General features: G+C 60.3%; 58 protein-coding genes (2 of these 58 running past the window's edge). 53 read left to right on the top strand and 5 right to left on the bottom strand.

The features are described from left to right. The 10 genes from lpxB to ispD form a co-directional block, all read left to right on the top strand. A protein-coding gene (gene lpxB / locus T3A99_RS21800; RefSeq protein ID WP_173407340.1) for a lipid-A-disaccharide synthase crosses the window boundary here: on the top strand, window positions 1-1011 show its 3' portion. 120 nt of this gene lie to the left of the window's left edge; 1011 of the gene's 1131 nt are visible here — the last part of the coding sequence; the start codon falls outside the window, past its left edge; the stop codon is at window positions 1009-1011. Between the two features lie 11 nt (window positions 1012-1022). Beyond that, complete coding sequence (gene rnhB / locus T3A99_RS21805) at window positions 1023-1667, top strand: ribonuclease HII (RefSeq protein ID WP_160891751.1); 645 nt, start codon at window positions 1023-1025, stop codon at window positions 1665-1667. A 96-nt stretch (window positions 1668-1763) separates the two neighbouring features. After that, window positions 1764-5285 (top strand): DNA polymerase III subunit alpha, encoded by a 3522-nt coding sequence (gene dnaE, locus T3A99_RS21810; RefSeq protein ID WP_076386183.1) that lies wholly within the window; start codon window positions 1764-1766, stop codon window positions 5283-5285. 151 nt (window positions 5286-5436) lie between these two features. Continuing rightward, window positions 5437-6384: an acetyl-CoA carboxylase carboxyltransferase subunit alpha gene (locus tag T3A99_RS21815; RefSeq protein ID WP_047227574.1), complete on the top strand. Its 948-nt coding sequence runs from the start codon at window positions 5437-5439 to the stop codon at window positions 6382-6384. 131 nt (window positions 6385-6515) lie between these two features. Next, on the top strand, window positions 6516-7817 hold the full coding sequence (gene tilS / locus T3A99_RS21820; RefSeq protein ID WP_322834794.1) for a tRNA lysidine(34) synthetase TilS: 1302 nt from the start codon (window positions 6516-6518) through the stop codon (window positions 7815-7817). Between the two features lie 298 nt (window positions 7818-8115). Next, the gene (locus T3A99_RS21825; RefSeq protein ID WP_047227576.1) at window positions 8116-9747 is read left to right on the top strand and encodes a CTP synthase; all 1632 of its coding nucleotides are present in this window, start codon (window positions 8116-8118) and stop codon (window positions 9745-9747) included. Between the two features lie 4 nt (window positions 9748-9751). Next, entirely contained in the window at window positions 9752-10597 is an 846-nt protein-coding gene (gene kdsA, locus T3A99_RS21830; RefSeq protein ID WP_047227577.1) for a 3-deoxy-8-phosphooctulonate synthase, read from the top strand. Between the two features lie 159 nt (window positions 10598-10756). After that, a complete protein-coding gene (eno, locus tag T3A99_RS21835; protein ID WP_047227578.1) occupies window positions 10757-12046 on the top strand; it encodes a phosphopyruvate hydratase in 1290 nt (429 codons plus the stop codon). Window positions 12047-12216: 170 nt separating this feature from the next. After that, the gene (gene ftsB, locus T3A99_RS21840) at window positions 12217-12495 is read left to right on the top strand and encodes a cell division protein FtsB (protein ID WP_047227579.1); all 279 of its coding nucleotides are present in this window, start codon (window positions 12217-12219) and stop codon (window positions 12493-12495) included. After that, window positions 12492-13199, top strand: a complete 708-nt coding sequence (gene ispD, locus T3A99_RS21845; RefSeq protein ID WP_288912099.1) for a 2-C-methyl-D-erythritol 4-phosphate cytidylyltransferase — start codon at window positions 12492-12494, stop codon at window positions 13197-13199. Before ftsB ends, ispD begins: the two co-directional genes overlap by 4 nt. Before the next feature lie 135 nt (window positions 13200-13334). Here the strand turns inward: ispD and T3A99_RS21850 are convergent, their stop codons facing one another. Continuing rightward, window positions 13335-14231, bottom strand: coding sequence for a LysR substrate-binding domain-containing protein (locus T3A99_RS21850; protein WP_047227581.1), 897 nt, complete (start codon window positions 14229-14231; stop codon window positions 13335-13337). A gap of 107 nt (window positions 14232-14338) precedes the next feature. Between T3A99_RS21850 and T3A99_RS21855 the strand changes: the two genes are divergently transcribed. The 8 genes from T3A99_RS21855 to rpoS all read left to right on the top strand — a co-directional run bounded on the left by T3A99_RS21855 (window position 14339) and on the right by rpoS (window position 21530). After that, a complete protein-coding gene (locus T3A99_RS21855; protein ID WP_025212132.1) occupies window positions 14339-15451 on the top strand; it encodes an S-(hydroxymethyl)glutathione dehydrogenase/class III alcohol dehydrogenase in 1113 nt (370 codons plus the stop codon). A gap of 8 nt (window positions 15452-15459) precedes the next feature. Further along, window positions 15460-16308: an S-formylglutathione hydrolase gene (gene fghA, locus T3A99_RS21860; RefSeq protein WP_047227582.1), complete on the top strand. Its 849-nt coding sequence runs from the start codon at window positions 15460-15462 to the stop codon at window positions 16306-16308. 93 nt (window positions 16309-16401) lie between these two features. Continuing rightward, entirely contained in the window at window positions 16402-16875 is a 474-nt protein-coding gene (gene ispF / locus T3A99_RS21865; protein WP_076386175.1) for a 2-C-methyl-D-erythritol 2,4-cyclodiphosphate synthase, read from the top strand. Continuing rightward, the gene (truD, locus tag T3A99_RS21870) at window positions 16872-17930 is read left to right on the top strand and encodes a tRNA pseudouridine(13) synthase TruD (RefSeq protein WP_047227584.1); all 1059 of its coding nucleotides are present in this window, start codon (window positions 16872-16874) and stop codon (window positions 17928-17930) included. The genes ispF and truD overlap by 4 nt, the downstream gene beginning before the upstream one ends. Further along, entirely contained in the window at window positions 17918-18667 is a 750-nt protein-coding gene (gene surE, locus T3A99_RS21875) for a 5'/3'-nucleotidase SurE (protein WP_047227585.1), read from the top strand. Before truD ends, surE begins: the two co-directional genes overlap by 13 nt. Window positions 18668-18708: 41 nt before the next feature. Then, window positions 18709-19344 carry a protein-L-isoaspartate(D-aspartate) O-methyltransferase gene (locus tag T3A99_RS21880; protein ID WP_171061419.1) on the top strand — a complete coding sequence of 212 codons (636 nt, stop codon included), beginning with the start codon at window positions 18709-18711 and terminating at the stop codon, window positions 19342-19344. A 226-nt stretch (window positions 19345-19570) separates the two neighbouring features. Further along, a complete protein-coding gene (locus T3A99_RS21885) occupies window positions 19571-20416 on the top strand; it encodes a peptidoglycan DD-metalloendopeptidase family protein (protein ID WP_047227587.1) in 846 nt (281 codons plus the stop codon). A gap of 106 nt (window positions 20417-20522) precedes the next feature. Further along, window positions 20523-21530: an RNA polymerase sigma factor RpoS gene (gene rpoS / locus T3A99_RS21890; protein ID WP_047227588.1), complete on the top strand. Its 1008-nt coding sequence runs from the start codon at window positions 20523-20525 to the stop codon at window positions 21528-21530. 496 nt (window positions 21531-22026) lie between these two features. On the opposite strand, the gene fdxA is transcribed toward rpoS, so the two are convergent. The 3 genes from fdxA to T3A99_RS21905 all read right to left on the bottom strand — a co-directional run bounded on the left by fdxA (window position 22027) and on the right by T3A99_RS21905 (window position 26094). Then, window positions 22027-22350 carry a ferredoxin FdxA gene (gene fdxA / locus T3A99_RS21895; RefSeq protein ID WP_076386173.1) on the bottom strand — a complete coding sequence of 108 codons (324 nt, stop codon included), beginning with the start codon at window positions 22348-22350 and terminating at the stop codon, window positions 22027-22029. Between the two features lie 142 nt (window positions 22351-22492). Continuing rightward, on the bottom strand, window positions 22493-25072 hold the full coding sequence (mutS, locus tag T3A99_RS21900; protein ID WP_076386171.1) for a DNA mismatch repair protein MutS: 2580 nt from the start codon (window positions 25070-25072) through the stop codon (window positions 22493-22495). Between the two features lie 665 nt (window positions 25073-25737). After that, complete coding sequence (locus tag T3A99_RS21905; protein WP_322834795.1) at window positions 25738-26094, bottom strand: DUF6124 family protein; 357 nt, start codon at window positions 26092-26094, stop codon at window positions 25738-25740. A 609-nt stretch (window positions 26095-26703) separates the two neighbouring features. Between T3A99_RS21905 and T3A99_RS21910 the strand changes: the two genes are divergently transcribed. The 35 genes from T3A99_RS21910 to recX all read left to right on the top strand — a co-directional run bounded on the left by T3A99_RS21910 (window position 26704) and on the right by recX (window position 55194). Beyond that, window positions 26704-27438 (top strand): LexA family transcriptional regulator, encoded by a 735-nt coding sequence (locus T3A99_RS21910; protein ID WP_047230040.1) that lies wholly within the window; start codon window positions 26704-26706, stop codon window positions 27436-27438. 515 nt (window positions 27439-27953) lie between these two features. After that, window positions 27954-28304, top strand: a complete 351-nt coding sequence (locus T3A99_RS21915) for a phage holin family protein (protein ID WP_047229987.1) — start codon at window positions 27954-27956, stop codon at window positions 28302-28304. Between the two features lie 47 nt (window positions 28305-28351). Then, window positions 28352-28864, top strand: coding sequence for a hypothetical protein (locus T3A99_RS21920; protein ID WP_047229988.1), 513 nt, complete (start codon window positions 28352-28354; stop codon window positions 28862-28864). Between the two features lie 3 nt (window positions 28865-28867). Beyond that, window positions 28868-29479, top strand: coding sequence for a phage baseplate assembly protein V (locus tag T3A99_RS21925; RefSeq protein ID WP_107321581.1), 612 nt, complete (start codon window positions 28868-28870; stop codon window positions 29477-29479). Window positions 29480-29490: 11 nt separating this feature from the next. Further along, window positions 29491-29823, top strand: coding sequence for a phage baseplate protein (locus tag T3A99_RS21930; RefSeq protein WP_076386161.1), 333 nt, complete (start codon window positions 29491-29493; stop codon window positions 29821-29823). After that, on the top strand, window positions 29820-30815 hold the full coding sequence (locus tag T3A99_RS21935) for a baseplate J/gp47 family protein (protein WP_076386159.1): 996 nt from the start codon (window positions 29820-29822) through the stop codon (window positions 30813-30815). Before T3A99_RS21930 ends, T3A99_RS21935 begins: the two co-directional genes overlap by 4 nt. Further along, complete coding sequence (locus T3A99_RS21940) at window positions 30812-31447, top strand: phage tail protein I (RefSeq protein ID WP_322834796.1); 636 nt, start codon at window positions 30812-30814, stop codon at window positions 31445-31447. Before T3A99_RS21935 ends, T3A99_RS21940 begins: the two co-directional genes overlap by 4 nt. Further along, on the top strand, window positions 31448-33337 hold the full coding sequence (locus T3A99_RS21945) for a phage tail protein (RefSeq protein WP_322834797.1): 1890 nt from the start codon (window positions 31448-31450) through the stop codon (window positions 33335-33337). It begins immediately after the preceding gene. Between the two features lie 9 nt (window positions 33338-33346). Further along, the gene (locus T3A99_RS21950) at window positions 33347-33763 is read left to right on the top strand and encodes a phage tail protein (RefSeq protein ID WP_305467560.1); all 417 of its coding nucleotides are present in this window, start codon (window positions 33347-33349) and stop codon (window positions 33761-33763) included. Window positions 33764-33855: 92 nt separating this feature from the next. Beyond that, a complete protein-coding gene (locus T3A99_RS21955; protein ID WP_316912683.1) occupies window positions 33856-34065 on the top strand; it encodes a hypothetical protein in 210 nt (69 codons plus the stop codon). A 2-nt stretch (window positions 34066-34067) separates the two neighbouring features. Then, window positions 34068-35234: a phage tail protein gene (locus T3A99_RS21960; RefSeq protein ID WP_160891670.1), complete on the top strand. Its 1167-nt coding sequence runs from the start codon at window positions 34068-34070 to the stop codon at window positions 35232-35234. Further along, window positions 35234-35740, top strand: coding sequence for a phage major tail tube protein (locus T3A99_RS21965; RefSeq protein WP_047229996.1), 507 nt, complete (start codon window positions 35234-35236; stop codon window positions 35738-35740). The genes T3A99_RS21960 and T3A99_RS21965 overlap by 1 nt, the downstream gene beginning before the upstream one ends. A gap of 179 nt (window positions 35741-35919) precedes the next feature. Continuing rightward, the gene (locus tag T3A99_RS21970) at window positions 35920-36495 is read left to right on the top strand and encodes a phage tail assembly protein (protein WP_160891672.1); all 576 of its coding nucleotides are present in this window, start codon (window positions 35920-35922) and stop codon (window positions 36493-36495) included. A gap of 128 nt (window positions 36496-36623) precedes the next feature. Continuing rightward, entirely contained in the window at window positions 36624-38783 is a 2160-nt protein-coding gene (locus T3A99_RS21975) for a phage tail tape measure protein (RefSeq protein WP_322834798.1), read from the top strand. Continuing rightward, complete coding sequence (locus tag T3A99_RS21980) at window positions 38783-39166, top strand: phage tail protein (RefSeq protein WP_047230000.1); 384 nt, start codon at window positions 38783-38785, stop codon at window positions 39164-39166. Before T3A99_RS21975 ends, T3A99_RS21980 begins: the two co-directional genes overlap by 1 nt. Continuing rightward, a complete protein-coding gene (locus T3A99_RS21985) occupies window positions 39159-39371 on the top strand; it encodes a tail protein X (RefSeq protein ID WP_047230001.1) in 213 nt (70 codons plus the stop codon). Before T3A99_RS21980 ends, T3A99_RS21985 begins: the two co-directional genes overlap by 8 nt. A 9-nt stretch (window positions 39372-39380) precedes the next feature. Then, entirely contained in the window at window positions 39381-40397 is a 1017-nt protein-coding gene (locus T3A99_RS21990) for a contractile injection system protein, VgrG/Pvc8 family (RefSeq protein ID WP_160891676.1), read from the top strand. Between the two features lie 139 nt (window positions 40398-40536). Then, on the top strand, window positions 40537-41121 hold the full coding sequence (locus T3A99_RS21995; RefSeq protein WP_322834799.1) for a hypothetical protein: 585 nt from the start codon (window positions 40537-40539) through the stop codon (window positions 41119-41121). Continuing rightward, complete coding sequence (locus T3A99_RS22000; protein ID WP_047230004.1) at window positions 41118-41300, top strand: DUF2635 domain-containing protein; 183 nt, start codon at window positions 41118-41120, stop codon at window positions 41298-41300. The genes T3A99_RS21995 and T3A99_RS22000 overlap by 4 nt, the downstream gene beginning before the upstream one ends. Then, window positions 41300-42796 carry a phage tail sheath subtilisin-like domain-containing protein gene (locus T3A99_RS22005; protein WP_047230005.1) on the top strand — a complete coding sequence of 499 codons (1497 nt, stop codon included), beginning with the start codon at window positions 41300-41302 and terminating at the stop codon, window positions 42794-42796. The genes T3A99_RS22000 and T3A99_RS22005 overlap by 1 nt, the downstream gene beginning before the upstream one ends. Before the next feature lie 67 nt (window positions 42797-42863). Next, window positions 42864-43211, top strand: coding sequence for a phage tail tube protein (locus T3A99_RS22010; protein WP_003198314.1), 348 nt, complete (start codon window positions 42864-42866; stop codon window positions 43209-43211). Continuing rightward, window positions 43208-43504 carry a phage tail assembly protein gene (locus tag T3A99_RS22015; RefSeq protein WP_047230006.1) on the top strand — a complete coding sequence of 99 codons (297 nt, stop codon included), beginning with the start codon at window positions 43208-43210 and terminating at the stop codon, window positions 43502-43504. Before T3A99_RS22010 ends, T3A99_RS22015 begins: the two co-directional genes overlap by 4 nt. Before the next feature lie 130 nt (window positions 43505-43634). Beyond that, window positions 43635-45209 carry a phage tail protein gene (locus T3A99_RS22020; protein ID WP_322834800.1) on the top strand — a complete coding sequence of 525 codons (1575 nt, stop codon included), beginning with the start codon at window positions 43635-43637 and terminating at the stop codon, window positions 45207-45209. Further along, window positions 45196-46434, top strand: coding sequence for a DNA circularization protein (locus tag T3A99_RS22025; RefSeq protein WP_322834801.1), 1239 nt, complete (start codon window positions 45196-45198; stop codon window positions 46432-46434). The genes T3A99_RS22020 and T3A99_RS22025 overlap by 14 nt, the downstream gene beginning before the upstream one ends. Before the next feature lie 3 nt (window positions 46435-46437). Next, window positions 46438-47478: a phage baseplate assembly protein gene (locus T3A99_RS22030; RefSeq protein ID WP_322834802.1), complete on the top strand. Its 1041-nt coding sequence runs from the start codon at window positions 46438-46440 to the stop codon at window positions 47476-47478. A 251-nt stretch (window positions 47479-47729) separates the two neighbouring features. Next, window positions 47730-48239: a phage baseplate assembly protein V gene (locus T3A99_RS22035; protein WP_047230010.1), complete on the top strand. Its 510-nt coding sequence runs from the start codon at window positions 47730-47732 to the stop codon at window positions 48237-48239. Beyond that, window positions 48239-48637 (top strand): phage GP46 family protein, encoded by a 399-nt coding sequence (locus tag T3A99_RS22040; RefSeq protein WP_047230011.1) that lies wholly within the window; start codon window positions 48239-48241, stop codon window positions 48635-48637. Before T3A99_RS22035 ends, T3A99_RS22040 begins: the two co-directional genes overlap by 1 nt. Then, window positions 48627-49667 (top strand): baseplate J/gp47 family protein, encoded by a 1041-nt coding sequence (locus T3A99_RS22045; RefSeq protein WP_047230012.1) that lies wholly within the window; start codon window positions 48627-48629, stop codon window positions 49665-49667. The genes T3A99_RS22040 and T3A99_RS22045 overlap by 11 nt, the downstream gene beginning before the upstream one ends. Continuing rightward, entirely contained in the window at window positions 49655-50254 is a 600-nt protein-coding gene (locus T3A99_RS22050) for a YmfQ family protein (RefSeq protein ID WP_322834803.1), read from the top strand. Before T3A99_RS22045 ends, T3A99_RS22050 begins: the two co-directional genes overlap by 13 nt. A gap of 10 nt (window positions 50255-50264) precedes the next feature. Next, on the top strand, window positions 50265-51530 hold the full coding sequence (locus tag T3A99_RS22055; RefSeq protein ID WP_322834804.1) for a phage tail protein: 1266 nt from the start codon (window positions 50265-50267) through the stop codon (window positions 51528-51530). A 424-nt stretch (window positions 51531-51954) separates the two neighbouring features. After that, a complete protein-coding gene (locus T3A99_RS22060; RefSeq protein ID WP_322834805.1) occupies window positions 51955-52500 on the top strand; it encodes a glycoside hydrolase family 19 protein in 546 nt (181 codons plus the stop codon). Beyond that, window positions 52497-53012 (top strand): lysis system i-spanin subunit Rz, encoded by a 516-nt coding sequence (locus T3A99_RS22065; protein ID WP_322834806.1) that lies wholly within the window; start codon window positions 52497-52499, stop codon window positions 53010-53012. The genes T3A99_RS22060 and T3A99_RS22065 overlap by 4 nt, the downstream gene beginning before the upstream one ends. 69 nt (window positions 53013-53081) lie before the next feature. Then, window positions 53082-53582, top strand: coding sequence for a CinA family protein (locus tag T3A99_RS22070; RefSeq protein WP_047230022.1), 501 nt, complete (start codon window positions 53082-53084; stop codon window positions 53580-53582). Between the two features lie 83 nt (window positions 53583-53665). After that, on the top strand, window positions 53666-54718 hold the full coding sequence (gene recA / locus T3A99_RS22075; protein WP_047230023.1) for a recombinase RecA: 1053 nt from the start codon (window positions 53666-53668) through the stop codon (window positions 54716-54718). Window positions 54719-54726: 8 nt separating this feature from the next. Continuing rightward, window positions 54727-55194 (top strand): recombination regulator RecX, encoded by a 468-nt coding sequence (gene recX / locus T3A99_RS22080; RefSeq protein ID WP_047230024.1) that lies wholly within the window; start codon window positions 54727-54729, stop codon window positions 55192-55194. Window positions 55195-55240: 46 nt separating this feature from the next. Here recX and T3A99_RS22085 read toward each other — a convergent pair whose 3' ends face one another. Beyond that, window positions 55241-55809, bottom strand: partial view of a TIGR00730 family Rossman fold protein gene (locus T3A99_RS22085; RefSeq protein ID WP_274090923.1) — the 3' portion only. Its footprint extends 550 nt past the window's final position; the window shows 569 of its 1119 coding nt (coding positions 551-1119); its start codon lies beyond the right edge, outside the window; it ends in the stop codon at window positions 55241-55243.

The raw sequence follows: 55809 nt of genomic DNA on the forward strand, positions 1-55809 counted from the left end.
CCCTTGATGCAGGCCGAAGGGCTGGCGTCATATTTCCCCATGGAACGCCTGTCGGTGATGGGGCTGGTTGAGGTGCTCGGACGTCTGCGCGAACTGCTGGCTCGCCGCAAGAAGCTGATCGCGACCCTGATCGACGAAAAACCGGATGTGTTCATCGGTATCGATGCGCCGGATTTCACTCTCAATATCGAACTCAAGTTGCGTCAGGCCGGTATCAAAACGGTGCACTACGTCAGCCCCTCGGTCTGGGCCTGGCGGCAGAAGCGCGTGTTGAAAATCCGCGAAGGCTGCGACCTGATGCTCACGCTGCTGCCGTTCGAAGCCCGATTCTACGAAGAGAAGGGCGTGCCGGTACGGTTTGTCGGCCATACCCTGGCCGATACCATTCCCCTGCAAGCGGATCGTGACGCGGCGCGTCAGACGTTGGGCTTGCCCGACGGCCCGCTGGTGGCCTTGATGCCCGGTAGCCGTGGCGGCGAGGTCAGTCGCCTGGGAGGCTTGTTCTTCGACGCCGCCGAGCGTCTGCGAGCGATGCGTCCCGGCGTGCGTTTTGTTCTGCCCTGTGCCAGCCCGCAGCGACGGGCTCAGCTTGAAGCGCTGCTGGCCGGGCGCGATCTGCCTGTCACATTGCTCGATGGCCGCTCTCATCTCGCACTGGCTGCGTGTGACGCCGTGTTGATTGCGTCTGGCACTGCTACCCTTGAGGCGTTGCTGTACAAACGCCCGATGGTGGTCGCCTATCGTCTGGCGCCGTTGACGTTCTGGATCCTCAAACGCATGGTCAAGAGCCCCTACATCTCCTTGCCCAATCTGTTGGCCCAGCGCTTGCTGGTGCCTGAATTGCTGCAGGACGAGGCAACCGCCGATGCGCTGGCCCGTACGCTGTCGCCCTTGATCGACGGTGGCCAGGAGCAGACCCGGGGCTTTGATGACATTCACCGTACCTTGCGCCGCGATGCCTCCAACCAGGCCGCCGACGCAGTATTGACCCTGATCGGCGCCAAACCATGAGTAACGTGAAATTGCAGATGGGCCTGGACTTCAATCTGGTGGCTGAAGTTGAAGAGCTGGTGGCCGGTGTTGATGAGGTTGGTCGTGGACCGTTGTGCGGCGCCGTGGTGACGGCAGCGGTGATTCTCGATCCAAACCGGCCCATTCTGGGCCTCAACGACTCCAAGAAGCTCACCGAAGCCCGTCGCGAAAAGCTCTACGACGAAATCTGCGAGAAAGCCCTGAGCTGGTGCATTGCCCGGGCTGAAGTGGAGGAGATCGACGAGCTGAATATCCTGCACGCCACCATGCTTGCGATGCAGCGTGCCGTGGAAGGCCTGCACATCACCCCGAAACTGGCGATGATCGATGGCAATCGGTGCCCGAAGCTGTCTATGCGCGCCGAAGCAGTCGTTCAGGGGGACGGCAAGGTGCCGGCCATTGCGGCGGCATCGATTCTGGCCAAGGTCAGCCGTGATCGGGAAATGAGCGCCTTTGAATTGATTTACCCGGGCTACGGCATCGGCGGCCACAAGGGCTACCCGACACCCGTTCATCTGGAAGCGCTGGCGCGCCTTGGGCCAACGCCGATCCATCGGCGCTCGTTCGCGCCGGTGCGGCTGGCTTATGAAGCCCGTGAGGGTTTGATCGTAAGTCATCAGACTGCGGTCTCTTGATGCAGGCTTTTGTGGCAAGGCAATCATGCTGATGTTTTACCCAAGGCTCGGTACAATCCGGGCCTTGTTGTTTTCATGACTTAACGCAGGATCACTATGCCGGCTTCATTCGTTCATCTACGCCTGCACACTGAATACTCCCTGGTCGATGGCCTGGTGCGGATCAAGCCACTGGTCAAGACCCTGGTGGGCATGAACATGCCTGCTGTGGCGGTCACCGACCAGAACAACATGTGTTCGCTGGTCAAGTTCTACAAAAATGCCATGGGCGCCGGGATCAAGCCGATCTGCGGGGCCGACCTGTGGCTGTCGAACAAAGACCCGGACGCGCCGCTGAGCCGCATCAGCCTGCTGGTGATGAACGCCGTGGGTTACCGCAACCTCACCGAGTTGATCTCCCGCGGTTTTATCGATGGCCAGCGCAACGGCTCGATCATCATCGAGCGCGAATGGGTAGCTGAGGCCAATGAAGGTTTGATCATGCTGTCGGCGGCCAAGGAAGGTGAAATCGGCCTGGCCCTGCTCAGTGGCAATCCAGAAGAAGCCGAAGTGCTGGCCCGCGATTGGATGGCGGTGTTCCCGGACCGCTTCTACATTGAAGTGCAACGCACCAATCGCCCCAACGACGAAGAACACCTGCATGCCGCCGTGGCCCTGGCCGACCGGATCGGTGCGCCGCTGGTGGCGACCAACGACGTGCGCTTCATCAAGCAGGAAGATTTCGAGGCTCACGAAACCCGCGTCTGCATCGGTGAAGGCCGGGCGCTCGATGATCCGCGTCGTCCGAAAAACTACAGCGATCAGCAATACCTCAAAAGCGCCGAGGAAATGGCCGAGTTGTTCAGCGACCTGCCCGAGGCGCTGGAAAACACGGTCGAGATTGCCAAGCGCTGCAACATCGAAGTGAAGCTGGGCAAGCACTTCCTGCCCAACTTCCCGATCCCCGATGGCATGACCATCGACGAGTATTTCCGCAAGGTGTCCTTCGATGGCCTGGATGAGCGCCTCAGCGTTCTCTTGCCCAAGGACACCACCGAAGATTACGAGGCCAAGCGCCAGGTCTATGTCGACCGGTTGAATTTCGAGCTGGATATCATCATCCAGATGGGCTTCCCCGGTTACTTCCTGATCGTGATGGACTTTATCCAGTGGGCCAAGAGCAACGGCGTGCCGGTGGGGCCAGGCCGGGGGTCGGGTGCAGGCTCTCTGGTGGCTTACGTGCAGAAGATCACCGACCTCGACCCGCTGGAATATGACCTGCTGTTCGAACGTTTCCTCAACCCGGAACGGGTGTCCATGCCCGACTTCGACGTCGACTTCTGCATGGACGGTCGCGACCGGGTGATTGATTACGTGGCCGAGAAATACGGCCGCAACGCGGTGAGCCAGATCATCACCTTCGGTTCCATGGCCGCCAAGGCTGTGGTGCGTGACGTGGCGCGGGTGCAGGGCAAGTCCTACGGTTTGGCGGATCGTCTGTCGAAGATGATCCCGTTCGAAGTCGGCATGACCCTGGAAAAAGCCTACGAGCAGGAAGAAATCCTGCGGGACTTCATCAAGGTCGATGAAGAAGCCGCGGAAATCTGGGAGATGGCCCGCAAGCTTGAAGGCGTGGTGCGTAACGTCGGCAAGCACGCCGGGGGCGTGGTGATCGCGCCGACCAAGCTGACTGACTTCTCGCCGATCTATTGCGATGAAGAGGGCGACGGCCTGGTGACCCAGTTCGACAAGGATGACGTCGAGGCGGCGGGCCTGGTGAAGTTCGACTTCCTTGGCCTGCGGACCCTGACGATCATCGACTGGGCGCTGAAAACCATCAACCGTGACCGGGCCAAGGTCGGCGAAGAGCCGCTGGACATCGCCTTCATCCCGCTGGATGACAAGCCGACCTACAGCCTGCTGCAAAAAGCCGAAACCACGGCAGTGTTCCAGCTTGAATCCCGGGGTATGAAGGAGCTGATCAAAAAGCTCAAGCCCGACTGCCTCGAAGACCTGATCGCACTGGTGGCCCTGTTCCGTCCGGGCCCGCTGCAATCGGGCATGGTGGATGACTTTATCAACCGTAAGCACGGGCGCGCCGAGCTGGCGTACCCGCACCCGGATTATCAGTACGACGGCCTCAAGCCGGTCCTGGCACCGACCTACGGCATCATCCTGTACCAGGAACAGGTGATGCAGATTGCCCAGGTAATGGCCGGTTACACCCTCGGCGGCGCGGACATGCTGCGTCGGGCGATGGGTAAGAAAAAGCCCGAGGAAATGGCCAAGCAGCGCGGCGGTTTCATTGAGGGTTGTGCGAACAACGGCATTGATGCGGACCTGGCCGGTAACATCTTCGACCTGGTGGAAAAATTCGCCGGTTACGGCTTCAACAAATCCCACTCGGCCGCCTATGGTCTGGTGTCGTACCAGACCGCGTGGCTGAAGGCCCACTACCCGGCGCCATTCATGGCCGCGGTACTGTCGGCGGATATGCACAACACCGACAAGGTCGTGACCTTGATCGAAGAAGTGCGGACCATGAAGTTGCGCCTCGACGCGCCGGACGTGAACGCTTCGGAGTTCAAGTTCACGGTGAACGACGAAGGCCGCATCATTTATGGACTGGGGGCGATCAAGGGCGTGGGTGAAGGACCGGTGGAAGCCATCACCGAAGCCCGTCAGGACGGACCGTTCAAGGACCTGTTCGATTTTTGCGCCCGGGTCGATCTCAAACGCATCAACAAACGTACCCTCGACGGTTTGATCCGCAGCGGTGCATTGGACCGTCTGGGCCCGTACTTCCAGGATGAACCCAAGGCCTACCAGGCCAATATCGACCGCAACCGCGCGGTGCTGCTGGCGGCCATGGAAGAAGCGATCAAGGCCGCCGAGCAAACCGCCCGGACCCATGACAGTGGTCACGCCGACCTGTTTGGCGGGTTGTTTGTCGAGGAAGATGCCGATGTCTACGGCAATCACCGCAAGGCCAAGGAGCTGACGCTCAAGGAGCGTCTCAAGGGTGAGAAAGACACCTTGGGCCTGTACCTCACGGGTCACCCGATCGACGAGTACGAAGGCGAGATCCGCCGGTTCGCCCGCCAGCGCATCATTGATCTGAAGCCGGCGCGTGACACGCAGACCGTCGCCGGTATGATCATCGCCCTGCGGGTAATGAAAAACAAAAAGGGCGACAAGATGGGCTTCATCACCCTCGACGACCGCTCCGGGCGCATCGAGGCGTCGTTGTTTGCCGATGCGTTCCATTCGGCCCAGTCGCTGTTGCAGACTGACGCGATGGTCGTGGTGGAAGGCGAAGTCAGCAACGATGACTTTTCCGGTGGCCTGCGGCTGCGGGTCAAACGGGTGATGAGCATGGAAGATGCCCGGACCAACCTGGCCGAGAGCCTGCGCCTGAAATTGCAGACCCAGGATCTCAAGGGCGATCAGCTACGCTGGCTGGGGGAGTTGTTCAAGCGCCATCGCGGTGCTTGCCCGATTACCATGGAGTACGTGCGCCCCGACGCCAAGGCTGTGCTGCAGTTCGGCGAAGGCTGGCGGATCGATCCGGCGGATGCGTTGATTCAAGCCTTGCGTGACCAGTTCGGCAAAGACAACGTCTTCCTCCAATACCGTTGACGGCCAGGTGCCACTCCTGAACCTTGGAGCGGCCCTGATCTCGACCCGAATTTTTAATCTCGACCTGAACGCGCCTCTCCCTTAAGGTAGGGCGCGAATAGACAACCGGCCGGCCCAAGCTCTCTTGGACGTCGACCCAAGACGGACGCCTATGAACCCGAATTTTCTAGATTTCGAACAGCCGATCGCCGACCTGCAAGCCAAGATCGAAGAGTTGCGCTTGGTCGGTAATGACAATTCGCTGAATATCGGCGATGAAATCTCTCGTCTGCAGGACAAAAGCCGCACGCTGACCGAAGACATCTTTGGCAAGCTGACCAGCTGGCAGATCGCCCGCCTGGCGCGTCATCCGCGTCGTCCCTACACCCTGGACTATATCGAGCACATCTTCACTGAGTTCGATGAGCTGCACGGCGATCGGCATTTCTCCGACGACGCCGCGATCGTGGGTGGCGTCGCCCGTCTGGACGACCAGCCAGTGATGGTCATCGGCCATCAGAAAGGCCGCGAAGTCCGCGAAAAGGTGCGCCGCAACTTCGGCATGCCGCGTCCGGAAGGCTATCGCAAGGCGTGCCGCCTGATGGAAATGGCCGAGCGCTTCAAGATGCCGATCCTGACCTTCATCGACACGCCGGGCGCTTATCCGGGCATCGACGCCGAAGAGCGCAACCAGAGCGAAGCGATCGCCTGGAACCTGCGCGTAATGGCGCGACTGAAAACCCCGATCATCGCCACCGTGATCGGCGAAGGTGGTTCCGGCGGTGCGCTGGCCATTGGTGTCTGCGATCAGCTGAACATGCTGCAATACTCCACCTACGCGGTGATCTCGCCGGAAGGCTGCGCCTCGATCCTGTGGAAAACCGCCGAGAAGGCGCCGGATGCCGCCGAAGCCATGGGCATCACCGCTGAGCGTCTCAAAGGCCTGGGTATCGTGGATAAAGTGATCAGCGAGCCTGTAGGCGGCGCTCATCGTGATCCGGCCGCGGCTGCGGCGCTGATTCGTGCCGAGCTGAGCTCGCAACTGTCGATGCTCAAGAAGTTCGACAACGAGGCGCTGCTGGCCCGTCGCTATGAGCGGCTGATGAGCTACGGTCTCTGATCCGACCGCAATGCCCATGTGGGAGCGAGCCTGCTCGCGATACGGTTTAACATTCAACAAATGAGTTGACTGATATACCGCCATCGCGAGCAGGCTCGCTCCCACAGTTGTTTGTGCCAAGGCTGACTCCTATGAACCCAAGCGCGGATCTGCCAACCCGGCTCCTCACACAGCTATCCCCCTGGCGCAACGCCGTCACCTGGCGCATCGCCTTCTCCGGTGGCCTCGATTCCACCGTCCTGCTGCACCTGCTCGCGTCTCTCTCCAAAAATGAAGCCCTGCCACCGTTACGTGCTGTCCACGTCCATCATGGCCTTCAGGCTGTGGCCGATGCATGGCCGGACCATTGTCGCTCGGTCTGCAAGGCCCTTGGGGTGCCGCTGGAAGTAGTGAACGTGCAAGTCCCGGCCGGTGCCAGCGTCGAGCGTGCCGCCCGGGAGGCGCGCTATGCTGCCTTCGTGGCGCTGCTCCACAGCAATGAAGTGCTACTCACCGGTCAACATCGCGACGATCAGGCTGAAACCCTGTTGTTTCGTTTGTTGCGTGGGGCAGGGGTGAGGGGCTTGTCGGCGATGCCTCGGCAGCGTCCTCTGGGCCAGGGGTACTTGCTGCGACCCTTGCTCGATGTGTCCCGGGCGGAGCTGGAAGCCTACGCGACGCAACAGGGCTTGAACTGGATCGAAGACCCTTCCAACGACGATCACCGGTACGCGCGCAATTTCCTGCGCCAGCGAATTTTCCCGGTATTGACCGAGCAGTGGCCCCAAGCCTCGACGACCTTCGCCCGCAGCGCTGCGCACCTGAGTGAGGCCCAAGGCTTGCTGGATGACCTGGCGCGAATCGATCTGGATCGAGCCATCACGCCCTGCGCGTTCGACTGGCTTGGGTTGCGGTCGCTTGAGTTGGCCCCGTTGCGAGCCTTGTCGCCGGCCCGTCAGCGTAATGCGTTGAGTCATTGGCTGGCGTCGATGACAACGCTGCCCGACAGTGACCATTGGTCTGGCTGGGACTCGTTGCGCGATGCAGCGGACGATGCCCGGCCGATCTGGCGGCTGGCCGGTGGCGAACTGCACCGCGCCGGCGGGCGCGTCTGGTGGTTATCCGACCGCTGGCTGCGACCGGCCGCAGGCCCCGTAGAATGGACGCTGACTGCTCAAGCATTGACCCTGCCAGACAACGGCACGGTGACCCTCGACGGTAAAATGCCCGACGGACCGCTCTGCGTCCGCTATCGTCAGGGAGGTGAAGCCATGATGTTGCCTGGTCGTGGTCACCGGGACCTCAAGCGTTTGCTCAACGAAAGAGGCGTGCCGGCGTTTGCGCGCGGTCGATTGCCGCTGCTGTATCGGGACGAGCAATTGCTGGCAGTGGCTGGCTTACCAGGACTCGACAGCGGCATTGATGGCAACTGGCAACTGATCTGGCAGCCATGAAACCAAGATCTGGGTTTGAGCTGAAAGGGGCTTTCCGGTAGACTACGCTCCCTTCTTGATACAACTTCTGTGGATTCGCCTGAATTGCAGGAGTTGCCGATTACCAAGCAGTCTTTGCTGGGCGATTCCAAAAAATGTGTAGCGAGCAACGTACCGGTGATTTCACTTCCGGTCTGTCCCAACGCGGCGGTTTTTTTGAAAGGTGCACTGTGATTAATGCAGGTGATCGGGGGCTTCGGCCTTCCTTCGCTTTCCCCGGCGGCTCGGACCGCTTTAACGCAGACTTCTAGGGTTTTTCATGACGCGCTACATATTCGTCACGGGCGGTGTTGTTTCTTCATTGGGGAAAGGCATTGCCTCGGCTTCATTGGCGGCCATCCTGGAGGCGCGGGGACTTAAGGTCACCATGCTCAAGCTGGACCCGTACATCAACGTCGACCCGGGCACCATGAGCCCGTTCCAGCACGGTGAAGTGTTCGTCACCCACGACGGCGCCGAGACCGACCTGGACCTGGGCCACTACGAGCGGTTCATCCGCACGACCATGACCCAGAACAACAACTTCACCACCGGCCGTGTCTACGAGCACGTGCTGCGCAAAGAGCGCCGTGGTGATTACCTGGGGGCGACCATCCAGGTCATCCCGCACATCACCGACGAAATCAAGCGCCGCATCATCAAGGGTGCCGGCGACGCCGACGTGGCGATGGTCGAAATCGGCGGCACGGTGGGTGACATCGAGTCCCAGCCATTCCTCGAAGCCATCCGCCAGTTGCGTTTCGAAATCGGTGCCAAGCGCGCGATGCTGATGCACCTGACCCTGGTTCCGTACATCGCCACCGCTGGCGAAACCAAGACCAAGCCCACCCAGCACTCGGTCAAGGAACTGCGTTCCATCGGCCTGCAGCCGGATGTGCTGATCTGCCGCTCCGATCATCCGATCGATATCTCTTCGCGGCGCAAGATCGCCCAGTTCACCAACGTTGAAGAGCGTGCGGTGATCGGCCTGGAAGACGCTGACACCATCTACAAGATCCCGGGCATCCTGCACTCCCAGGGCCTGGACGATTTCGTCGTCGAGCGTTTCGGCTTGCAGTGCGCCAGCGCCGACCTGTCCGAATGGGAAGCGGTGGTCGATGCCAAGCTCAACCCGGAACACGAAGTCACCATCGCCATGGTCGGCAAGTACATGGAGCTGCTGGATGCCTACAAGTCGCTGATCGAGGCGATGAGTCACGCCGGTATCAGCAACCGTACCAAGGTCAACCTGCGCTATATCGACTCTGAAGACATCGAGAACCAGGGCACCGGTCTGCTCGAAGGCGCCGATGCGATCCTCGTGCCGGGCGGTTTTGGCCTGCGGGGCGTGGAAGGCAAGATCACCGCTGTTCAATACGCTCGCGAAAACAAGGTGCCTTACCTGGGCATCTGCCTGGGCATGCAAGTGGCGGTCATTGAGTTCGCCCGTAACGTGATGGGCTGGAAGGACGCCAACTCCACCGAATTCGATCGCGCCAGCGGTCACCCGGTCGTGGGCCTGATCACCGAGTGGGAAGATGCCACCGGCGCCGTGGAAGTACGCACCGAAGCCTCCGACCTGGGCGGCACCATGCGTCTCGGTGCCCAGGAATGCCTGCTTGAAGCCGGCTCCAAGGTGCACGATTGCTACGCCAAGGATGTGATCGTCGAGCGTCACCGCCATCGCTACGAAGTGAACAACAACCTGCTGCCGCAACTGATCGAGGCCGGCCTGAAAATCTCCGGTCGTTCCGGTGACGGCGCGCTGGTGGAGGTGGTCGAAGCCCCGGATCATCCATGGTTCGTTGCTTGCCAGTTTCACCCCGAGTTCACCTCGACGCCACGGGACGGCCACCCGCTGTTCAGTGGTTTCGTGAAAGCCGCATTGGCTCAACACCAGAAGAAGGCATAAAACGATGGCCCAGAAGATCATTCGCGTCGGCGACATCGAGATTGCCAACGACAAGCCCATGGTGCTGTTCGGCGGCATGAACGTACTGGAAAGCCGCGACATGGCGATGCAGGTCTGCGAGGAGTACGTGAAGGTCACCCAGAAGCTGGGCATCCCTTATGTCTTCAAGGCCAGTTTCGACAAGGCCAATCGCTCGTCCGTGACCTCTTACCGTGGCCCGGGCCTGGAAGAGGGCATGCGCATCTTCCAGGACATCAAGCAAGCCTTCGGCGTGCCGATCATCACCGACGTCCACGAGCCTGCCCAGGCCGCAGTGGTCGCTGAGGTCTGCGACATCATCCAGCTGCCGGCCTTCCTGTCGCGCCAGACCGACCTGGTGGTCGCGATGGCCAAGACCGGTGCGGTGATCAACATCAAGAAAGCCCAGTTCCTCGCGCCCCAGGAAATGAAGCACATCCTGAGCAAGTGCGAAGAGGCCGGCAATGACCAGTTGATCCTCTGCGAGCGGGGTTCGAGCTTCGGCTACAACAACCTGGTGGTGGACATGCTTGGTTTCGGCATCATGAAGCAGTTCGAATACCCGGTGTTCTTCGACGTGACCCACGCGCTGCAAATGCCCGGTGGTCGTTCCGATTCCGCAGGGGGGCGTCGCGCCCAGGTCACCGACCTGGCCAAGGCCGGCATGAGCCAGTCCCTGGCAGGTCTGTTCCTCGAGGCCCACCCGGACCCGGACAATGCCAAGTGTGATGGCCCTTGTGCCTTGCGCTTGAACAAGCTGGAACCCTTCTTGTCTCAGCTCAAGGCGTTGGACGAACTGGTCAAGAGTTTTCCGACGATAGAAACCGCGTAACGCGGTTTTCTCCGGTAAAGTACCGCTCGATTATCGCTCTGGCCCGCTGGCCGCACTGCTTTTGTGGGAGCATGGCTTGCCAGCGATGACGTCCTTCGGGACCGTCGTCGGCAAGCCTTACTGTTACAGCGTTTCGTCAACTTTGGAGTGTTTACAACAATGGCAAAAATCGTCGACATCAAAGGTCGTGAAGTTCTCGACTCCCGTGGCAACCCCACTGTTGAAGCGGACGTGCTTCTCGACAACGGTATCATCGGCAGCGCCTGCGCGCCGTCCGGTGCTTCCACTGGCTCGCGCGAAGCGCTGGAGCTGCGTGATGGCGACAAGAGCCGTTACCTGGGCAAGGGCGTGCTCAAAGCCGTCGCCAACATCAACGGTCCGATCCGTGACCTGTTGCTGGGCAAGGATCCTGCCGACCAGAAAGCCCTCGATCACGCGATGATCAAGCTCGACGGTACCGAAAACAAAGCCACCCTGGGCGCCAACGCGATCCTCGCCGTGTCCCTGGCCGCTGCCAAGGCTGCCGCCCAGGACCAGGACCTGCCGCTGTACGCACACATCGCCAACCTCAACGGTACCCCGGGTGTCTACTCGATGCCGGTGCCGATGATGAACATCATCAACGGTGGCGAGCACGCCGATAACAACGTCGACATCCAGGAATTCATGGTCCAGCCAGTGGGCGCCAAGTCCTTCTCCGAAGGCCTGCGCATGGGCACCGAGATTTTCCATCACCTCAAGGCTGTGCTGAAGGCCCGTGGCCTGAGCACTGCCGTTGGCGACGAAGGCGGTTTCGCACCGAACCTGGCGTCCAACGAAGACGCACTGAAAGTGATCTCCGAAGCCGTGGCCAACGCCGGTTACAAATTGGGCACCGACGTGACCCTGGCCCTGGACTGCGCGGCCAGTGAGTTCTTCGAAGACGGCAAGTACAACCTGTCCGGTGAAGGCCAGGTGTTCACCGCCGAAGGTTTTGCCGATTACCTCAAGGGCCTGACCGAGCGCTACCCGATCATCTCCATCGAAGATGGCCTGGACGAGTCCGACTGGGCCGGCTGGAAAATCCTCACCGACAAGATCGGCGAAAAAACCCAGCTGGTAGGCGACGACCTGTTCGTCACCAACACCAAGATCCTGAAAGAAGGCATCGACAAAAAGATCGCCAACTCGATCCTGATCAAGTTCAACCAGATCGGCACCCTGACCGAAACCCTGGAAGCCATCCAGATGGCCAAGGCCGCCGGCTACACTGCCGTGATCTCCCACCGCTCCGGCGAAACCGAAGATTCGACCATTGCCGACCTGGCCGTGGGCACTGCGGCAGGCCAGATCAAGACCGGTTCGCTGTGCCGTTCCGATCGCGTCTCCAAGTACAACCAACTGCTGCGTATTGAAGAGCAGTTGAACGGCAAGGCCAAGTACAACGGTCGTGCCGAGTTTCGCGGTTAAGCGGTAGATGGTAAAAAGACACCGGATGATGTCAAAAAAGTCGCAATAGCGGCGGTTTTGCCTCTAATCTGATGCCTTATCAAGCACAAGCCTGGTTTTTCCAGGCTTCGTGCTATCAGACGCTTCAAAGTGTGGCATGGCTGTCTTTTTCACTGGAAACCTGAGATTCGATGCGCAGTCCCAATTGGTTGTTTCTTGTCTTGCTCCTGTTGCTGGCTGGCCTGCAGTACCGCCTTTGGGTGGGTAATGGCAGCCTGGCGCAAGTGGCGGACCTGACTCAGCAGATTGCCGAACAGCATGCCGAAAACGAGGCGTTGCTGGAGCGTAACCGGGTGATGGACGCCGAAGTCAGTGAACTGAAAAAAGGCATGGAGACCGTTGAAGAGCGGGCTCGCCATGAACTGGGCATGGTTAAAGAGGGCGAAACCCTCTACCAGTTGGCCCAATGAGTATCCGTTTGCCGGCCTTCTGGGCCGTGATTCCTGCCGCGGGCGTTGGAGCCCGTATGGCTGCGGACCGTCCCAAGCAATACCTGCAACTGGGCGGACGCACAATTCTCGAACACAGCCTTGGCTGTTTCCTCGATCATCCGACCGTAAAAGGCGTGGTGGTCAGTGTTGCCCACGATGACCCTTATTGGCCGACCCTGGCCTGCGCCAGCGATACACGCATCCAGCGCGTGGACGGTGGCGAACAACGTTCGGATTCGGTGCTCAATGCCTTGCTGCATCTTCACGGACAGGGTGCCGATGATCACGACTGGGTCTTGGTGCACGACGCCGCCCGGCCCAACCTGGCCCGGGACGATCTGGACACATTGCTCAGGGAACTGGCGAATGATCCGGTCGGCGGCCTCCTGGCTGTGCCGGCGCGTGACACCCTCAAGCGAGTCGACAAGCACGGCCGTGTAGTGGAAACCGTTGACCGCAGCGTCATCTGGCAAGCCTATACACCGCAAATGTTTCGTCTCGGTGCCCTGCACCGCGCCCTGGCTGACAGCCTGGTGGCCGATGCCATGATTACCGACGAAGCGTCCGCCATGGAATGGGCGGGGCAAGCGCCACGCCTGATCGAAGGGCGGGCCGATAACCTCAAGGTCACACGCCCTGAGGATCTGGAGTGGTTGCGCCAGCGTTGGGCGAATCGCCATTAAGTGGAATCGCCATCGCGATCAGGCTCGCCCCCACAAGGGACTTTGGCTGTACACAAAATTTGTAGCCGCTGAAGATCCAGTGTGGGAGCGAGCCTGCTCGCGATAGCAATCGCTCAGATAACATAAAGACCAGTGTTACCCCCGATACTCCGGCCGCTGCGCCAACCCCTCCTTCAAGTAATCCACCAACTTGCGCACCTTCGGCGACAAATGCCGTTGCTGCGGATACAACGCCCACACCGCTGTATTCGGCGGCTGGTGAGCCTCTAACAGCGATATCAACGCCCCGCTGTGCAAATGCTCCAACACGTAATAATCCGGCAACTGACACAATCCCACCCCTTGCAAAGCCGCATCCAGCACCGCCTGCCCGCTGTTACAACGCCAGTTTCCCTGCACTCGTTGGGAAAATTCCCGCCCGTTCTGCTCCAGTTGCCAGAGGTCGGAGCTGCCGATCAGGCAATTGTGGCGGCTCAATTCCGACAAGCTATGGGGGCGACCGTAGCGCTCCAGGTAGGACGCCGATGCGCACAGGTACATGCGCCGTGGCGCCAGGCGCGTGGCAACCAGGCGCGAGTCCTGCAAACGGCCCAGGCGAATCGCCAGGTCCAGGCCTTCGTGAACCAGATCGAGGGGGCGGTTGCTCAGTTCGATGTCCACCCGCAATTGCGGATAAAGCGTCATGAACCGTGTCACCAGCGGCACAATGAACCGCTCGCCGTAGGCCACGGCACAGGTCATGCGCAACATGCCCTTGGGTTCGCTGGTGAGGTCGCCCACCGCCCGCAGTGCTTCTTCGCGTCCGTCCTGCAGGCGCTGGCAATGCTGCAAGAACGTCTGGCCGGCCTCGGTCAGAGTGACCCGGCGGGTACTGCGATACAGCAGTCGTGTCTGCAGACGCTCTTCAAGCCGTACTATTTGTCGACTGATGTGGGAAGACGAAACCCCCAGGCGTTCGGCGGCGGCGGTGAATTGGCTGCATTCGGCCACGGCGACGAATTCGTCAATGCCCTCCCAGCGGTTATCGGACATGAATGATTATCCCTGTGCAGCAATAATGTTTTGCTTTTGGTTGGATTATTCATCGTCCGGTGAGGGATTACACTCCCTGTCTTGTTTTTATTTGCTGGAGACTCCCCATGATCAAGTCACGCGCGGCCGTTGCCTTCGAGGCCAAGAAACCCCTGGAAATCGTTGAAGTCGACGTCGCCATGCCCAAGGCGGGCGAAGTGTTGCTGCGCGTGGTGGCCTCGGGTGTCTGCCACACCGATGCCTACACCTTGTCGGGCGCCGACCCGGAAGGGATCTTCCCGTCGATCCTCGGCCATGAAGGCGGCGCTATTGTCGAGGCCATCGGCGAAGGCGTGACGTCGGTGGCGGTGGGCGATCACGTCATTCCGCTGTACACGCCGGAATGCGGGCAGTGCAAGTTCTGTAAGTCGGGCAAGACCAACCTGTGTCAGGCGATTCGCGCCACCCAAGGCAAAGGCTTGATGCCAGATGGCACCTCGCGCTTTTCCTACAAGGGGGAGACGATTTTCCACTACATGGGGACCTCGACGTTCTCCGAATACACCGTATTGCCAGAAATTTCCGTGGCGAAAATCCCCAAAGAAGCGCCGCTGGAAAAAGTCTGCCTGCTGGGTTGCGGCGTCACCACCGGTATCGGCGCGGTCCTCAACACCGCCAAGGTCAAGCCAGGTGACACCGTGGCGATCTTCGGCCTGGGCGGCATTGGCCTGTCGGCGGTGATTGGTGCGGTGAAAGCCAAGGCATCGCGCATCATTGCCATCGACATCAACCCGGCCAAGTTCGAAATCGCCAAGCAACTGGGCGCCACCGATTGCGTCAACCCAAAAGATTTCGACCGTCCGATCCAGGAAGTCATCGTCGACATGACGGACGGCGGCGTGGATTTTTCCTTTGAGTGCATCGGCAATGTGCAACTGATGCGCGCCGCATTGGAATGCTGCCACAAGGGCTGGGGCGAGTCGGTGATCATCGGTGTGGCCGGGGCCGGCCAGGAAATCGCCACCCGTCCATTCCAGTTGGTGACCGGGCGCGTCTGGCGCGGTTCGGCGTTTGGCGGTGTGCGCGGGCGCAGCGAATTGCCAAGCTACGTGGAAATGGCCGAGAAGGGCGAGATTCCGCTGGATACCTTCATCACCCATACCATGGGCCTGGAAGATATCAACAAGGCGTTCGACCTGATGCATGAAGGCAAGAGCATCCGTACCGTTATTCATTTCTGAGGTCGGTCATGAGTCTTGAAAACATTTCCTGCCAGAAAAGCTTCGGCGGCTGGCACAAGCGTTACCGGCATCGTTCCGAAGTGCTTGGTTGTGACATGGTGTTTGCCGTGTACCTGCCGCCCCAGGCCGAGCAGGGCGGCAAGTTGCCTGTGGTGTATTGGTTGTCCGGGTTGACCTGCACCGACGAGAACTTCATGCAAAAGGCCGGCGCCCAGCGCATGGCTGCCGAACTGGGCCTGATTATTGTCGCGCCGGACACCAGCCCGCGCGGCGCCGACGTGCCGGGCGATCCGGACGGTGCCTGGGACTTTGGCCTGGGTGCGGGGTTTTATCTGAACGCCACGCAGGAACCGTGGGCGCGGCACTATCGGATGCATGACTACGTGGTGCAGGAATTGCCGGCCTTGGTCGAAGCGCATTTCCCGGCCTCGGATAAGCGCGGCATCAGTGGTCACTCCATGGGTGGCCACGGCGCGCTGGTCTGCGCTTTGCGTAACCCAGGGCGTTACCGCTCGGTGTCGGCATTTTCGCCGATCAACAATCCGATGGATTGCCCGTGGGGCCAGAAGGCGTTTTCTCGTTATCTGGGGGAAGACCGCTCGAAGTGGCGTGAGTGGGATGCCTGTGCATTGATCGCCGAAGCTGGCGAAAAGCTGCCGTTGCTGGTGGATCAGGGCGATCGCGATGATTTCCTGGCCAACCAGCTCAAGCCCGAAGCTTTGCAGCAAGCGGCCAAGGCTGCCGGTCATCCGTTGGAGTTGCGCCTGCAACCGGGCTACGACCACAGCTACTTCTTCATCGCCAGCTTCATTGAGGATCACTTGCAACATCATGCCCACGCTTTAGGGGGCTCTTAGTCTGTTTCCCCTTGGCGAGGGAGCTAATTGAGGGCGCTCCCCACGCTGAATGCAGGTAGAATCACGCCCTGACAAAAATCGGGGCGTTTTTTTATGCGTATTGGCCACGGCTACGATGTTCACCGTTTCGCTGAAGGCGACTTCATTACTCTGGGCGGCGTGCGTATTGCACACAGCTTCGGGCTGCTCGCGCATTCTGACGGTGACGTCCTGCTGCACGCCTTGAGCGACGCCTTGCTTGGCGCGGCCGCGCTGGGGGATATTGGTAAACATTTCCCCGACACCGACCCGCAGTTCAAGGGCGCCGACAGCCGGGTGCTGCTGCGCCATGTGGTCTCGCTGATCCACGCCAAGGGCTGGAAAGTCGGCAATGTCGATAACACCATCGTCGCCCAGGCGCCAAAAATGGCGCCACACATCGAAACGATGCGTCGGTTGATTGCCGAGGACCTGCAAGTTGAGCTGGACCAGGTCAACGTGAAAGCCACCACCACCGAGAAACTTGGTTTCGTCGGTCGCGAAGAAGGCATTGCCGTTCATAGCGTTGCCTTGTTGCTGCGCCCATGACCGAACTGGAACTATTAGGCCCCCGTGCCTACGGCGAGTCGCTGGGCAGCGCAGTACTCAAGGCCACTGCTGAAGATTTTCAGGTCGACGAAGTGCTCGACATCCCGCTCACGGGCGAAGGCGAGCACCTTTGGATCTGGGTTGAAAAACGCGGTTTGAACACTGAAGAGGCGGCTCGGCGAATTGCCAAGGCCGCCGGCGTATCGTTGCGCACCGTCAGTTATGCCGGTCTCAAGGACCGCCAGGCGCTGACCCGCCAGTGGTTCAGCGTCCAGTTGCCGGGCAAGGCCGACCCGGACCTGTCGGCGGCCGAAAACGAAACGCTGAAGATCCTCAAGACCGGTCGCCATAAGCGCAAGCTGCAACGCGGCGCGCATTCGGCCAATGGCTTTACTTTGCGCCTGACCCAGTTCAAGGGCGACCCAGCGGCGATCGATGCGCGTCTGCAACAGATCGCCCGTCTGGGCATTCCCAATTATTTCGGCGCCCAGCGCTTCGGGCATGACGGCGGTAACCTCGTCGATGCCCGCGCCTGGGCGGCGCGCAAGGCTTTGCCGGAACAGCGCAATGTGCGTTCGCGGCTGTTGTCCACCGCCCGCAGTTTTCTCTTCAACCGGGTGTTGGCGGCTCGGGTGGCCGATGGCACCTGGCAGCACGCGCAGGTGGGCGACTTGCTGGCCTTCACCGACAGCCGCAGTTTTTTCCCCGCCGGCGAGGCCGAGTGCAGTGACCCACGCCTGGCGATTCTCGACCTGCACCCCACCGGGCCGCAGTGGGGCGAGGGACCTTCGCCTGCCGCCGGCGCGGTCCATGATCTGGAGCAGGCCATCGCCGAGGCGGAGGCCGATCTGCGCGACTGGTTGATAAACGCGGGAATGAGTCACGAACGTCGCATCCTGCGACTGCCCATTGGCGGCCTGTCGTGGCATTATCCCTCGCCTGACATTCTGCAACTGGAATTCGTCCTGCCGGCCGGATGTTTCGCCACTGTCTTGGTGCGCGAACTCGTCGATCTGGTGCCGGTGGGGCAGACGGACAGCCCATGCGTATTCTGATTTCTAACGACGACGGGGTGACAGCACCCGGCCTTGCCGCGCTTTATGCTGCGCTGGCGGATTTTGCCGAATGCGTGGTCATCGCCCCGGACCAGGACAAAAGCGGCGCCAGCAGTTCGCTGACGCTCGACCGACCATTACACCCGTGCTACCTGGATAATGGTTTCATCAGCCTCAACGGCACCCCGACCGACTGCGTGCACCTGGGCCTGAACGGCTTGCTGGAGCGCGAGCCGGACATGGTGGTTTCGGGCATCAACCTGGGGGCCAACCTGGGGGATGACGTGCTTTATTCCGGCACTGTGGCCGCCGCCCTTGAGGGCCGTTTCCTCGGGCATCCGTCGTTTGCCTTTTCGTTTGTTTCGCGGCAAGTCGATAATCTGCCTACTGCCGCCTACTTCGCTCGCAAGTTGGTCGAGGCCCATGGCGAGCTGGACCTGCCACCGCGCACGGTGCTGAACGTGAATATTCCGAACCTGCCACTGGATCACATCCGAGGCATCCAGCTCACTCGCCTGGGTCATCGTGCCCGCGCGGCCAAGCCCATGCAGGTGGTCGATCCCCGGGGCAAGGCCGGTTACTGGATCGCCGCCGCCGGTGATGCCGAGGATGGCGGGCCGGGCACCGATTTTCATGCAGTGATGCAAGGCTATGTCTCGATAACGCCGTTGCAGCTGGATCGGACCTTCAACGATGCTTTTCGAACGCTCGATGGCTGGCTGGAGGGGCTGCGCTGATGGCTCGCGAGCAAGACGATATACTGCGCCGCGGAATCGGCATGACCTCCCAGCGTACCCGGGAGCGCCTGATTCAACGGCTCTATGAAGAAGGCCTTTCCAACGCCCAGGTGCTGGAAGTGATTCGCCGCACCCCACGGCATTTGTTCGTCGATGAAGCCTTGGCCCATCGCGCCTACGAAGACACCGCATTGCCGATCGGCCACAACCAGACCATTTCCCAGCCTTATATGGTGGCCCGCATGAGCGAGTTGCTGCTGGAGGCGGGGCCGCTGGACAAGGTGCTGGAGATTGGCACCGGTTCGGGTTACCAGACGGCGGTGTTGTCGCAGCTGGTGGAGCGGGTATTTTCCGTGGAGCGGATCAAGGTGCTGCAGGATCGCGCCAAGGAACGCCTGGTGGAACTGAACCTGCGCAATGTGGTGTTTCGCTGGGGCGATGGCTGGGAAGGCTGGCCGGCCCTGGCACCTTATAACGGCATCATCGTGACCGCCGTTGCCACTGATGTGCCCCAGGCCTTGCTGGATCAACTGGCGCCCGGCGGCCGGCTGGTCATTCCGGTGGGGGCTGGTGAAGTTCAGCAGTTGATGCTGATCGTGCGCGAAGAACAGGGTTTTTCTCGCCACGTGCTGGGGGCGGTTCGGTTCGTTCCGTTGCTTAACGGGCCATTGGCCTGAGCATTTATAAACAGACGCTGAATTCCGTGGCGTGGGTTGTGTCTTACACCGGCGCTGATCAATTAACCGTTGATTGGTTAAACGGATTGCAACGGCGTCGAGCAAACGTGTGCGGCAGCGCCTCGCGCTTCATTAATAGAGGTGGGGTTGCGGCCAGCTGTATTTGTAATACCGTTGCCTGCACAGGCAGTTTCCAATTTTTCAACCACCACAAAGGGAGCGGCGGGTGAGTCTCACAGTCATTGCGCAGCGTATGGGTATCACGAGCTTTCAGCGCCTGGTGACTGGCCTTGTCTTGAGTACCTTGCTGGTCGGTTGCTCCAGTACCCCGTCGGGTAACGTCCGGGTTGTCGATCGCACCAACGCAACGCCTCAACGTCCTACAGTAACGACCGGTCAGTATGTAGTCCGTCGCGGTGATACGCTGTTTTCCATCGCTTTTCGCTATGGCTGGGACTACAAAGCCCTCGCAGCGCGAAACAACATTCCTGCGCCTTATACGATTCATCCGGGTCAGAGAATTCGCTTTGATGGGCGCAGTGGTTCAACGCCTACCGCGGTGGTGACTCAGTCCGGTTCGACGGCTTCGTCGTCGAGTAGAACCACGGTGATTCAACGTCCGGTCGGTGCCGCAACGGCAACAGTACCGTCCGTCGCGAGCAAACCGACACCTGCTCCTACCCCCGCGCCAGGCCCCAGCCCGAGCGGCTGGGGATGGCCTTCTAATGGCGTTCTTATTGGAAAATTCTCTTCAAACGGTAGTTTGAATAAAGGAATTGATATCGCCGGGGATTTGGGACAGCCTGTTTTAGCCGCGTCTGATGGCACGGTTGTGTACGCCGGGAGTGGTTTAAGGGGCTACGGCGAACTCGTGATCATCAAACACAGCGATACCTACGTCAGTGCCTACGGTCACAACCGCAGGCTGTTGGTTCGGGAGGGGCAGCAGGTCAAGGTCGGGCAAAAAATTGCCGAAATGGGATCAACGGGAACGGACCGGGTGAAACTGCATTTTGAGATTCGCCGACAAGGTAAGCCAGTCGATCCGCTGCAATTCCTGCCACGTCGTTGATTTGATTGTCAGCCTGTTCCGTCACGTAGAGGGAACAGGCTCCAGCGTTGCCAAGGATAAAGGCGTCGCTTGAGCTTGAGGTCGAACTCACCAAAGGACTATAACAATGGCTCTCAGTAAAGAAGTGCCGGAGTTTGACATCGACGATGAGGTTCTCCTTATGGAGACCGGCATCGCTATGGATTCGATGTCGAATGATGAAGGGGCGACTCCACCTTCCGTTCGTGCCAAATCCAGACACTCCGCTTCGCTTAAACAACATAAGTACATCGACTACACACGGGCGCTGGACGCCACTCAGCTGTACCTCAACGAAATCGGCTTCTCGCCGCTGCTCTCCCCCGAGGAAGAAGTTCATTTTGCGCGTCTGTCGCAAAGTGGCGACCCGGCCGGGCGAAAACGCATGATTGAAAGCAACCTGCGCCTGGTGGTGAAAATCGCCCGACGCTACGTCAATCGTGGCCTATCGCTGCTGGACCTGATCGAAGAGGGTAACCTGGGGCTGATTCGCGCTGTCGAGAAATTCGACCCCGAGCGAGGCTTCCGTTTCTCGACCTACGCGACCTGGTGGATTCGCCAGACCATCGAGCGGGCGATCATGAATCAGACCCGGACCATCCGGTTGCCGATCCATGTGGTCAAGGAGCTGAACGTCTACCTGCGGGCTGCCCGTGAACTCACCCAAAAGCTCGACCACGAACCCTCACCCGAAGAGATCGCCAACCTGCTGGAAAAACCGGTGGGCGAGGTCAAGCGCATGCTTGGGCTCAACGAGCGGGTTTCTTCGGTTGATGTCTCGCTGGGTCCGGACTCGGATAAGACCCTGCTGGACACGCTCACCGATGACCGACCTACCGACCCGTGCGAGCTGCTCCAGGACGATGACTTGTCCCAGAGCATCGACCAGTGGCTCTCGGAGCTCACGGACAAGCAGCGGGAAGTGGTGATTCGCCGCTTCGGCTTGCGCGGTCATGAAAGCAGCACCCTTGAAGATGTGGGCCTGGAAATTGGGCTGACCCGTGAGCGGGTCAGGCAGATTCAGGTCGAAGGACTCAAACGTCTTCGGGAGATCCTGGAGAAGAATGGCCTGTCGAGCGAGTCGTTGTTCCAATAACGGGAACGCACGCGTAATAAGAAAAGCCCCGACTGGTTCGGGGCTTTTTCGTTTCTTTGGCGGCTGTTGCAGCGCTTACTCTGTTTGCCGGCTTGGCGTGTAAGCTTTTGCCTAGTGTTGCGTAAGCGTTTGGTTTCCCGTCGAAGGGATAGACGACTATAAAGGCCGTCGTATTTTTCGTATGTTGTTGATATATAGCTATATTTTTATGTATTTCAGTCCTGTGACGAGGCACGGCGACGGCGTTTGGCCAATTGCACTCGCTGGGGAAAATACTAATATCAGTCCTGTGTCGACGGACAGACACACCTGTCACGGACGATGGGGAAGGAAGGACATCGCAGGATGCGATTCATCAGGACGATGAAAAGGATCAAAGGGATTAGGGAAAAAATGTGGGCGGGTCAAACCGCCCCTTTTTTTTGCCTGCGATTTATTGAATCCGAGAAAACAAAAAGGCCCGCAAGGGGCCTTTTTCAACGAGCGCAGGGTGATATCAGCGTTCGAGGTCTTTGAGCTTGTCTGGTTTGCCATCCCACTCTTTGGCGTCTGGCAACTCGTCTTTCTTTTCGGTGATGTTTGGCCAGATGTCCGCCAGTTCAGCGTTCAGCTCGATGAAGTTCTCCATGCCGGCCGGCACTTCGTCTTCCGAGAAGATGGCATTCGCCGGGCATTCCGGTTCACACAGGGCGCAATCGATGCACTCGTCCGGGTGAATGACCAGGAAGTTCGGCCCTTCGTAAAAGCAGTCCACCGGACAGACTTCTACGCAGTCGGTGTACTTGCACTTGATGCAGTTGTCGGTGACGACGAAGGTCATTTCTAATTCTCTCCTCAGGCGGCGGCAGCGGAACCCCTTCACGGTGGGCTCGCCAGGTTCGGGAGCGATAGTCTGCGGACCAGGCTAATAGTCCGCAGCATCCCAAACCGCGCGAGATTCTACCAGCTTGAACGCCAGTGCGTTAGATCCGTGTCTTCAATGAATAAAGCAATTCAAGTGCCCGACGTGGCGTCAGGTCGTCCAGATCCACTTTGGCCAGTTCATCAAGCACCGGATGCGGCAGGCTGGCGAACAGGTCGCTCTGCTGCGGAGCCGCCGGTTTGCCTTTGCTCGGGCGCGGTGTTTCGTGGGGCAGGCTGGTGGTTTCCAGACGGCTCAGATGCTCGCGCGCACGGCTGATCACTTCGCTGGGGACGCCGGCCAGTTGCGCCACCGCCAGGCCGTAGCTCTGGCTGGCCGGGCCGGGCAGCACATGGTGCAGGAACACGATGCGCTCGTTGTGCTCGGTGGCATTGAGATGCACGTTAGCCACCAGCGGCTGGCTTTCCGGCAGTACGGTGAGTTCGAAATAGTGGGTGGCAAACAGGGTGTACGCCCGCAGGTGCGCCAGCCGTTCGGCCGCTGCCCAAGCCAGGGACAGGCCGTCGAAGGTGCTGGTGCCGCGTCCGACCTCGTCCATCAGCACCAGGCTGCGTTCGGTAGCGTTGTGCAGGATGTTCGCGGTTTCGCTCATTTCCACCATGAAGGTCGAACGCCCGCCGGCCAGGTCATCGCTGGAACCGATGCGGGTAAAGATCCGGTCCACCAGGGACAATTCGCAACTGGCTGCCGGCACGAAACTGCCAATGTGGGCCAGCAGCACGATCAAGGCGGTCTGACGCATGTAGGTGGATTTACCGCCCATGTTCGGACCGGTGATCACCAGCATGCGGGTGTTGTCATCCAGGCTCAGGTCGTTGGCCACGAACGGCGTGGTCAATACCTGTTCGACCACCGGGTGACGACCCTGGGTGATGCGCATGCACGGCTCGCTGACAAACCGCGGGCAGTTGAGGTCCAGGTTCAGCGCGCGTTCGGCCAGGTTGCTCAGCACGTCAAGCTCCGCCAGGGCGCCGGCGGTGTCCTGCAGCGGTGGCAGTTGGCTGATCAAGTCTTCGAGCAGCGCCTCATAGAGCATCTTTTCCCGGGCCAGGGCACGGCTCTTGGCCGACAACGCCTTGTCTTCGAACGCCTTGAGTTCCGGGGTGATGAAACGCTCGGCGCCTTTGAGCGTCTGGCGACGAATGTAGTCAGCCGGCGCCTGTTCGGCCTGTTTGCTCGGCAATTCGATGAAGTAACCGTGGATACGGTTGTAACCGACCTTGAGGTTGGCCAGACCGGTACGGGCTTTTTCCCGGGCTTCGAGGTCGATCAGGAACTGCCCGGCGTTCTCGCTCAGCGATTGCAGTTCGTCGAGTTCGGCGTCGTAGCCGGTTTTCAGCACACCGCCGTCACGGATCACCGCTGGCGGGTTGTCGATAATGGCCTTTTCCAGCAGCGCAGCCAGCTCCGGGTAAGTGCTGGTGGTGCGCGCCAGTTGTTGCAGGTGCGGCGCTTCCAGGTCGGTCATCGCCACCTGAAGCTCGGGCAGGGCGCCGAGGGCATCGCGCAGGCGCGCCAGGTCACGGGGGCGGGCGTTGCGCAGGCCGATACGCGCCAGGATCCGCTCGATGTCCCCGATTTCCTTGAGCTGCGGTTGCAACTGCTCGAAGCGATAACGATCCAGCAGGCAGGTAATGGAGCTCTGACGCGCCAGCAGCACCGTCAGGTCTCGCAGCGGACGGTTCAGCCAACGGGTCAGCAGACGGCTGCCCATGGCGGTCTGGCAGCGATCGACCACCGATTGCAGGGTGTTGTCGCGCCCGCCGGCCAGGTTGGTGTCCAGCTCCAGGTTGCGTCGGCTCGCGCCGTCCAGCACCACGGTGTCATCCAGGCGCTCATGACGCAGGCTGCGCAAGTGGGGCAGGGCGGTGCGCTGGGTTTCCTTGGCGTAAGCCAGCAGGCAGCCGGCAGCGCCAATGGCCAGGGTCAGGTTTTCGCAACCGAAGCCTTTAAGGTCCTGAGTGGAGAACTGCTGACAGAGACTTTTCAGCGCCGAGTCGCGCTCAAAATCCCACGGCGCCCGGCGCCGAACGCCACGGCGTTTTTCCGCCGGCAGGTCTTTGGGCCAGTCATCCGGGATCAGCAACTCCACCGGATTGACCCGCTCCAGCTCCGCCAGGAGGTTTTCCCAGCCCTTGATCTCTAGCACCGAGAAATTGCCGCTGGTGATGTCCAGCACCGCCAGGCCGAACAGGCGCTCATCGCCCAGCACGGCGGCGATCAGGTTGTCCCGGCGTTCATCCAGCAAGGCTTCATCACTGACCGTACCCGGCGTGATGATCCGTACGACTTGGCGTTCCACCGGTCCTTTACTGGTAGCCGGGTCGCCGACCTGCTCGCAGATCACCACCGACTCGCCGAGCTTGACCAGCTTCGCCAGGTAACCTTCCGCCGCGTGGTAAGGAATCCCACACATCGGAATCGCCATGCCCGCCGATTGCCCACGCGCCGTCAGGGTGATGTCCAATAGCTTGGCGGCTTTCTTCGCGTCCTCGTAGAAGATCTCGTAGAAGTCGCCCATGCGGTAGAACATCAGCTGATCGGGGTGCTGATTCTTCAGGCGCCAGTATTGCTGCATCATTGGCGTGTGGCTGGAGAGGTCGTTTACGGCTGTATTCATGGGTGTCAGGGAGGCTCGTTGAAAGGTGTGGGGCAAAAGGAGGGGCATTGGCCCGGCTTTTCCGCGATGGGCGCAAGGTTAACATGGGCAGTCGGGGGGGACCCAGGGATGAGTGTTGTTGGGATCGTATGTATATCCGTTGCTGCGGTAACGGCCTCTTATGGTTCCGCCCTGACGGCGGGTCACTTTCGAAAAGCGCGAAAGTAACCAAAGCGCTTCTGCCCCACCACTCGGCACCTCGCCTAGGCTCGGTGTGCCTGAACGAAGGCATTACTCCGTGGGCCCGCCGCGAAGGGCCATCCATGGCCCAGCGCGGCTAACCCGGCATCCATGCCGGGTTGCCCACTGCGCAATACCTTCGTTCAGCCAGCGTGGTTAACGGGGCGCCCGAGATCAACGTCCTCCGCGAGGCGGCCTGACAGCCGGCCTGGTTCTTCCGGTCGTACACCCATCATATCTGTGGGAGCAAAGCTTGCTCGCGAGGCGGCCTGACAGCCGGCATGGTTCTCCCGGTCGTACTCCGATCCAATTGTGGGAGCGAGCCTGCTCGCGATGACGGCTGCCAATACAACTTAGTTGTAACTGGACTACCGCTATCGCGAGCAAGCTCGCTCCCACAGTGATTACTCGGGCTTCTCTTAGGTCTCGGCTTGCATCATGAATGCCTACCTCGGCTCAACCACATCCAGCGTCCGATTCGCCAGCAATTGCCCCAGTTCGATCATCTGCTGGACCCCCAGCGCGATATGCCGTCGCGAGCCCTCCAGGTCGAATGCCAGATCACTGACCATGGCGTTGGCCGAGGCCAGGGTTTCGCTGAGGTTGGCGAGCAGGCACTCGGCGTCGATGTTCGGAGCGATGACGTAAAGGGTATCGAGTGTGTCGGATGTTTCTTTGTCGGCTGGCGGCTTGAGGTAGTAGTCCAGAGCGCGGGTGGCGGCTTCGTCGAGTTTCTTGGCGTTGGCCGATTGGCTGCGGGATGTATGGTCTTTTTCAGGGGGATTCGGAGTTGGTTTGGTCATAGTCTTGGATCCTTAAGTTGGAGCCACTACCAATCCGCTACTAAACGAGATAGGCGGCAGCTGTACGCAGGTTAGTAGACCGGGGATCCAAGAAACCGGCGCGCCCGAGGGCGCCCTACGCACAGCTACCATTGAGCGTAGGTAAGAAATACCTGGCTGAATAGAGCAATGTTCGTCTTGGAATGCCGGGCTACTAAACCCGATCACTGATGGGCAGTGACAGGATCAAAAGTACCGATGGGCCCCAAGGCGCACAAGCCGGCGGATTCTGGCGTAGGTGTAGGCAGAGACGCAAGGCAACGTAGCCTTGCGTCACACATTTTGAAGGACGGGTTTGGAGCCTTTTCCTAGGGACGTGTAGGGCGAATTCCCTATGTGATCAGCAGGGGCATTAGATATGGAGCCAAGTTCCTGTGGCGAGGGGATTTATCCCCGTTGGGCTGCGTAGCAGCCCCCTAAGTGGCTGGTGCACCTGTAGGGCCGCTTCGCGCCCCAGCGGGGATAAATCCCCTCGCCACAGTGAGTCAAATGAGGCTTGAGAGAGGCGCATTGCCTATTTATGCAAAACAGCATTTGTCTTCTGCAAAAAGAACCCGCATCATGCGCGTTATGCAAAAACGCAACGTTTCTACCGTATTAAGGGCACTGCTCGATCAGCACGGGATCTCCCCCACGGAGCTTCACCGTCGTACCGGCGTGCCTCAGTCAACCCTGTCGCGGATTCTCAGCGGCAAGATTGTCGACCCTTCGGATAAACACATCTCGAAGATCGCCGAATACTTTGCCGTGAGTACCGATCAGTTGCGCGGGCGCGCGGACATTGCGTCTGCCGGCCATCCGCGCCGCGACGAGCCGCATTCCGAACTCAAGGACATAAGCCTGTGGGATGACGACACCCCCGTCGAAGAAGACGAGGTGTCGGTCCCTTTTCTGCGTGAGGTTGAATTGGCTGCTGGATCAGGAAGATTCGTCATCGAGGAAAGCGAGCGCTCAAGCCTGCGCTTTGGCAAGCGCAGCCTGCGTCATAACGGCGTGCAGTTCGACCAGGCCAAATGCGTGACGGTACGCGGCAACAGCATGTTGCCAGTGCTGCGCGATGGCGCCACGGTCGGGGTGAACGCAGGCAAGTGCGGGATCGGCGACATCGTCGACGGCGATCTCTATGCCATCAACCACAACGGTCAACTGCGGGTAAAGCAGCTTTATCGTTTGCCCACCGGCATCCGTCTGCGCAGCTTCAACCGCGACGAGCATCCGGATGAGGACTACACCTTCCAGGACATGCAGGATGAGCAAATCGTCATCCTCGGCCACGTCTTCTGGTGGGGCATGTACGCCCGTTAACCCCTCCGCTGTCAGATAAAACCCGCCATCGTGCGGGTTTTTTTACGCCTGTGAAAATCCCCTGACCCCTGTGTTTGCTGGGCTTTATGCGCCTATGCATTCGATGCGCATAAATAAATGCATTTACGCATTGACTGTATATGCATCCATGCATATTCTGTGTCCAAGCCGCTCGACAAAGCGGCTGGCAACGAAGCTCTTTAGTTCCACCAACAGGCAGCGATGAACCGGCCTTAACGGTTCAGAGGGTTGGCAACTGACCCGGGTGTGCAGCGTAAAGCACCAGAAGCAGTTATCCGGCGGGCAGGGACCGCGGTCGGAAAAACAATTTGAATGGATCCGTACCGCGCCAGTCGCGCCGAAAGATCAACTTCCTTCTGGCCATCGGCCAGGGAAGGCGAAGGACCGCATTACTGAAAAGCCCGGTTCACCCCGGGCTTTTTGGAATGCCTACCTCAAGAGACATCGTTTGAACCCAACACACATTTCTCATCCATCACCCCAGGAGGCGTGACATGACAAACGAGCAACAAGCGTTGCTGGACATGCCGATCTGGCTGGTCATCGTGCTCGCCCTGGTGGGCGGCGTGACCGGCGAGATGTGGCGTGCCGACAAAGAGGGCGCCCGCGGCTGGTCGCTACTGCGTCGCCTGGCCCTGCGTTCCGGCGCCTGCATGGTCTGCGGCGTCTCGGCGATCATGCTGTTGTACGCCATGGGCCTGTCGATCTGGGCCGCAGGAGCCTTCGGTTGCCTGACGGCGATGGCCGGGGCGGACGTGGCCATCGGGCTTTACGAACGCTGGGCCGCCAAGCGGATGGGCGTCAGTGAGCTGCCGCCGCGTGATTCCCGTTCCGACCAACATTGATCCCTCGCTGCTGATCTTCGTGCCGCCATAAAAAACAGGAGACCTTGATGCCTGCCGCCCTCGAAAAACCGTCGCAGCTGTTCTTCGCCATTGCCCAGACGCTACGCGCCACTTATCCCACTTTGAAAATCGGCAGCCCCCAGGAGTTCGATGGCACCGACGACCAACCCTGGGTGCTGATTGCCCTCGAGCGTGATGCGTCAGGCAACCGCGCCAACGACGGACGTATCGCCCATGTCCTGACGGTTTCCCTGCAAGTGGTCATGGCCGTTGCGGGATGGGAGGCGTGCGATCTGGCCGGTGAGCTGAAACATCTGGTGGTGGATAACCGCTGGGGGCTGTCGGGCGATCAATGTGATCTGCCCACGGAGATCGATGGCCTTGCATCCACGTTCACCCACGAAGCCCGGGCATACACCGCCTGGACCCTTTCCTTCACTCAAACCCTGTACCTCGGCCCGACGCTGCTGGAGGACCCGTTGGGCATCCCGAAATTTGCCCGGACCTGGGAAGTCTCGAACATCGATGACCCGGCTCAATACACCGCACTTGAGGGCTGACCCATGTTTGATGCGCTATTACGGATGCATCTGGGGCCGCTCATCGAGCGTCTGGCCGAGATGGAAACCGAACTGGAAGACCTGCATCGGCGCGCCGACAGTTTCTGTCGCATCGGTGTTTGTCAGGAAGTCGATGCGACCAGCAACACCTGCAAGGTCAGCCATGGCGAATTGCTGACCCCGGCGATCCGTTTTTTCAATCCCAGTGCTGGCGAACAGAGCGAGTCGCGGATTCCCTCCGTGGGCGAGCAGTGCCTGCTGCTGAACCATGGCGGCGGTGAGAGCGGTGGGCAGTCGGTGGCGCTGTTCGGCCTCAACGGCGGTCAATTCCCGCCCGTCTCCACACAGGCATCACTGACGCGCCGCCGCTATCAGGACGGCACGGAAAACGGCTACGACCACGCCAGCCATGTCCTGCACTGGCAAAACGGCCCGACGGCATTCACCGGTTCCCGTGAGTCCATCGACTTAAGCATTGGCCCGGCGAGGCTGGCGATGACGCCGCAGGCCATCGAATTGCAACTGGGCGCCGTCGGCATACGGCTCGACGCGTCCGGTGTGCACCTGAGCGGCCCGGTGGTGGATCACCAGGGGCGCGTCATCAGTACCGCATAAGAGATTTCCTCATGATTGGAATCGATCGAAATACCGGCGCCACGGTCGACGACTGGCTGCAGTTCGTGCAGCGCGCCACTCGTGCATTGACCACGCCGTTGGGCACTCGCCAGAAGCGCCCTCTGTATGGCTGCGCCCTCACGCAATTGCTCGGGCAGAACCTCGGCGATGACCTGCTGATCCTTGCCCAGAGCCACGCGGCCCAAGCGTTCTACAACCCGGACAACGGCATTGGAGACTTCGAGCCGCAGGTCATTGTCGCCAGCCGACAGGGTGCCGGTTTGTTGTTGCGCTTCGCCGGCACCTGGAAAAACCGCAAACAGACTTTCGAGGTGGTGACATGAGCATGTTGATACCCGGCCAGAACCAATTGGCCGAACCGGCAATCGTCACTGTCGAAGCGTTCGAAGACTTGCTCGCAGAGTTCAAGACCTTCGTGGTCGAGTACGTCGCCGCACGCTCTCCCGCCAGCGCGGCGAAGCTGGTGGACAGCCTCGAAAACGAAAGCGAATTGCTGACCCTGGCCCTGGAGGCGTTCTGCGTCCGCCTGCAAACCCACGAACGCAAATACAACGCCCGCATCAAGCAGATGCTGGCGTGGTGGGCCACGGGGACCAACCTCGATGCGCGCCTCGCGGACATGGGCCTCGAACGCCAGTTGCTCGATCCTGGCGACCCGGCAGCATTCCCGCCCATCCCTCCGGTTTACGAGAGCGATGATGACGCCCGCTTGCGCTATTACCTTGCGCCCCATGCCCCGGCGGCCGGCTCGCGCATGCAGTATCGGCGAGAGATTTTTACCTTGGGTGAACGGCCCGTCGTGAAGGTGGAAAACGCCTCGGCCGGTGTCGTGACGGTTACCTACACCTTCAACCCGGATGGCTATGCGGCGCAGGTCAAGGACGGCAACGGACGCCGCACCGCGCCGGGCGAAGTCACGGTCACGGTGCTGTCCCGGGAAGGCGATGGCACACCGTCCGAGACACTCCTTGAGGGTGTTCGTCAGCACTTCGCTCGTCCTGATGTACGACCGGAGACGGATCACATCATCGTTCAGGCTGCGCAAATCAAACCCTACAAAATCCGCGTCGTGGCGAAGATCAATGCCGGCCCGGATTCGGGTTTGACCCAGGTTGCGGCACAACAGCAGCTGCAGGCGTACGCCGAGGCCTGTCATCACCTGGAGGGCCGGGTGGACCCGAGCTGGATCGACTACACGCTGCACAGCGCGGGGGCGGTTCAGTTGCAGATTCTCGAACCGCTCGAGCCGATTGTGACAACGGCTTTTCAAGCCCCGTACTGCACGGGTGTCGAGGTCGAGGTGGATACGTTATGAGTGACGACACACCTCGCCCCAGCCTGCTGCCGGCCAACAGTTCGCCGCTGGAAAAGGCGCTCGATCTGGGTTTCGCCCGGCTGCTGGAGCGTATCGATCCGCCGTTTCCCGAACTGATGAACCCGGTGGCAACGCCCTTGGCGTTTCTACCGTACCTCGCGGCGGATCGCGGGGTCAGTGAGTGGAGCTCTGCGGCGCCCGAAGCTGAAAAGCGCCTGACGGTTGAACTGGCCTGGCCCACCGCACGGCAAGCCGGGACGCGAAGGGCGCTGGAAAACGCCGCCAAGGGTTTGCAACTGAGGCCTGAGGTGCGCGCTTGGCATGAGCAAACGCCCCCCGGCCCGCCCTACAGCTTTTCCGTCAGGGCGTTTACCGAACAGCCCTACAGCGAAGCTATCGACGCCCGTCTCGACCGCCGTCTGGCCGACGCCAAAAGCGAGCGCGACACCTTGACGGTCTCTGTCGGCTTGAGTGCGTTCGGCCGTCACGTCATCGGCGCCGCCACGGTGTGCGGCGAACTCACCACGGTTTATCCGATTGTCATCGAAGGGCTAGAAGCCTCGGGCCGGGCCTTCATGGCCGCCGCGCTCTACACCGTCGAAACCTCCACTATTTATCCACAGGGGTCCTAAATGGCCGACTATTACACCCTGCTCACCGATGCGGGGATCGCCTACGAAACCGCCTGCAAGGCGGCGGGCACACCGATCAAGCTGTCGCAGATTTCTGTCGGTGACGGCGGCGGCGAAGTTTACAACCCGGCCGCAACTGCCACGGCGCTCAAACGCGAAGTGTGGCGCGGGCCACTCAATGCGCTGTTCCAGGATGAGAAAAACCCGAGCTGGTTGCTCGCTGAAGTCACCATCCCGCCCGACGTGGGCGGCTGGTATGTACGTGAGGCCGGGATCTGGACCGATACCGGAATTCTGTATGCCATCGTCAAATATCCGGAGTCGTTCAAGCCGGTGTTGGCGACGTCAGGCTCAGGGAAAGAGTTTTATATCCGGTCGATTTTCGAGACCAGTAATGCTGAGTTGGTGACGTTGCTGATTGATGACACGGTCGTCAAAGCAACGCGGGCCTGGGTTGCCAGCTACGTCGCTGATGAGCTGGCCAAGCTCGACAGGAAGCAGTCTGTACGGGTGGCGACGACGGCTAACATTGTTTTGAGTGGTGCCCAGGCGATTGACGGTGTTGCCGTGGTTGCCGGGAATCGGGTGCTTGTTAAATCCCAGACCTTGGCGAAAGACAACGGCATCTACGTTGCCGCGAACAGCGCTTGGGTTCGGGCAAGGGATGCCGATGCGAACGCCGAGGTTACTTCGGGATTGATTGTCTCGGTGGAGGAGGGCACGACGCTTGCCAATACGATCTGGCAGTTGATAACGGATGGCGGGATTGTTCTGGGTACTACGGCGTTGGCGTTTCAGAACATCACTCAAGGGTTTGCGCCGATTAACTCTCCAGCTCTGGTAGACCCTACGGCAAACACACCATCGATTTTCGATAGCAGCAAGTTGCTGGCCACTACCGAATTTGTAGAGCGCGCAAAAGGGAACTATCGAGGATTCCTTAACGCAACATCCAATATGACGCTGGTAGCTTCTACGGCGTTCGGTTCTATGGTGTCCTGCCTTGGGACGTTTAACATCACTCTACCTGCTGCCAACAGCGGCGGTGCAGGCGGAACAGTAAGCCTTCGAAACCGGGGGACGGGTGTAGTAACCATTCTTTGCCCAGGGTCAGACAATATTAAGTCGGGCAGTCTTATTAAAACTACGATGGTTATGCCCGCGGGTTCCACGCTGGATCTTACTACTGACGGCACCAGTGGATGGTGGGCATCAGGTTCCGCCCAGATTGCAGATTCGACAGCCATTAACTCCCTAATTGGAAACTATTCGGGCGTCAAGATCATTACATCATCGACAGCGCTGACGGTAAACGATACAGGATGTCTATTTATCGGATCAGCTGGGTTAGCTGGTTTAGATGTCACGTTGCCAAAGTTGTCAACGACAACATCAGGCCAGTCAATCATTATTTCCGCAGGTGCAGGAAGTTTCAATTTACGAGCCTTTGCGGACGACCTGATATCTATCGGATTATCTGTTCTCTCCGTAGTCCCTATTGATGTTTTCGAAAGCATCATATTGGTTTCCCATGTTGGTGGATGGAGGGTGGTTTCGGGGACCGTATTGACTAAATATTCCAAGATGTTTACAGCAACGCTTGGATATGACTCCAGCCAGGCTTTACCCAGCGGGTGGCTATGTAAAACCGGGCACGGCTCAACCAATGGCACTGCTGGAGTAGCGTCGGTCACGTTTCCCGTCGCATTTCCTACTGCGTGCATGGCTGTGATAGCCAATTATGGCGGTGCCTCTTCAGCACAAAACCCTTCACTTTGTCAGGTCGGAAACCCTACCCGTACGGGTTTTACGGGATATCTCACGAGTGTGGTCAGCAATGCCGGTTCGGTGACAGCGGGTGGTTTTAATTGGGTGGCGATCGGGTACTAGGGGGAAAATATGTACGCTAAATGGATTGAAGAGGATGGTCGTTTTGCCTTCGAGCGCGTTGATAACGGAGGTATTGAGATTACAGATGATGAACACGCGGCGCTTTTTAAGTCGGACAGGGGATCTAAAGTCATCGTGCTTGGGCCTGATGGTCGTCCGGCCTTGCAGGATCCGCCGTTGCCCTCATTGGATGAGCTTGCGCTTGTTGAGCGTACGTGGAGAGACAAGCAGCTCGCAGTGACTGACGGCGCTGTTACACGCCATCGCGACGAAATAGAGGACGGTATCGTAACTACACTGACCTCCGATCAATACGGAGCCTTGCAGACCTACCGACGCGCCTTGCGCAATTGGCCGGAGACTGGCGAGTTTCCGCTGATCGACCATCGGCCGCCAGCGCCCGATTGGCTGGCGATGCAACCCTAATAAACGCCCCGCACCGATGGGGCGTTTTCTTACCTGTCAAATACCCAACAGCCCCTTCCTCAAGGGGCTTTCTCATATCTGGAGAAACAGAAATGGCACTACGCCAAACCTACACCGTGCTCCTCCCATTCCCCACCGGCGGTGGCCACTGGTCGAGCGTTGGCCAGGAACTCGACCTGCTCGACGTTGAGGCCAATGCCTGGCACAGCGCCGGTCGTCTGCAACTGAAAAAAACCGGAGCCGTCGAGTCGGCTTCCACATCCACCCCGGCCAAAAAGGCCACCACCAAAAAGGCTGAATAACCATGGCTGAGGTTTTGAACTTCGAGCACAACGGCATCACCGTCAATGCCACTGAATCTCCCGAGGCCATGGGTGGCCTGGGTGATAACGTCATCGGGCTGGTCGGCACCGCGCCGAATGCCAACCTGTTGATTCCGAAAAACACCCCATTTCGCATCAACAGCTTCACCACTCAGGCCCAGTTGGACCCGACCGGTGCTGAGGCGGGGACGCTGTTTCAGGCGGTTTACCAGATCCTCAAAGTGGTCAAGGTGCCGGTCTACGTGGTCATCGTCGAAGAGGGCGCCACACCGGCCGATACGCAGAACAACGTGATTGGCGGCATCGAGGCCGAGACCGGGCGCAAACTCGGTCTGGCGGCGCTCAGTGGGGTCGCTGAAGACCTGACCATCATCGGCGCGCCAGGCTTCACCGGCACCAAGGCGGTGGCGAGCGAGTTCGCCTCGTTCGGCAAGCGTATCAAGGCGCGCGTGGTGCTCGACGGCAAGGACGCGGCGGTTGCTGATCAAGTGACCTACAGCCAGGAACTGGGCGGCGCGGACCTCGGTTTCGATCGTTGCCTGGTGGTGCACAACATGCCAGCGGTGTACTCGAAAGCGGCGAAGAAAAACGTCTTCCTGGCCCCGTCGAGCCTGGCCATCGCCGCGCTGGCCAAGGTCAAGCAATGGGAAAGTCCGGGCAACCAGGTGACCTATGCCGAAGACGTCTCGCGTACCGTGGAATACAACATCCTCGACACCTCCACCGAAGGTGATCTGCTCAACCGCTACGGCGTTTGCTACTACGCCCGGACCATTCTCGGCGGCTTCTCGCTGCTGGGTAACCGCTCCGTCACTGGCAAGTTCATCAGCTACGTCGGCCTTGAAGATGCCATCAGCCGCAAGCTGGTGAAAGCCGGCCAAAAGGCCATGGCCAAGAACCTGACCAAATCTTTCATGGACCAGGAGGTCAAGCGCATCAACGACTGGCTGCAAACCCTGGTCGCCGACGAAACCATCCCCGGCGGCAGCGTGTACCTGCACCCGGAATTGAACAGCGTCGAGAAGTACAAGAACGGCACCTGGTACGTGGTCATCGACTACGGCCGTTACGCGCCGAACGAACACATGATTTATCAACTCAATGCCCGCGATGAAATCATCGAGCAGTTCCTGGAGGACGTTCTCTAATGTTTACCAACCGCGTAAGACAGGCCATCGCGGCCACCCTGCAAGGCCTGCCGTTGTCGGCGACGGTGGAAGAGTTCAGCCCGCCGAAGATCGAATTCGACATGGAGGCGATGGTCGGTGGACGCTTCATTGCCGAAGAAATGGCCAAGAGCGGCAAGGTGCTGAACGCTACCCTCGTACTGCAAGGGGCCGGTCCGGAAATCATGCTCGCCCTGGGTGTGCAACTGGGCGATGACATTCTGCTGAACGTGCGTGAAGCCGGTCAGGATCAGGATGGCAACACCTGGTTCACCTACCACACCGTCGGCGGCAAGCTCAAATCCCTGGAAGAGGCCAAGCTGAAGATGGGCGACAAACCCACCACGACACTTGAGCTGGCCTGCCGTACCTACAACCGTCTCGAAAATGGTGTCCCGGTGATCGACATCGACGTGCGCACCCAGAAGTTCGTGCTCAACGGCGTCGACATCCTCGGCGATGCCCGTCGTGCGGTGTTGTTGCCCTAAGCAAATGCCTGGCAACTGAACGCAATCCGGTGGGAGCGAGCCTGCTCGCGATAGCGGTGTGTCAGACACCTTGATGCTGGGTGTACCGCCGTCATCGCGAGCAGGCTCGCTCCCACAGGTTGCGTCCTCCACTGACCGGCACCGCGCAACTTCCCATGATTGACCAAGGAATTCACTTCATGTCCTGGACACCTCCTGTTCACGTCTTGCTGTCGCCGATCACCGGTGATGACGGGGCGCAAATCGAGCAGCTTCAGCTCAAGCCGCTGCACTACGCCGCACAGAAAGACGCCCTGGCCCGTGCCGGCGACGATGAGGACGACCAGTTTTTCGAGCTGGCCAAATTGGCCACCGGCCTGTCGGTCAAGGAGCTGGATCAACTCAAGCGCCCGGACTACGTGAGCATCGCGCAATACGTGCACGAAATGTCCACTCACCCGACGTCCCACTTCCTGGAATCAACGGATGGCGCGGCAGTCGACCCCGACCAGGTACAACTGCTCCAAACGCTCAACGTCGCTGGCCGCAGCCTGACCTCGCTGACCCTGGAAATGCCCGTACTGCGAGCGACCAAGGCGATGAAAAAACTGAAGACGGCCAAGGAACGCGCCGAGTTCATCACCGCCCATTGCACCGGCCTGATGATTCCCGATCTGGACCTGCTGACCGTGCCCGACTGGACACAGCTTCAGGTACGCATCGACGATTTTTTAAACAAACCGGCGGACTTCTTTCGGAGCGCGACATCGAAGTGATCCTCGATGTGGTGCCGCTCATTTACCCGATAAGTGAAGCGGAAATTCTGGAGTGGGACGTCGGCAAGGCATTACGTCGTTACGACATCGCGATGACTCGCCTTGGCGTGAAAAAGGAGTAGGGCCGGATGGCGGACGATAAATATTCGCTCAAATACGCAGCCTTCAATGAGAGCGGGCTGGCGTTCGGTAATACCAGCCTCACGAGTGGTGTGGCAGCGCAAGGTGCGTTCGCCGGGGATCAGCTGCTGAGCCTCGATCGGGTGCTGGACAAACTCGGGCTCAAACTCGGGTTGCTGACCACGGCGATCGAGTCGCTGACCGTGAAACTGTCGGCGCAACGATTGTTCTCCCAAACGATGGGCGCCGGCGCCAAGGGTGAGTCAGCCAGTGAGCCTAAGGGTAAGTCGGGTGGCGGTATCGAACCACCGGCGCTGCTCAAACCTGCGATAGCGATGGATTCGGCCATGGCCGATCTGAAAAAGGCCAGCCAATTCGGGCCGCGCCAGATTCAGCAGGTGGCTGAGTCAACCCAGCAGATCGCCACCGCACCGCTGGTGGCGGCCGGGGGCACCACGGCGGTTGAAGTGGTGAGGATGCAAAGCCTGGCGGCCAGGAAAGGCATCGGTAGCGACGTGCACGATGCCTCGGAGCGACAGTTGGTCCTGTCGAACTTCGCCTCGGATGCTGGCGTCACCGCGGCGGCGTTCGAGATGCCGGCCATGAAGGCCGCCGAAATGCTGGCCGACTGGCGCATCTCCATGAAGCTCAGCGGCGCGCAAGCCTTTGACCTGGCGGATGCCGCTAACCAATTGGGCAAATTACCCAACGGTGCGAAAGCGGCTGAGATCGGTGCGGTCTTGCAGCGTGAAGGTGCCGCTGCGACGACGGCGGGCCTGGCCCCTGCACAAGCCGCCGCGTTGACGGCGGCATTGCTCAATACCGGTACCCAACAAGCTGAAGCCGGGGTGGCGCTGGATAGTTTCACGACGGCCCTGGGCAAGGGTGACCAGGCCTCCGCCACCGAGCAAACGGCCTGGAAACAGCTGGGTCTGGCGCCCACGGCGGTGGCGAGCGGCTTGCGTGACAAGGACACGGCGTCTGGCACGGTGATGACGGTGCTGGCGGCCTTGAACGCGCAACCGGCCGACAAGCGCTCGGCCCTTGCCGGCACGCTCTTCGGCAATGGCGATGAGGCGGTGCTGCGCATGGCGCAGAAACTGCCTGATGTGAACGCAGCCTTCTTGCAGGTGAAAGACCCAGGCCAATATGCCACGTCGCAATTGGGCAACGACGGCTCGGTGCGGCAGGACGCGTTGGCGCTGTCGAAAACCCAACAAGGCCAGCTGAACATCCTCAACGCCCGTAGCGAGCGTTTGTCGGTGGCTACGGGAAATGCCCTGATGCCTTCGGCGGATACCTCGTCCCAGTGGCTGGGTTCGCTGGCCGATGGCATGAGTGAATTGGCTGAATCCTCACCTAAAGCCACCGCTGCAATTGTGCTTGTTGCCGCAGCGATCAAACCGCTGGTGGGTGTGCTGCTCAAGGCCGTAGTGGATGAAATGTCCAGTCAGGTGGCCAAGCGAGTGCTGGGTAGGGCCGCCCCGCACCTTCCCGGCCGATTGGGTGAGGTGATCTCCGAAGATCTCAGAAATCCTCGTGTGGGCAAGCTGGATACAAGCAATGCCAACCAGCGTCCCGAATCCACGAGAAGGCCACGAGGCTCACAGGGAGGCGCAGGGCGTTTTTCACTCGCGCCAACGGCCTCATTGCGCTCGATGACTCGCAAGGCGCCCGGCCCGTTGAAAGTCGTCGGCGCCGTCGCTGATGTAGCCGAGGGAGTGCTCACCGGCGACAAACGGATGATGGGCGCAGGCCTGGGAGCCGCAGGTGGCGGCTGGGCAGGCGCTGCCGCAGGTTCCGCGGCCGGTGCCGCTTTGGGCAGCGTCGTTCCGGTGATCGGCACTGCCATTGGTGGGCTGATCGGCGGACTGCTGGGCGGTTGGTTGGGGAGCGATGCCGGGGCGTCTCTGGGCGAAAAACTCGTCGCACCCACCGACAGACTCGCCGCTCCAGAGCAGGTCAGCAAAGACCTGACCAGCACCCCGACAAGCACTCATCAGAACACCATGACCGCAAACATCTACATCAACGGCCAGGACCAGGCCAGTGCCAGTCAGTTGGCCAACCTGGTTGTGCAACAGCTCTCGGGCCAGTTCGGCCTGACAACCATGCCCAACTCACTCGCCATGCGCAGTGATGCGGCGCTGACTGACGGAGGTACGTGATGCGTCAGCAAATGGCACTGGGCAGTTTCATTTTCGGTCTGTCCAGAAACTTCGCCTACCACTCCTTGGTCCGCACCTCGGATGGCGGTTGGAAAAGCATCGACATCCTCACCAGCAAACCCAAATCCAGTCAGGTCGGTCAAGGGCTGCAAGCGCTGACGATCACCGGCAAGTCGATGTACGCCACTGCCATGGACCGACTCGATGAGCTGCGTGCATTACAGGCCCGACGCGCTCCGGTGCCGTTGGTTGACGGCATCGGCCGCAACTGGGGCCTATGGCAGATCAACAAGGTGTCGGAAACCCAGACCGAGATCATTGATGACGGCACCGCGATGGTGGTCGGCTGGGTGATTGAATTGACGGAGTTCGCCAATGCGTAGGGTTCGAAGTATCGCCGGTGATTCGGTGAATCTGTTGCTGTACCGCGAGCTTGAGCGTTGTGACGATGCCGCCGAAGAGGCGCTCTGGCGACTCAATCCGAAGCTGGCCGAGTGGGGGCCGGTATTGCCGGCGGGTGTATGGATTGTCCTGCCGGAAGTGGATCTACAGCCCGTCGCACCCACACCGGTTTCGGCCTGGGATTAAGGAGGCAATATGTCACTGGGTTTCACGCCAGCGGTGGAAATCTACGGTGCGAACGCGGCGCTGCTCAACGAACGCTTGCTCAGTTGGACGCACATCGACGCGGCGGGGATTGAGTCCGATCAACTGACGCTCACCATCAGCCTGGAAGGGCTTGAAGGATTGCCCAGCCTGGGCGGGAAAATCGGCCTGCGGGTCGGTTATCTGGAGTCGGGGCTGGTGGATAAAGGTGAGTTCGTCGTGACCCGGCGCACGCCGACGCTGTTTCCCCTGCGCCTGACGCTTGTCGCGACGGCGGCGCCGTTCAGTGCGGCCGATCAGACCGGTTTCAAGCAACGGCGATCCGTCAGTCATGGTCCGACGACCCTGGGCGTGCTGTTTCGTCAGTTGACCTCCAGACACGGGTTTTCCCCGCGTGTGGCGCCGGACCTGGCGCTGATAAAAATCGAGCACATCGATCAGTCCAACGAAACCGACATGGGTTTTCTGACGCGACTGGCTCACCGTTATGACGCCGTCGCCAAGCCGGTCAACGAGCTGTATGTGCTGGCGCGCCGGGGGCAGGCGAAGTCTTTGTCGGGCAAAGTCCTGCCCGAGACAAAACTGTCGGTGACGACGAATAACCGCCCGGGCGACAACGCCTTTATCTCCGCCGTCCTGGATGACACCGCCCGGGCGAAATACCAGGGCTGCAAGGCCAGTTGGTGGGATGCGGCGGCAGGGAAAATGCGCGTCGAGGAGAGCGGCATCGCGCCGTTCAAGACCCTTCGCCAGCGCTTTCAAAGCGCCAACGATGCTCGCGCCGCCGGTGAAGGTGAGGTACGCCGGATGATGCGCGAAGCACTCAAGGTGGCGATCGAATGCCCCGGCAATCCAGGCTTGTGCGCCGAAGGCATCGTGCTGCTGGACGCCTCCTGGCCGGACTTCATGCGCGGGCGCTGGTCGATCGACAAAGTCACCGCCAGCGGCGATCGGGAAAAAAGCTATCGCAGCAGGATTGATGCAACCTGCCTGGATGCCAGGGCCTAAACACCACTCCCCTGTGGGAGCGAGCCTGCTCGCGATGAGGCCGTCATAGCCAGCATTGATGTTGCCTGACACACCGCCATCGCGAGCAGGCTCGCTCCCACAGTTCTGACTGCGCCTTCCCTACAACTGGAGCACCTCCATGAAGATCACTCCGATCCTCACGCAACTGCGTGGGCAATGTCCTGCGCTCGGCAATCGCGTGGCAGCAGGGTTTGACCTCGCCACGTTGCAAGCCGACACGCCGCTGCAAACCCCCTGCGCCTATGTCCTGCCAAGCGCCGACATTGCCAGCAAGAACGCCGCCCAGAACGCCACGCTGCAAGCGGTGCGTGACCGTTTCGACACCGTACTGGTGCTCGACGCCACCGATGCGACAAAAGCGCTGGATCTGTTGCACGACCTGCGCGCCGAACTGTGGCGGGCGCTGGTGGGGTTCAAGCCCGGTGGTGACTACACCGGCATCGAGTACGACGGCAGCGAACTGGTTTCCATCAACAGCAGCCGTGTGTTGTACCGGCTGCACTTTTTCGCCGAGTTCCAGCTGGGCCGCAATCTGGCGAGCCAGCCTGCCGAAAGCTGGCACGAGCGTGAACTGGACGGCTTGTCGTCCTTTACCGGGGCCACCGTGCGGGTCGATGCCATCGACCCGGCGGACCCCAACCTGAAACGTCCCGGGCCCGATGGGCGCGTGGAACTGACCTTCTCTGGAGACGTAACCCCATGAGCAAACGCATCACCGTGCTGCCGGCCCCGGGCCGTGCCGTACCGGACCCGGAAGCGGGCGATCTGTTGCCCCTCGAGGGCCGTGAAGTACCGGACAGCGCCTGGTGGCGTCGACGTCTGGCCGATGGCGATATCACTACCAAAACCGTGAAAGCGGCAAAACCACAGGGAGCCAAATAATGGCGATCGGATTCAGCAACATTCCCGCGGACATTCGTGTTCCGCTGTTCTACGCCGAAATGGACAACTCGGCGGCCAATAGCGCGTCGTCGGCCATGCGCCGTTTGATCGTGGCCCAGGTCAACGACAACGTGGCCCCGGCCGAGGTCGGTAAACTGGTGCTGGTGTCCAGCGTTGCGCTGGCCAAAAACATCGGCGGTCAAGGTTCGATGCTCGCCTCGATGTACGAAACCTGGCGCAAGACCGACCCGTTGGGCGAGATCTGGTGCCTGCCGCTGCACAACGTCGAAGGTGCCATTGCCCAGGGCGTGCTGACCCTGACCGGCGCCGCCACTCAAAGCGGCATGCTCAATCTGTATGTGGGTGGCGTGCGTGTTCAAGCGGCTATCGTCAATGGAGCGACGGCCGCTCAAGCCGCCACTGCGCTGGCCTTGAAGATCAACGCGGCGGCCGATCTGCCGGTGATTGCTGCGGCTGCCGAGGGTGTTGTGACCCTGAGCGCCAAATGGACCGGCGACAGCGGTAACGACATCAGCCTGCAATTCAATCGCCTGGGCAAGAGTAATGGCGAAGACACCCCGGCCGGCCTGACCACCGCCATCACGGCAATGACCGGTGGGGCCGGTGTACCGGACCAGACCGCCGCCGTCGCGGCGCTGGGTGACGAGCCGTTCGAATTCATCGCGATGCCGTGGTCCGATGTGGCAAGTCTCAACACCTGGCAAGCGGTCATGGACGACAGCACTGGTCGCTGGTCCTGGGCCAAGCAGTTGTTCGGCCATGTCTACAGCGCCAAGCGCGGCACCATCGGCACCCTGGTGGCGGCCGGTCAGGCGCGCAACGACCAGCACATGACTATCCAGGCCCTGGAATTGGGTGTGCCGCAACCGTTCTGGGTCCAGGCCGCTGCATTGGCCGCCCGTACTGCGGTGTTCATTTCCGCCGACGCCAGCCGTCCGACCCAGAGCGGCAGTCTGCCAGGCCTGGATCCGGCGCCGGCCAGCGAACGTTTCACCCTGACCGAGCGTCAGTCGCTGCTCAACTACGGTATCGCCACGGCGTACTACGAAGGTGGCTACGTGCGCATCCAGCGTTCGATCACCACCTATCAGAAGAACGCCTTTGGCCAGGCTGACAATTCCTACCTGGACAGCGAAACCATGCACCAGTCGGCGTTCATCGTGCGTCGCCTGCAAAGTGTGATCACCAGCAAATATGGGCGCCACAAACTGGCTGCCGACGGCACTCGTTTTGGCGCCGGCCAGCCCATCGTGACGCCGAGCACCATTCGCGGCGAGTTGATCGCCCAGTACGCCAAGCTGGAGCTGGAAGGCCACGTGGAAAACGCCGAGCTGTTCGCCGAGCACCTGGTTGTCGAGCGTGACAGTCAGGACCCGAGCCGGGTCAATGTGCTGTTCCCGCCGGACTACATCAATGGTTTGCGGGTGTTCGCACTGCTCAACCAGTTCCGTCTGCAATACGACGACGCCGCCTGAAAGTCGCGTTTGAACGTATGAACTGCGCCCACCTCGTGTGGGCTTTTTATTTGAAGGGAGAAACACCATGGGTCAACTGATTGCGGGCACCTGCTACGTCAAAGTGGACGGCGCTCAACTGACCATCAACGGCGGCTGCGAAGCACCGCTGATGTTTACAAAACGCGAAACCGTCGTACCGGGTTTCTACAAGGAAACCGACATTGCCCCGTCCTTCAAGGTGACGGCGCTGCACACCGCGGACTTCCCGCTCAAGCAACTGGTCGCTGGCACCGACATGACCGTCACCTGCGAATTCAACAACGGCAAGGTTTACGTACTGGCCGGCGCCTATCTGGTGGAAGAGCCGGTGTCCAAGGGCGACGACGCCACCATCGAACTGAAATTCGAAGGCATCAAGGGGACCTGGCAATGAGCGATGTCGTGACGCTGCGCGTGGCCATTGAGGCCCACGGCGAGCCGCTGAGCGAACTGACCCTGCGCCGTCCGACGGTGCAGGAGGTCCGGGCGATCAAGGCGCTGCCGTACAAGATCGACAAGAGCGAGGAGGTGAGCCTGGACATGGACGTCGCGGCCAAATACATCGCGGTCTGCGCCGGCATCCCGCCGTCGTCGGTCAACCAGTTGGACTTGGCTGACCTCAACGCACTGAGCTGGGCCGTCGCGAGTTTTTTCATGAGTGCGGCGTCGCAGCCATCGGCGACCTGATCGCAGCCGCCTATGACCTGGCCTGGTTCTGGAAGGTTGACCCCGAACAGATGATGGCCAGGCCACTGGATGTGCTCCGCGAGTCCCTGGAGCACGCGCAACGGATCAATGCGATGCAGCAGGTGCAGTGATGGCAGAGACACAAAAGGTAGAGAAAAAAGCAGTGCTGCTGACCGGCATCGATGAGCTGTCGCCCAAGCTTGCCAGTCTTCGAGCGAAGGTCGCCAGCTTCAAGCAGAACCTCGATGCCACGGGCCTTGGCAGCCTGGATATTTCCGCCCTGCTCCCCGAGGGCGGCCTGGCCAAACCGTTCATGGAGGGGCTCACGTCAGCAGAGGCTTTCAAAGGTGAAGTGGGCGCGGCGAACGCGGCGGCCAGCAGCTTGAAGGCACCTGAAGCGCCGCGTGTGGCGGCACAAAGCCTGGATGGATTGAAGACTTCCATCAGCAATGTGTCGGTGCAGTTCGGTTCGGCCCTGGGGCCGGCGGTCAACGCGGCGGCAGCCAGCTTGCAGCCGATGGTCACGGGTGTGGCCCAGGTGCTGCAGGATAACCCGCAATTTGTGCAGGGCCTGGCGACTGGCGTCGTCGCGTTCAATGCGATTCAAACGGCGGTCAGTGGTGCGAGCCAGGCGCTGGAAGTGGTCAACCTGGCCTTGAAGATGAACCCCATCGGCTTGATTGCCATGGGCATCGCCTTGGCGGCCGGAATGATCATCGCCCATTGGACACCAATCTCGGCGTTCTTCACCGGGCTTTGGCAGACGCTAGCGCCGATCGTCATGCCGATGGTCGAGTTCTTCAAGACGATGTTCGCCTTCACCCCGATGGGGCTGGTGATCAGCAACTGGGGCCCGATCAGCAGCTTCTTTGGCGCGCTCTGGAATGTCATCGTGGCGGCCGCAACGCCGGTCATCGGTTTCATGCAGACGCTGTTCGCCTGGTCACCGTTGGGTTTGATCATCAGCAACTGGGCGCCCCTGACCGGGTTGTTCGCAGCGATCTGGGATCTGCTCAAGGCGTTGACTGTGCCGGTAATGGACGCGCTGAAAGGTCTGTTCGACTGGACGCCACTGGGGCTGATCATGGCCAACTGGGGCACGATCGGGGAAGTCTTCGCCGGTATCTGGGAAGGCATTCGCAATCAGGTGTCGATCATGCTGGCGGTGTTCAGCGGTTTGTTCGACTGGTCGCCCATTGAGGGCCTGACCCGACAGTGGGGGCCGGTGGGTGAATGGTTCAGCCAGTGGTGGGACGAACTGCAGGGCGTGATTGCACCGATCAAGGCGTTCTTCAACGGCGGCTTCGGTGAAATCATCACCTCGTTCACCGGCAAGGTCGAAGGGTTGACCGAGGCGCAGCGCCAGACCAATGCCGAAGGCAAGGGCGAGCTGGCGCCGGCGTTTTTTGGTGGGGCCAGTGAGCCGCCTGCGGGCCTGTCATCCAGCCTTGCGCCGGCGTCCGGCAACCTGCCGATGAAAACCTCATTGACGCCAGGCGCATTGCCGCAAACCTCCAGCGCCCTGGTGCAACAAAGCGCCGCCAACAATCGCACGCAGCTCGAAGGCGGCCTGACCGTGCGCTTCGAAAATGCGCCGGCCGGTTTGCGCGCCGATCCACCACAGACCAATCAACCGGCCCTGGCGGTGAGTTCGCGCATCGGCTATCGCTCACTTTCCACAGGAGGTTCCAATGAGCTGGCGTGATCGTTTGTTGCCGGCGTCGTTTCGTGGTGTCGGGTTCTGGGTCGATCAGGCGAAAAACCCGGTCGGCCACAAGGGCCAGTTGCATGAATATCCCCAGCGTGACCAGCCGTTCTTCGAAGGTCTCGGTCAGCAAGCGAAGATTCATGAGCTGACCGCGTTCATCGTCGGCCCCGATTGCCTGGAGCAGCGCGACAAGTTGCTCAAGGCCCTGGAGCAGGGCAGCGGCGAACTGGTGCATCCGTGGTTGGGGCGCCTGCAGGTCAAGGTCGGTGAATGCGACATGACCCACACCCGCCAGGACGGTGGCCTGGTGACCTTCGCCCTGAAGTTCTATCCCGACCAGCCGCTGCAATTCCCGTCGGCCGCGATCAACAGCCAGAAACTGTTGCTGGTGTCGGCTGACAGTTTCCTGGGTGCGGCGGTGCGGCGCTTCGAAGACGCGATGACGCTGATCAAAGCCGCGCGGATCGGCATCGCTGACCTGCGCAACAGCCTCAAGGATGTCTACGGCGTCATCGAGCAGGAACTCAAACCGTTGATCGAGACTTATCGGCAACTCAGCGATCTGGTCAAGGCGGTGAAGGAGCTGCCCAAGGAAGTGGCGGCCGAGTTCAAAGGGTTGCTGGGGGACATCCGGGAATTGAAGGACTTTGCCCGTGACGGCTATCGCGGCGTGATTGCCAGCGTGTCGCAACAGGTCGAGGCGATTCGCAAGGCGGACGCCCCCAAACTCACCACTGGCAAGGACACCACGGCGGCGGCCCAGGCCGTAGCCGATCTGGTCCAGGACACGCTGCTGGTGCAGGCCGCGCAATGGATTGCGGCGATGCCGGTGGCCGCACCGGCGGTCAAGTTGGGCGCCACCCCATCGGTGGCGCAGCAGGCGGTGCAGCCGGTCCAGCGTCGTGACGTGCCGGTGGCCGACGATGTGCTGGCCCTGCGCGATGCCCTCAACGAGGCCATCTGGCAAGCCTCGCTCAAGGCCGATCCGGATCACTACCAGGCAATGAACAATTTGCGTCAGCAGATGGCCGCGCACCTGACGGCGGTAGCGTCGTCGGGCGTAAGGCTGATCAACCTGTCGTTCAAGCAAAGCCTGCCGGCGTTGGTGGTGGCGTATCAGCAATTTGCCGATGCTACCCGGGTCACCGAAGTGACCCAGCGCAATGGCGTGGCTCACCCTGGTTTCCTGCCGCCCAACGACCTGAAAGTCTCGGGGGAATAAACCATGAACGAGCTCGACAACGCTGTCTCGCTCACCGTCGGCGGGCTGGATTACGGCGGCTGGAAAAGCGTGGAAATCAGTGCGGACCTGGAGCGGCAGTTCCGCACCTTCAAACTCGACATCACCTGGCAATGGCCGGGGCAGACTCAGTCGGTGCCGATTCGACCTGGGGATGAATGTCAGGTGCGCATCGGTGCCGACCTGGTGCTCAGCGGCTACGTGTTCAAAGCCCCGGTCAGTTATGACGAGCGCCAGATCAGCCTGAGCATCGAGGGTGGTTCCAGGACCCAGGACTTGGTGGACTGCGCGGCGATCAATCGCCCGAGCCAATGGCGCGGGCAAACGGTGCTGAGCATCGTCCAGGCCCTGGCCTCGCAATATGGCGTGGGAGTGATCAGTGAGATCCCTGAAACCGCTCGGTTGAGCGAACACAGCATCGTGCCGGGGGAAACGGTCTTTCAATCCATCGACCGTCTGCTGACGTTGTTCCGGGTGTTTTCCACTGACGATGCCGAAGGCCGCGTGTTGCTGGCCAAACCCGGGAGTGGCGGGCGAGCCAGTGATGTGCTGGAACTGGGGAAAAACATTCTCTCGGGCAATGCACCGATGGACTACAGCCAGGTGTTCTCCGAATACCGGGTCATCGGCCAGCACAAAGGCAATGACCAGCAGAGCGGGGCGGCGGTGAGCGAAGTCTGCGGCACCGCGACCGACCTGGGCTTCAAGCGCAAGCGGGTCACGGTGATCAGCGAAAGCGCGCAATTGACCTTCGAGCTGGCCCAGCAACGGGCCGATTGGGAAAGCGCCATCCGCACTGGCAAGGCCCTGACCACGACCTACCGCGTGCAGGGCTGGCGTCAGGCCAATGGTGATTTGTGGCGACATAACACTCTGGTGCGAGTGATCGACCCGGTGCTGGGGTTTGACGGCGACATGCTGATCTCCAAAGTGACGTATTCACTGTCCGCCCAAGGCTCCGTCACCACCCTGCAAGTCGCCCCGCCCCATACGTTCGACGCGAACCCGGTGCCGCCCAAAACCTGAGCCCAACGCAAAACTCCTTGTGGGGGCGGGCTTGCTCGCGAAGGCGGTGGGTCAGCTTGCCTCAATGTTGAATGAGCCCAGGCCATCGCGAGCAGGCTCGCTCCCACAGGGGGATCTTTGCCGAATACAAAACTTGATCCACTGGATATCTCTTGTGGGAGCGAGCCTGCTCGCGATGGCGTCGGTACAGCCAACAGAAGTTATGGCCAATAAACACCGCTTTCAAACTTCCGATTCCGAAGGAAACCTCAATGAGCCTACTGACCCGCCTCCTGGCGCGCGGCACTGTCGTGCTCGCCAATTCGGCCACCAAGTTGCAATCGCTGCAAATGCGCCTCACCGCCGGTGAAGTGAACGACGACATGGAGCACTTCGAACCCTACGGCTTCACCAGCAACCCGTTGGCGGGTGCCGAGGGCATCGCCACGTTCCTGGGCGGTGACCGTTCCCATGCCGTGGTGCTGGTGGTCGCCGACCGTCGTTTCCGCCTCAAGGCCCTGGCCCCTGGCGAAGTGGCGATCTACACCGATGAAGGCGACAAGATCCACTTCAAGCGCGGTCGGGTCATCGACATCGACACCGCGACCTTGAACATCCGCGCCAGCAGCGCGGTGAATATCGACAGCCCGGTCATCAACCACACCGGCAAGTTCGTTTCCCAGGGCGACCAGATCGCCGGCGGCATCAGCCAGATCAAGCATGTGCACGTCGGCGTGCAGGCCGGTAACGGCCAGACCGGCGTGCCGGCGGGAGGCCAATGATGTTCATCAGCCAGAACCTGCACGCCGCGCTGACCCGCTCGGTGCTGATCAGCCTGTTCACCTGGCGCCGCGCCGCTGACGACGATGCCGTGGATGACGAGCAACGTTTCGGCTGGTGGGGCGACACTTTTCCCACCGTCGCCGACGACCGCATCGGTTCGCGGCTGTGGCTGTTGCGCCGGGTCAAGCTGACCCGGCAGACCCAGCTCGACGCCGAATTCTATGCCCGCGAAGCCTTGCAATGGCTGATCGACGACGGCCATTGCAGCGCCATCGACATCATCAGCGAACGCCTCGACGCCCAGCGCCTGAATCTGCGCACGGTTTTGACCCTGGCCGACGGCGAGCGCCTGGACATCAACCCCGATAACAGTTGGCAGGTGACCTATGCCGTTTGAAACCCCTTCGCTGCCGGTGCTGATCAAGCGCGCCCAAAGCGACCTGGCCAGCGATTCGCTGCGCCAGTCCGATGCCCAAGTGTTGGCCCGCACCCTGGGTGGCGCCGCCTATGGCCTGTATGGCTACCTGGATTGGATCGCTGAGCAGATCCTCCCGGACAAGGCCGACGAATCCACCCTGGAGCGCATCGCCGCCCTGCGCCTGAACCAGGCGCGCAAAGCGGCCCAGGTGGCCAGCGGCAGTGTCAGTTTCACCGCCACCGCGGGTGCGGTGCTGGATGTCGACACGCTGCTGCAATCCAGCGATGGGCGCACCTACAAAGTGACCAGCGCCCGCACCACCAGCAATGGCCTGAACAGCACCACTGTCGCCGCGTTGGACGCCGGTAGCCTGGGGAATGCCGATGCCGGCCTGGTGTTGACGCCGGTGCAGCCGATCCTTGGCATCGGCAACAGCTTCACCGTGCTCGCGCCCGGGCTGACCGGCGGTCTCGCCCGGGAAAGCCTCGAATCCCTGCGGGCCAGGGTGATCCGTTCCTACCGCATCATTCCCCACGGCGGTTCCGCGCAGGACTATGAAACCTGGGCCCTGGAATGCCCTGGCATCACCCGCGCCTGGTGTCGCGGCAGCTACCTTGGGCCCGGCACCGTTGGCGTGTTCGTCATGCGTGACGACGATCCACTGCCGATTCCCAACGCCGAACAACTGGAAGAAGTCCGGGCCTATATCGAGCCGCTGCGCCCGGTCACCGCCGAGGTGCATGTGCTGGCGCCAACCCAGGTGCCGGTGACCTACCGGCTGCGCATTACCCCGGACACCAGCGCCGTGCGCGCCGCCATCGAAGCGCAACTGCGCGACCTGCATAACCGCGAAGCTGGCCTCGGCGAAACGCTGTTGCTGACCCACATCGCCGAAGCCATCAGCAGCGCCACCGGCGAAACCGACCACAAACTCACCGCACCCATCGCTGACGTGGTCGCTGCCAGCAATCAGTTGCTGACCTTCGGAGGCTGCGTATGGCTGGAATAAGAACCGCCGAGCAGTACCAGGCCCAACTGCGCAGCCTGCTGCCCAGCGGTCCGGCATGGGACCCGGAGCGTGTGCCGGAACTGGAAGAGGTGCTCGAAGGCATCGCCCAGGAACTGGCGCGTCTCGACGCCCGCGCCGCCGACCTGCTCCACGAAATGGACCCGGCGGGGGTGAGTGAGCTGGTGCCGGATTGGGAGCGGGTGATGAACCTGCCTGATCCGTGTCTGGGCGCTACACCGCTGTATGACGATCGCCGGTTGGCGGTGCGTCGGCGGTTGTTGGCGGTGGGCAGTCAGACGGCGGCGTACTTCATCAATATCGCGCGCAGCCAAGGGTACCCCGACGCGACCGTAACTGAGCATCGGGCACCCCGGATGGGACTTTCGCGGTTTGGCGTAACGCATTTCGGAACCTGGCAAGTGCAGTTCATGTGGACGCTTAACACTGGCGGACGCCTCTCGCTCGGCCGCCGTTTTGGCGCCAGCTATTGGGGTGAACGCTTCGGCATGAACCCAGGCTCTGCCTTGGAATGCCTGATCCATCGTAGCGCACCGGCTCATGCGCAGGTGCACATCAATTATGACTAAGGAGTAGAAAATGGATTATCCAAAGAGCGTGCCCAGTGTTGGGTTGGTTAATGGCAAGTTTGTCGATGAAAATCCAGTTACTGGCGTACCAGGCTCATTGATTCCGGCGGCTTGGGGCAACTCTGTTACTCAAGAACTATTGGGGGTAATTACCGGGGCAGGGATGGTTCCTGATGAAGCTGATCTTGGACAATTGCTGTTGGCGGTACGCAAAATCAACCAGGCAGGATTGGTCGATTACGCATTGGATACTGGTACCGTCAATGCTTACAGTGCTACTTACAAACCTGCGCCGTCGGTTCTGGTTGATGGTTTGATATTGCGTTTCAAAGCAGCCCGTGCCAATACCGGTGCCAGCACTTTCGCCCCAAATGGGCTGCCGGCCAAGTCAATTGTGGGGCTTGACCATAACGCCATTCAAAGCGGGGAAATTACTGTCGGTGGCGATGTTTGGGTGCAGTGGAATAGCTCCATCGGAAGCGGCGCGTGGGTCATGATCGCCAGCACTGGGATGACCAAGGATACGGGCAGTGATGTAGGTGACATCAAAGTTGTAGCGACCGCGGAACCGCCCCAAGGCTGGCTCAAATGCAACGGTGCTTTGGTGTCACGTGCACAATATGCGGCGCTGTTTGCGGCGATAAGTACGCGGTTCGGTGCGGGTGATGGCAGCACGACCTTTGCCTTGCCGGATCTGCGTGGCGAGTTCATTCGAGGCTGGGATGACGGGCGGGGGGTTGATTCAGGAAGGGTTCTGGGTACAGGCCAAACCGGGCAGAACGCGTCACATATCCATACGGCAACGGCTGCTGACGCTGGGGCGCATACTCATGTATTAAGTGCCACTGCGGCGACCACTGGGGCACATACTCATACGCTGAGCGCTTCGGCTGCTTCTAATGGAGCGCACACACATACAATCAGTGGTACTGCAGCAAGTGCGGGAGAACATACTCATACCGCTCCGCGAGCCCAAAATAACGACGTGGGTGGTGGCAGCCCCAATTTTACAACCGCCAACTTGCAAAGTGGTGTAACCGCTCCAACTAACCCGGGTGGAGCACATACCCATACTATTAGCGGTACAGCAGCATCAGCTGGAGCCCATACTCATACTGTGTCGGGGGCGGCGGTGTCAGCGGGGGATCACACCCATACCATTTCCGGTACAGCAGCCTCTGCCGGAGATCACTCACATACTATCGCTGTGGCCGCTTCTGGTGGTAATGAGGCGCGTCCCAGGAACGTAGCGATGTTGTATGTAATTAAATACTAATAAACGAAATTCGCCCCTCTGATGGGGGGCGCATAACTGGAAATTCATTTAAGAGTGAGTGATGGAAAGTCTAAAAGTTTATTAGGGGAAGAGGCGTGTATAAAATTTAATAGCTGACTTGATATGACTGTTCCAGTTTCCTCTCCAGAGTGCATCGTCATGGAAAACCGCATTTTTATATGTCGCTAGATGCCAGGTGAGCAGGTTGTTGACCGAGCAACCTTGATCAACAGGTCTCTACGGTCCTGTCGATCTTTGAGGCTGATACCGAACACTGCATCAACCGACAGTTTGCTGATATCCCTGGGTTTCATCTAATCGTTCCGGACGCTATGAGCGGCTGATAATTACGATGTTTCACCAATGTCCGTAGCCCATTTAATGGATCCCAAGAATGTCCATCAATCGCTTTAAGGAGAGCGCCATGCCAATCACGCAAGCACAACTGCTGCAGATCCTCCCGAACGCCGGTGCCAATGCCAGCGTTTTTGCACCTGAGCTGAACGTAGCCATGGGGCGTTATCAGGTCATCGGATTGAAACGTGTTGCCGCGTTCATTGCCCAGGTGGGTCATGAATCCGGTCAGCTGCGCTACGTGCGCGAGTTGGGCAATGATGGCTATCTGTCGAAATATGACACCGGCCCATTGGCCCTACGCCTGGGTAACACACCGCAAGCCGATGGTGACGGCCAGAAGTACCGGGGCCGGGGTTTGATTCAGATTACCGGCCGGGCCAACTACCAAGCATGCGGCGAATCCCTGGGCCTGGACCTGGTCAGTGCACCAGAGTTGTTGGAGGAGCCACATTGGGCCGCTCATTCGGCGGCTTGGTTCTGGGCGGTCCATGGGCTCAATGCCCTGGCTGACGCAGGACTTTTCGACAAGATCACGCAAAGGATCAACGGCGGCCAGAACGGCGCGACGGAGCGTCGGGTTCTTTATGCACAGGCTTTGAAGGTGCTGGGATGAACCCCGTCGTCATGAGGTTCGTCCCGGTGCTTGTGCTGGCGTTTCTGCTGTCGGCGGCCGGTGTGACGTGGAAAGTTCAGGATTGGCGTTATGGCAAGGCTTTGACGGCGCAGGCCAAGCTCCAGGCCGAAACGCTGCGTCAGTTGACCTTGTCGGCCGCTACTGCGCAGCAGAACGAAAGAGACAAGCGCCTAGCCCTGGAACAACAACTCTCCGCCAGCGAACAATCCCATTACCGAGCCTTGAGCGATGCCCAACGTGATCAGGATCGCTTGCGCGATCGTCTTGCTACTGCCGATGTCCGGCTGTCAGTCCTCCTCGACGCCGACGATGTTGCCGCCGGTTGTGCAGTGCCTGCCACCGCCAGCGCCGGCGGCGTGGATCATGGCCCCCCACGCGCCCGACTTGACCCGGCGCATGCTCAACGAATTATCGCCATCACCGACGAAGGGGATCGCGGATTGATCGCTCTGCAGGCCTGTCAGGCGTACGTCAGGGCATTGGGGCGCTGATCCGGCGAGCCTTGCAAGCCTGGAATGCTCGTGTACGGTAGGGCCCTTGCATCGAATCAGGAGAGCATCATGGACGACATTACCGAATTGGCCGCTGAACTGGGCCGACGCCTGCAGCGGGTCAATGCCCATGTGAGCACGGCCGAATCCTGTACCGGAGGCGGGATTGCCGAGGCGATCACCCGCATTCCCGGGAGTTCGGCGTGGTTCGAGGCGGGTTATGTCACCTATTCCAACCGCCAGAAGACTCAGCAGCTGGGTGTGCCGGCCGAGCTGTTCGCAACGGTGGGGGCGGTCAGTCGCGAGGTGGTCGAGGCAATGGTGCGGGGCGCGCAGCAAAAAAGCCTGGCGCGTTTTGCCGTGGCGGTCAGCGGCGTGGCCGGCCCCGATGGTGGTACGCCGAACAAACCAGTGGGCACTGTATGGCTGGCCTGGGGCGTTGGCGAGACGGTCATCAGTGAGCAGCGATTCTTCCCGGGTAACCGCGACGAGGTCCGCCGACAAACGGTGAAGGCCGCGCTAGAGGGGCTGTTGCAACATGCCGCTGTAGAAATCTCAAATCAGGGGTAGGCGATCTGTAATCGCTGTGGAATAATACTGGCTACTTATACAGGTGTTGGCCGTCAGGCCTTATTGATTACGTGAGGACTTTAATGGACGACAACAAGAAGAAAGCCTTGGCTGCGGCCTTGGGTCAGATCGAACGTCAATTCGGCAAGGGTGCCGTAATGCGTATGGGCGATCAGGACCGTCAGGCTATTCCTTCCATCTCCACCGGCTCCCTGGGCCTGGACATTGCGCTTGGCATCGGCGGCCTGCCAAAAGGCCGTATCGTTGAAATCTATGGTCCTGAATCTTCCGGTAAAACCACGCTGACCCTGTCCGTGATCGCCCAGGCTCAAAAAGCCGGTGCGACCTGCGCCTTCGTCGATGCCGAACACGCCCTGGACCCGGAATATGCCGGCAAGCTGGGCGTCAACGTCGATGACCTGCTGGTTTCCCAGCCGGACACCGGTGAACAGGCCCTGGAAATCACCGACATGCTGGTGCGTTCCAACGCCGTTGACGTGATCATCGTCGACTCCGTGGCTGCACTGGTACCAAAAGCGGAAATCGAAGGTGAAATGGGCGACATGCATGTGGGCCTCCAGGCTCGTCTGATGTCCCAGGCCCTGCGCAAGATCACCGGTAACATCAAGAACGCCAACTGCCTGGTGATCTTCATCAACCAGATCCGCATGAAGATCGGCGTGATGTTCGGTAGCCCGGAAACCACCACCGGTGGTAACGCGCTGAAGTTCTACGCTTCGGTTCGTCTGGATATCCGCCGCACTGGCGCCGTGAAAGAAGGCGACGAGGTTGTCGGCAGCGAAACCCGCGTCAAGGTTGTGAAGAACAAGGTCGCTTCGCCGTTCCGTCAGGCGGAGTTCCAGATTCTTTACGGCAAGGGTATCTACCTTAATGGCGAGATGATCGACCTGGGTGTGTTGCACGGTTTCGTCGAAAAATCCGGCGCCTGGTATGCCTACAACGGCACCAAGATCGGTCAGGGCAAGGCCAACTCGGCCAAGTTCCTGGCGGATAACCCGGAAATTGCAGCAACCCTCGAGAAGCAACTGCGTGACAAGCTTCTGAGCCCAGTTGCGGACGTCAAGTCGGTGGCTAACCGCGAGACTGCAGACGACCTGGCTGACGCTGACATCTGATCGATTCGATGACCGTCGTACTCGATAACCTCGTCGCGGTGCGGCGAACCGCGATGGACCTGCTCGCCAGGCGCGAGCACGGTCGAGTCGAGCTGACGCGTAAGCTGCGTCAGCGCGGCGCTCCAGATGAGTTGATCGACACGGCCCTCGACCGTTTGACGGAAGAGGGCTTGTTGTCGGAGTCTCGTTACCTTGAGAGCTTTGTCTCTTATCGCGCTCGCTCTGGATACGGCCCCTTGCGAATTCGTGAGGAACTCGGTCAGCGTGGCTTGCAGCGCCCGGATATCGAACTGGCCTTGCGCGAAAGCGGTATCGATTGGCAGGCGCAACTGACGGACACCTGGCGCCGCAAGTTCTCAGGGCATCTGCCCATCGATGCTAGGGAGCGAGCCAAGCAAGGACGTTTCCTGGCATATCGAGGATATTCCATGGAAATGATCAACCGTTTATTCAGCGGTCGCGGCATGGACGACTAAACAACAACGGCCCGCTATTTTGATAGCGGGCCGTTTTTTTATGGACTCAGGTCACCTTGATCGGCTCCCAGGTGAGGGGTTGGACCTTGGTGGTGGGCTGGGCCCAGTTTTCCGACAGGTTGATGTAATCCACCAGTTCCCTCAAACGACCGTGATCGCGGGCATTGAAGGTAAAGGCCAGTCGGGTCAGATGGCTGAAACGGGCCTCGTCGTGTTCCTCGCCGGCGTAGGCGTGTTGATGAAAACAATCGTTGAGGCACAGGTCGGCAAACTCCGCCTGCAAATGCCCAAGGGCCTGCTCGTTCAGCTTGTGATTCATACGGATCACGAATTGATGTTTGAGCCAGCGGCTGGAGTGGAAGTTGCTGTAAAACTGATTGATCTCCTCTACTGCCTCTTGAGCGCTGTATACCAGGCGCATCAACTTCATATCGGTGGGCAGGATGTAGCGGTTTTCTTCCAGTTGCTCACGGATGAAGTGCAGGGCGCCTTGCCAGAACTTGCCCCCCGGCACGTCCAGCAGCACCACCGGCACCAGCGGGCTTTTACCGGTTTGCACCAACGTCAGGACTTCCAACGCTTCATCGAGGGTGCCGAAACCGCCCGGGCAGAGCA

The organism is Pseudomonas sp. N-137, assembly GCF_034555295.1.
Classification (GTDB): domain Bacteria; phylum Pseudomonadota; class Gammaproteobacteria; order Pseudomonadales; family Pseudomonadaceae; genus Aquipseudomonas; species Aquipseudomonas rhizophila.

What these genes read in the sequence shown, in the direction of transcription:
- dnaE (WP_076386183.1), top strand. Translation starts at nt 1,764, where the DNA reads ATGCCGGCTTCATTCGTTCATCTACGCCTGCACACTGAATACTCCCTG.
- T3A99_RS21815 (WP_047227574.1), top strand. Translation starts at nt 5,437, where the DNA reads ATGAACCCGAATTTTCTAGATTTCGAACAGCCGATCGCCGACCTGCAA.
- tilS (WP_322834794.1), top strand. Translation starts at nt 6,516, where the DNA reads ATGAACCCAAGCGCGGATCTGCCAACCCGGCTCCTCACACAGCTATCC.
- T3A99_RS21825 (WP_047227576.1), top strand. Translation starts at nt 8,116, where the DNA reads ATGACGCGCTACATATTCGTCACGGGCGGTGTTGTTTCTTCATTGGGG.
- kdsA (WP_047227577.1), top strand. Translation starts at nt 9,752, where the DNA reads ATGGCCCAGAAGATCATTCGCGTCGGCGACATCGAGATTGCCAACGAC.
- eno (WP_047227578.1), top strand. Translation starts at nt 10,757, where the DNA reads ATGGCAAAAATCGTCGACATCAAAGGTCGTGAAGTTCTCGACTCCCGT.
- ftsB (WP_047227579.1), top strand. Translation starts at nt 12,217, where the DNA reads ATGCGCAGTCCCAATTGGTTGTTTCTTGTCTTGCTCCTGTTGCTGGCT.
- ispD (WP_288912099.1), top strand. Translation starts at nt 12,492, where the DNA reads ATGAGTATCCGTTTGCCGGCCTTCTGGGCCGTGATTCCTGCCGCGGGC.
- T3A99_RS21850 (WP_047227581.1), bottom strand. Translation starts at nt 14,231, where the DNA reads ATGTCCGATAACCGCTGGGAGGGCATTGACGAATTCGTCGCCGTGGCC.
- T3A99_RS21855 (WP_025212132.1), top strand. Translation starts at nt 14,339, where the DNA reads ATGATCAAGTCACGCGCGGCCGTTGCCTTCGAGGCCAAGAAACCCCTG.
- fghA (WP_047227582.1), top strand. Translation starts at nt 15,460, where the DNA reads ATGAGTCTTGAAAACATTTCCTGCCAGAAAAGCTTCGGCGGCTGGCAC.
- ispF (WP_076386175.1), top strand. Translation starts at nt 16,402, where the DNA reads ATGCGTATTGGCCACGGCTACGATGTTCACCGTTTCGCTGAAGGCGAC.
- truD (WP_047227584.1), top strand. Translation starts at nt 16,872, where the DNA reads ATGACCGAACTGGAACTATTAGGCCCCCGTGCCTACGGCGAGTCGCTG.
- surE (WP_047227585.1), top strand. Translation starts at nt 17,918, where the DNA reads ATGCGTATTCTGATTTCTAACGACGACGGGGTGACAGCACCCGGCCTT.
- T3A99_RS21880 (WP_171061419.1), top strand. Translation starts at nt 18,709, where the DNA reads ATGACCTCCCAGCGTACCCGGGAGCGCCTGATTCAACGGCTCTATGAA.
- rpoS (WP_047227588.1), top strand. Translation starts at nt 20,523, where the DNA reads ATGGCTCTCAGTAAAGAAGTGCCGGAGTTTGACATCGACGATGAGGTT.
- fdxA (WP_076386173.1), bottom strand. Translation starts at nt 22,350, where the DNA reads ATGACCTTCGTCGTCACCGACAACTGCATCAAGTGCAAGTACACCGAC.
- mutS (WP_076386171.1), bottom strand. Translation starts at nt 25,072, where the DNA reads ATGAATACAGCCGTAAACGACCTCTCCAGCCACACGCCAATGATGCAG.
- T3A99_RS21905 (WP_322834795.1), bottom strand. Translation starts at nt 26,094, where the DNA reads ATGACCAAACCAACTCCGAATCCCCCTGAAAAAGACCATACATCCCGC.
- T3A99_RS21910 (WP_047230040.1), top strand. Translation starts at nt 26,704, where the DNA reads ATGCAAAAACGCAACGTTTCTACCGTATTAAGGGCACTGCTCGATCAG.
- T3A99_RS21915 (WP_047229987.1), top strand. Translation starts at nt 27,954, where the DNA reads ATGACAAACGAGCAACAAGCGTTGCTGGACATGCCGATCTGGCTGGTC.
- T3A99_RS21920 (WP_047229988.1), top strand. Translation starts at nt 28,352, where the DNA reads ATGCCTGCCGCCCTCGAAAAACCGTCGCAGCTGTTCTTCGCCATTGCC.
- T3A99_RS21925 (WP_107321581.1), top strand. Translation starts at nt 28,868, where the DNA reads ATGTTTGATGCGCTATTACGGATGCATCTGGGGCCGCTCATCGAGCGT.
- T3A99_RS21930 (WP_076386161.1), top strand. Translation starts at nt 29,491, where the DNA reads ATGATTGGAATCGATCGAAATACCGGCGCCACGGTCGACGACTGGCTG.
- T3A99_RS21935 (WP_076386159.1), top strand. Translation starts at nt 29,820, where the DNA reads ATGAGCATGTTGATACCCGGCCAGAACCAATTGGCCGAACCGGCAATC.
- T3A99_RS21940 (WP_322834796.1), top strand. Translation starts at nt 30,812, where the DNA reads ATGAGTGACGACACACCTCGCCCCAGCCTGCTGCCGGCCAACAGTTCG.
- T3A99_RS21945 (WP_322834797.1), top strand. Translation starts at nt 31,448, where the DNA reads ATGGCCGACTATTACACCCTGCTCACCGATGCGGGGATCGCCTACGAA.
- T3A99_RS21950 (WP_305467560.1), top strand. Translation starts at nt 33,347, where the DNA reads ATGTACGCTAAATGGATTGAAGAGGATGGTCGTTTTGCCTTCGAGCGC.
- T3A99_RS21955 (WP_316912683.1), top strand. Translation starts at nt 33,856, where the DNA reads ATGGCACTACGCCAAACCTACACCGTGCTCCTCCCATTCCCCACCGGC.
- T3A99_RS21960 (WP_160891670.1), top strand. Translation starts at nt 34,068, where the DNA reads ATGGCTGAGGTTTTGAACTTCGAGCACAACGGCATCACCGTCAATGCC.
- T3A99_RS21965 (WP_047229996.1), top strand. Translation starts at nt 35,234, where the DNA reads ATGTTTACCAACCGCGTAAGACAGGCCATCGCGGCCACCCTGCAAGGC.
- T3A99_RS21970 (WP_160891672.1), top strand. Translation starts at nt 35,920, where the DNA reads ATGTCCTGGACACCTCCTGTTCACGTCTTGCTGTCGCCGATCACCGGT.
- T3A99_RS21975 (WP_322834798.1), top strand. Translation starts at nt 36,624, where the DNA reads ATGGCGGACGATAAATATTCGCTCAAATACGCAGCCTTCAATGAGAGC.
- T3A99_RS21980 (WP_047230000.1), top strand. Translation starts at nt 38,783, where the DNA reads ATGCGTCAGCAAATGGCACTGGGCAGTTTCATTTTCGGTCTGTCCAGA.
- T3A99_RS21985 (WP_047230001.1), top strand. Translation starts at nt 39,159, where the DNA reads ATGCGTAGGGTTCGAAGTATCGCCGGTGATTCGGTGAATCTGTTGCTG.
- T3A99_RS21990 (WP_160891676.1), top strand. Translation starts at nt 39,381, where the DNA reads ATGTCACTGGGTTTCACGCCAGCGGTGGAAATCTACGGTGCGAACGCG.
- T3A99_RS21995 (WP_322834799.1), top strand. Translation starts at nt 40,537, where the DNA reads ATGAAGATCACTCCGATCCTCACGCAACTGCGTGGGCAATGTCCTGCG.
- T3A99_RS22000 (WP_047230004.1), top strand. Translation starts at nt 41,118, where the DNA reads ATGAGCAAACGCATCACCGTGCTGCCGGCCCCGGGCCGTGCCGTACCG.
- T3A99_RS22005 (WP_047230005.1), top strand. Translation starts at nt 41,300, where the DNA reads ATGGCGATCGGATTCAGCAACATTCCCGCGGACATTCGTGTTCCGCTG.
- T3A99_RS22010 (WP_003198314.1), top strand. Translation starts at nt 42,864, where the DNA reads ATGGGTCAACTGATTGCGGGCACCTGCTACGTCAAAGTGGACGGCGCT.
- T3A99_RS22015 (WP_047230006.1), top strand. Translation starts at nt 43,208, where the DNA reads ATGAGCGATGTCGTGACGCTGCGCGTGGCCATTGAGGCCCACGGCGAG.
- T3A99_RS22020 (WP_322834800.1), top strand. Translation starts at nt 43,635, where the DNA reads ATGGCAGAGACACAAAAGGTAGAGAAAAAAGCAGTGCTGCTGACCGGC.
- T3A99_RS22025 (WP_322834801.1), top strand. Translation starts at nt 45,196, where the DNA reads ATGAGCTGGCGTGATCGTTTGTTGCCGGCGTCGTTTCGTGGTGTCGGG.
- T3A99_RS22030 (WP_322834802.1), top strand. Translation starts at nt 46,438, where the DNA reads ATGAACGAGCTCGACAACGCTGTCTCGCTCACCGTCGGCGGGCTGGAT.
- T3A99_RS22035 (WP_047230010.1), top strand. Translation starts at nt 47,730, where the DNA reads ATGAGCCTACTGACCCGCCTCCTGGCGCGCGGCACTGTCGTGCTCGCC.
- T3A99_RS22040 (WP_047230011.1), top strand. Translation starts at nt 48,239, where the DNA reads ATGTTCATCAGCCAGAACCTGCACGCCGCGCTGACCCGCTCGGTGCTG.
- T3A99_RS22045 (WP_047230012.1), top strand. Translation starts at nt 48,627, where the DNA reads ATGCCGTTTGAAACCCCTTCGCTGCCGGTGCTGATCAAGCGCGCCCAA.
- T3A99_RS22050 (WP_322834803.1), top strand. Translation starts at nt 49,655, where the DNA reads ATGGCTGGAATAAGAACCGCCGAGCAGTACCAGGCCCAACTGCGCAGC.
- T3A99_RS22055 (WP_322834804.1), top strand. Translation starts at nt 50,265, where the DNA reads ATGGATTATCCAAAGAGCGTGCCCAGTGTTGGGTTGGTTAATGGCAAG.
- T3A99_RS22060 (WP_322834805.1), top strand. Translation starts at nt 51,955, where the DNA reads ATGCCAATCACGCAAGCACAACTGCTGCAGATCCTCCCGAACGCCGGT.
- T3A99_RS22065 (WP_322834806.1), top strand. Translation starts at nt 52,497, where the DNA reads ATGAACCCCGTCGTCATGAGGTTCGTCCCGGTGCTTGTGCTGGCGTTT.
- T3A99_RS22070 (WP_047230022.1), top strand. Translation starts at nt 53,082, where the DNA reads ATGGACGACATTACCGAATTGGCCGCTGAACTGGGCCGACGCCTGCAG.
- recA (WP_047230023.1), top strand. Translation starts at nt 53,666, where the DNA reads ATGGACGACAACAAGAAGAAAGCCTTGGCTGCGGCCTTGGGTCAGATC.
- recX (WP_047230024.1), top strand. Translation starts at nt 54,727, where the DNA reads ATGACCGTCGTACTCGATAACCTCGTCGCGGTGCGGCGAACCGCGATG.